The following is a 57,671-nucleotide window of genomic DNA, read 5'->3' on the forward strand; positions in this document are numbered from 1 at the left end:
ACCCCTGCCATTTTAGAAAGCCTCAGCAGAAATGCTGGGGCTTTTTTACGTTTGTTACTCGAACTGGCAGAGCAGCGGATTCCCCCTGTACCAAAAATAGCGCGTGTTGGGAGCTCGAATCTCTCCACCCCTGTCATTTTAGAAAGCCTCAGCAGAAATGCTGAGGCTTTTTAGTATATTCCTTTCCCAACTTATCCAGCTCTTCTATCACGACAGTGGTATGATTTCTGATATCAGTGTGTTTATACCTATAACAGTCGGAAATAATCGAGATGAAGCGCGGGATTACGGTTTTTTTGGGTGTTTGTACCCTTGTAACAGGCATTGGATTGGGGTTTATTTCCTGGTCATTTGATGTTGCCAGGGCGCCGGAAGTAACGGCAGATATTACGACTCCCACTTATTCCTATCATTGTATTGATGGAACTTCCGACCAGCCTTTAGATCAGGATGGTGCGCTGACTGTTTCTGTCTGGAATATCTACAAACAGCAGCGAGAAAATTGGCGCCAGGCGCTGGAGTTGTTTACGGCAGATAGCGAACTGGTCTTATTGCAAGAAGCGAGTTTAACTACGGCATTAAAGGACTATTTAGATACATCACACTGGCAAGTGACAATGGCGAATGCCTTTAAATTCTTTAATACGTCTGCCGGTGTTATGAACTTGTCGTCTGTCGAAGCCATTGAAACATGTGCTTATCTTGCTATGGAACCTTGGCTGAGGTTACCCAAATCGGCGTTATTGGCGCGCTTTTCTCTTTCGAATGGTCAGGTACTGGCTGTCGTTAACTTGCATGGTTTGAATTTTGCGTTAGGGCTGGAGGAGTATAAGGCACAAATGGACCGCCTTGGTAGAGTACTGGCTAAACATCAAGGACCGGTAATCTTAGCGGGTGACTTTAATAGTTGGAGGCAAGGACGAATAGATGTCGTCAGAGATTTTGCGGAAGGTTTGCAGTTAAAAGCCGTAGTGCTGAATATCGATCAGCGAAGTACGGTACTGGGCAAACCGCTTGATCATCTGTATTACAGAGGCTTGAGGTTAATGGAAGCAGAGGCGCCCAAAACGGAAGCCTCTGATCATAACCCAATTATAGCCACATTCAGGCTGTAAAAATCATTACCGGCCAGAGAATCAAAGTGAGTATCCAGGGCAGGATGGCAATGATAATAGCCTTAGCACGGTCAAAGTCTGTCCAGGCTCCGACTGCCGCATAGGTCAGGGCGATGTACCAAGGTGCTAATAGAGGTATTGTGGTGGCAAACGGTGACCATGGATGGTTGAGAGGCAGTTTTAATAATCCGTTCAAACTATTGAGGTCAGCGGCATTAGGTAAGATATCACTTGGGTTAAACATGATATTAGTATAACTGGCAACATCACCGATGATTGCGGGCAGCATAATAAAACATGATGCAGCAAGCCATTTACCGAAGCCGTGTTGATAGCGGTTTGCTTTGGTCGCTAAATTTAACCAAAGGGCCAGAACAAAAATGCACGCTGTTCGGCCTAAAATATCACTGAATACTTCTCCCGCGAGTAAAACCTCTTTAGTCAGCCAGGCTTTCTGAACGTCTTGATCAACATTTGATAGCTGGACTGTTAATTCCTGCTGTAGCCATGCCATATTGACGTGATCAAAGTATGTTCCCCAAAGGATAAAAGAGCCTAAGAGAATGACTAAGAATGGGAGAATTGCCCACTTAGGGCGTTCGTGTATTGCAGCAAAGCAGTCAATGGGTGATCGGAACAGATCCCATAAAGCGATTAATGGGTTTTTTGACGGTGTCATACGCTTACCTTGGTTACATCAATGTACAATTTCAGCTTTTGTCCGGGTTTTAAATACTTGCTGGAACTGATGTTATTCCATTTTACTACATCAGAAACTTTCACTTTATAACGTTGAGCAATTTTACTGAGATTATCACCCTGACGAATTTCATAATATACCGTACGAATGACCCCGCCATTGCCGCTTGTTTTCCAAATGTTGAGTTTCTGACCGATATGAAGAGATTGATTTTTAGAAAGGCCATTCCACTTTGTTAGCTGGTCGATAGTCACTTTCTGACTGCGGGCGATGGTCCATAGGCTGTCACCTGATTTAATGTGATACACGGTTCGGTAGCCGCTACCGTGACTTTTCTGGCTGCGTACTTGTTGCGCTTGGTATGCCGATGGAAATCCGTCACTGTCTTTCATCGCCACAGGGATCAGGATATGTTTACCGGTTCGAATACTGGTTCCGGTTATTTTGTTGGCTCGTTGGATTTGCTTCACTGTCGTTTTATGTTTGGCCGCCAGTACGCTTAAACTATCACCGGGCTTCACCTGATAACGGATCACATTCATTCCCTGATGGCCACTGTTAGCCAGCTGAATATTGAAAGTATCCACTTTGTTGGTCGGCAGGAGTAAATGGTTCGGACCATCTGGTGCGGTAGCCCACTGGTTATAGGCCGGATTCAGGCTTTGCAGTTCAGACAGTTTCATACTGGCATATTGTGCCGCCATGGCCAAGTCCATCTGGATTCCTGGCTCAACGAGCTTCACTGCTGGTTTATTGGCAATGTTAGGGATCTCTATACCATACGCTTTTTGATTTCTGATGACATCTGCCACAGCATAGAGTTTGGGGACATAACCGCTGGTTTCTTTCGGTAAGTCCAGTGACCAGAAATCGGTTGGTTTACCGGCTGCTTTGTTTTTCCGGATGGCTCTGAATACCCGCCCTTCGCCAGTGTTATACGCGGCTAACGCATGTTGCCAGTTGCCGTCAAATTTACGATTAAGGTATTCCAATAAATCCAGTGCGGCGCGAGTTGATTCAACGACATCACGGCGACCGTCATACCACCAGTTTTGTTCGAGACCAAAGCTGCGGCCTGTTGGTGGCGTAATTTGCCATAAACCAGCAGCTCGGCCATGGGAGTAGGCAAATTGGTCAAAAGAGCTTTCAACAATCGGCAATAAAGCGAGCTCGAGAGGGAATCCGCGTTTTTCGACTTCTTCAGTGATGTAATAAAGAAAGGGTTCGGCACGCTTAGATACGGTGTTCAGATGCGCGGGGTGCTTCAAATACCAGTTACGATAATCCTGAACCTGCTTGTTGTTTGGGATATCAGTTGTGATTTGCATACTGAGCCGTTGCCAAACATCATCTTGTTCCTGAGGCGTCAGTCTTTTTTCTTCTTTTATAATAGGCTTATCATCCACATCCAGAACAGATTTTCCTGTTACTTGCGTCTGAGTTAGCGTTTCATTTTTATTGGTACTTGCTTGCTCTTCTACGGTATTCGTTATTTGGCAACCAGCCAGTAATAGCGCACTCGCTAATAAAATTCGTGACTTCATGACACCTGCCTACAGCCAAAATGGTTGATGATAATACTTGTCCTGCCACCTTGGTTACAAGAGACCTGTGTCAAAATTCGTCCTTCCATCTTCTCAGTGCGGCAAATGTCTCCAGATCACTATCGTCAAATGCTTTATTCGCAACAGATTTTTTGATACTTGGCTGATCGCAGCGCAAAAACGGATTGATCAACTTTTCTTGCCCCAGTGTTGATGGAATGGTGCTGATCCCCTGTGCACGCGCGCGACTGACCACCTCTCTGTAACGCTGAAGGTGAGGGTTGTCTTGCTCTGCAACTAGCGCGAAAGATAAGTTACTGCTCGTATACTCGTGGGCACAGTAAACTTCGGTTTCATCCGGCAGGGCGGCAATTTTCTGCAGTGAGCTGAACATCTGAGCCGGATTACCTTCAAAAAGGCGTCCGCAACCCGCTGAAAAGAGAGTATCGCCACAAAAGAGTTTACCATCGCCTACGTAAGCAATATGTCCTAACGTATGGCCTGGAACGCCAAGCACCATAAAACGCTCGCCAAATAGCTCGACCTGATCGCCATCTTCAACCGATTGGGAAATCCCGGGAACAGGTTCAGCTGCCGGGCCGACAATATTGATCTGCGGATAACGGCGTTTTAGTTCGCTAATGCCACCAATATGATCATGATGATGGTGAGTAATTAATATTGCCTCAAGAGTGAGTTGTTGCTCTTCTAATACCTTGATCACCGGAGTTGCATCTCCAGGATCGACAACAACGCAATGATTATCCGGACTGTGAATCAGCCAGATGTAATTATCATTAAATGCGGGTATGCTTTGAACAGTTAACATATATTTCGTCTCCAGCCTTTGAAGGTGTTGAGCAATAACTTATGAAGCCAGCACGCACATTAAAACATATTGAAGCACCTAACACCTGGTCACAAATAACAAATGGTGAATGGGCCGCTGACTTGCTTCAGGCACAACTCGATGAATGGTGTCCGAAGCTGTTTGGCTATCATATGTTGAAACTGGGTGGTCTAAGCTGTGAGTTGGCGAGTGGCCATTGTAACATCCAGCATCAGGTATGTGTTGATAAGTACAATCCACTGCATAATTTGATTGCCGAGCCTTTTGAACTGCCTTTTATCGAAAAATCATTTGATGCTTGCCTCATTGCACATCAACTTGATTATTGCCCTGATCCTCACCGTTTGCTGCGAGAAGTAGACCGAGTGACGGTTGATGACGGCTATATGGTGATCAGTGGTTTTAACCCGGTCAGCATTCTTGGCCTAAAAGGATTGTTGCCATGGAACCGTAAAAAATATCCCTGGTCCGGAAGGATGTTTATGCCGATGCGGATAAAAGATTGGCTAGGGGTGTTGAATTATGAGGTGGTTTATCAGGATGACTTTGCGGTTTTGCCGGCAACGAAACACCGGGCTTGTGCGGCCTGGGTCGAAAATATGGTAGCGGATCCACTTTCCGTGATTGGGAGTATGTATTTTATCGTCGCCCGCAAGCGTACGTTCCCATTAAGACCGATTAAACCCCGCTGGAAATTACGCCGTCAGTTAGCCCCGATGGGGGTCAATTGCCATACTAAGGTCAGTCAAAAAGTGAAAAGTTAGCCAGCGTTCACCTGACTAACCGCTGGGTCAGGAGTCGGCTTGATAACCGGTATCATCGTGGGTCGGGGACTCAGCCGCGCTGCGCGCCAGTTCATCGCAGCGTTCATTTTCGGCATGACCAGCGTGACCTTTTACCCAATGCCAGTTAACTTCGATATGACGCTGAGTTTCTTGATCCAGGCGTTGCCAGAGATCGGCATTTTTAACCGGCTGCTTAGCAGCTGTCTGCCAGTTCCGTTTTTTCCAGTTATGGATCCACTGGGTGATCCCCTGACGGACATACTGACTGTCAGTTGTCAGGTCAACTTTACACGCTTCTTTTAAACTGGATAAACCAACAATGGCCGCCAGTAATTCCATTCTGTTATTTGTTGTCATGAAAAAGCCCGCATTGAGTTCTTTTTCATGTTGTTTATAACGTAAAACCGTACCGTAACCACCGGGGCCGGGGTTACCTAAACAAGAACCATCGGTGAAAATCTCTACCTGCTTCGTCATATTTGGTAGTATTCGTTTTAGGGAAAACTTGAGTCTGACATGATCGCTACTATGAAAGCTACTAACGAACGAATTATTGTACTCGATACCGAAACCACGGGTATGAATATGACCGGCCCTCATTACGAAGGCCATCGTATTATTGAAATTGGCGCGGTTGAAATTATCAACCGTAAATTGACGGGAAACACCTTCCACGTTTATATCAAACCTGATCGCACCATTGAAGATGAAGCGGTTGGTGTCCATGGTATTACCGATGAGTTTCTGGAAGATAAACCCGCTTATAAAGACGTTCATGATGAATTTCTGGAATTTATTCGTGGTGCAGAGTTAGTCGCCCATAACGCTCCCTTCGATGTGGGCTTTATGGATTATGAATTCCGAAAACTCAATCGTTCAATAGGTAAAACGGAGGATTTCTGTAAAGTTACCGATACCCTGGCGATGGCGAAGAAAATCTTCCCGGGTAAACGTAACAACCTCGATGTGCTTTGCTCACGTTATGGTATCGATAACTCACATCGTACACTCCACGGCGCCTTACTCGATGCCGAGATCCTAGCCGATGTTTACCTGTTAATGACGGGTGGGCAAACGTCGTTAGCGTTGAATGCCGGGAGTGAAGAAAGTGATGCTGGTACAGAAAGTGGGATCAAACGTCTTGCTTCAGGACGAAAATCATTAAAGATCATTCATGCCTCTGCCGATGAGATACAAGCGCATGAATCGCGTTTAGATATTATTAGCAAAAAAGGTGACGTCCTGTGGCGTCAGTAGGGGATCTATGCTGCAGCGGTTATTACTACTGGTAATATTATTACCGGTACTCTCTTTTGCCCAAGAGAGTACCGCAATGTCGTGGCTGGATAACCGTTTTCGAGTCGATCCCACGGTGGATCAAGTCTCATTTATGGTGCAAAGAGAAAAGCAGAGTCGCGCTGTGGTACTTGTGCGCCCTGATGGCACTAAATATTACCCCTGGCGTCATCCGGATAATGTCTCATGGCATGAAGAGCCTGAGATGGATATTATTTCTATTGAAAACCCAATGCCGGGTCCCTGGCAAGCCGTTGGCAAGATAACACCGAACAACCAGGTGAAAGTGTTATCGAACTTGAAACTGGAAATCGACGATTTGCCTTCCAGACTATATCAGTCTGAAACCCTTAAATTTACCGCTCGGCTGAAGCAAGATGGAAAGTTACTGACGTTAAGAGATTTTCTTGATCGCATTAGACTGACTGTGGTTTTGTACGAATATGTTGAAAATGCAGAATTATTACCGAAGGAAGCATTGCCCGACCCGATTAAGCTTGGTGAATTTACCGATGATGGCTTAGGGCTTGATGAAGAACCTGGAGATGGTATTTTTACCGTCGCCCTGCCAGTCGAGATCCTGCCCGGCAAATACAGGGTAAAGATAACATCCAGCAACGGGATTTTCCTGCGTACGGTCGAGCAAGAAGTCTTAGTTTACCCGCCACCACTGTCAGTTAGTTTTATCCAGGGACGAGACCGCAATGAATCTCACGAGGTCGCCGTAACCGGAGAAGAAGGCACATTAGTGCCTGGATCGTTTGCTGCTCATATTGAACAGGTGGATCCGGAAGGACGCGTTACGATCCATCAGGGGCATGCGCTGGCTGATGAAAAAGATTTGCGAGTGCCTATCCCCCATGGAAAAACACCGGGACGCTATAGCTGGTCAGGTTGGTTATATGCGACTGATATCCTTAATGGGCGGGAATTAATTTTTAAATTACCGAAAAACAATTTTGCAGTAGTGGCTGAATTACAGCTTGATAAGAACCTGGAGGTTTTCCGCTCTCAGCAAGAAGCAAAAGCTCAAGCTGAAGAGCAAAAGCGTAAGGAAGAAGAGCTGGAGGCGGCACGTTCTAAGGCCCTGAATATTGTACTGGGAAGCAATTTGATCGTGATTTTTTTGGTTATTATCGGGGGCTTTCTCTGGCGTAAGCGTCAGGTTAAAAAAGCGTTAGCTGAAGAATTGTTAGTGATCCCAAGTTGAAGCTCCCTTTGATTTGTTTCTATCAGAATGCATTTAACAAGCTTATTGAGACGGTCATCCGATCTTAAGGCAAATGCTCTATATCGCGACTTGTTATTCTGCTCGAAGAAGAACCGCTCGCGGTTAAGCGAGCGGTATGAGTGGATAAAGACACTGAGTTTCTTGTTGTTACGTTATTCTGGTTAACGCCTCAATATAGAAAGGGAAAGAGCGGTACTTACCACATACCGAGTAGTTTCCACCATGCGCCGCCAATAAAGAAGAACACTGGCAATACGATGAGGGAGAATACAAATCCGATCTTCCACCATTGCTGTAGCGGGTGGAATCCTGCACCGAACAGTATCGGAGCGGGCCCGGAAGAGTAGTGCGTAGTCGACATATACAAGTTACTGAAAATACCCAGAACAATCGCAGCCAGCATAGGGGGAGCACCAGCAGCGATTGCGATGGCCAGAAATGCGGAATACATTGCGCTGATGTGCGCCATGGCACTAGCCATCAGATAATGGCTGTAATAGTAAACCAGCAGCAATATAACCAACGTGGTCACCCAGCCATACCCAGACAAAGACTGCCCAATAAAATCACCGAACCAACTGATAAAGCCCAGCTTATTGAGCTGTGAGGCCATCATCACCAATACCGCAAACCAAGTAATGGTGTGCCATGCTTCTTTCTCGCTGAGAACGGCATCCCATGTGATGGTGCGGGTAAACAGTAAAAAGACCAGACCTAACAGCGCTGTAACCGTTGAGTGAATTCCCAGCGTAGGACCGAGAACCCAAAGTGAGATCATGCCGATAAAAGTCACACAGACCATCATTTCATCGCGGCTCATTTTGCCCATGTCTACCAGCTTCTGCTTGGCAATCGCGCGCATTTCCGGTGTCTTTTTAAGCTCCGGCGGGAAGAAAATGTACATCGCCAGCGGAATAAGGAAAAGACAAATCAAACCCGGAACAATCGCTGCAATCGCCCAGCCCGCCCAAGTGATTTCGACACCTTGTTCGCTGGCAAAATTAGCGGCCAACGGGTTACCGGCCATTGAGGTCAGGAACATGGCACAAGTAATGGCGTTACACTGGAAAATACATTGAACGAGGAATGCGCCAATTTTGTTTTCAGTGCCTTTTTCTGGATCAGAATCATATGCGTTGGCGACTGAACGGAACAGCGGAGAGATAATTCCGCCGCATCGTGCTGTTGTGCTCGGCGTTGCCGGTGCGAACAGTAAATCGGTTAACACCAAGCCATAAGCCAGACCCAGCGAACTATGGCCGAGCTTAGAAATAAACCAGTAACCCACACGACGGCCAAAACCGGTACTGATAAAGCCTCGTGAAATGAAAAATGCTGCCGCTATCATCCAAATGGTTGGGTGAGCGAAACCCGTCAGGGCCGTTCTAATCGGCAGCACATCAAGTAGGGTTGCGGCGGTGAGGCCAAGCAGTGCCATCGCGCCCAGTGGCAGGGGGGCAAGTATCAGGCTGAGTACGGTGACGACGAAGATCGTCATCATCTGCCAAGCCTGTGTGGTTAGCGCTTCCGGCCCCGGGAAAAACCAGAGACCGGTGCCGAACAGTAATAGGATAAGTAAACGAGTGTTGGTTGCTGTAATCATAAATACCTCCGTGATTTGCCCTCAACATAGCGTTTGTACACGCGTAGAAACTGCGATAAATCAATTTTGGATAAGAACAACGGCAGTGAATTACGACTTTGAAGTGGAGCGCGGATTAAGGGTGTAACTGACGTGAGATAAGCATTTTTGATACCATAAAAGTCATAAAATTCACCGGAGAGAGCGGGGCCAAACTTCCAGCCATGCAGCCTGCGAAAATTGTGCCGTTTCCCTTATCCTGCCTTTATGGCCTTTTTAAAAGAAGCTTGTTATGAATTTTTGGCTTATACCGCACTCCTTTACAAAACAACTCACCCTGCTGTTGTGTGGCGTGTTTGCATTCAGTGCGGTCAGTTGGTGGGGGATAAGCGCCTATCGCTTAAATCGGGTGCTGAACGAGCAAATCGCACTACGGGCGCAGGTTCAGACATTGCAGCTATCCCGCCTACCCAGTCTGATTAACGCGGTGGCGGGGAACGATCCGAGCAGTGTACAGACGATAGTATCAAGCGTTCAAACTGTCAGTGACGCCGATTTTATAACGGTAAGTGATCATGCCGGTATCCGTATGGCACACCCGGTTGTTGATCGCATTGGTCTTCCTGTGATGGGGGGCGATATTCTTCGTGCCCTTGAACAAGGTGAGTCTTACCTTTCTCAAGGAACTGGCTCACTAGGGCCATCTATCCGTTATATTGCGCCTATTATCAGCGATTCCGGTATGGTTGTCGGTATGATCAAAGTGGGCTACCTTAAGAATACTCTTGCGGGCTGGGGCGCGGAAATTATCTCTCCGCTGTTGTTCTTTGGCGCCTTTGCAGTGCTATTTTCGGGGTTGGTCGCGTGGCGTTTTTCTGACTATGTTCGCCATCAGATGCAGCATATGGAGCCATGGCAGCTTAGACAGGCTCTAGATACCAACCAAGGGGTGCTGGAAGCGGCTCATGAAGGACTGATTGCCATTAATCAGCACGGCGAAGTGTATTTGATCAATGACTCGGCAAAATCCCTGCTGTTAAAAGAATCTCCGTACACGGCGAACATGCCGATCACTGACATCGTTAAGGACGCTAACCTGTTTACGTTAAGTGGCAATGATTTTATTGACAAAATGCTCAGGGTGAACGGGCGAAACCTCGTTGTTACCCGTGTCACCATTAGTGGTGAACTGAATGAGCCGGTAAGTGCGGTTTTTAGCTTTAGAACACAGCAGGAAATGCAGGTGCTTTCTAATAAGCTCAGCCAGGTCGATCGCTATCTTGATAGCTTGCGCGTTACCCGCCATGAATACCAGAATAAGCTTTCAAGCATAGCGGGGCTGTTGCAGATGGGGATGTATGAGAATGCGCTGGCGATGACATTGGCGCAGTCTCGGGCTAATCAATCCCAACTCGATGGTGTCAGAGATCTTGATGCGCTGCCCCAGCTTTCAGGGCTGCTGATATCAAAGTTATGCAAAGCGAATGAACAAGGCGTAATTTTTACGACCCAGATTATTAAGGGATGGGGGGGCTGCCCAAGCGCGATAACGGAAGAGCAGCTTTGTTCGCTGGTGGGTAACTTGATAGATAACAGCCTTGATGCGTTGCTTGATGCAGACGAGCCTGCTGTTGAGATCGCATTGTGGGAAAATGCAACCGAGCGGGTATTGTCTGTTACCAATAATGGCCCGGTAATTAACTTAAGTCTCGATGTGCTATGCCAGCTGGGCTATACCAGCAAACCGAATTATGAAGAGCATGGTATTGGCTTGCATCTGGTTCAGGCCATTGTTGAAGAGGGCGGGGGCCACTTGGAGCTAGATAGCGATACCGAGGAAACATCCTTTACCGTTTACTTTCCCAAGGACGAACAATGCTGAAGGTTTTGATTGTTGAAGACGACAAAGATATAGCGGCGCTTAATAGTTATTTTGTCAATAAAGACAGCCGCTTCAAAGTACTTGGTGTTGCAGGGAATCTTGCTGAAGCCAGAGAATTTGTAGAGGCTGTCGTGCCGGATTTGGTGATCGTTGATAACTATTTACCGGATGGATTGGGGGTCGAGTTGGTCTTAGAGCTGTTGAACCGTCCCAATTATCCAGAGTGCATTTTGATCACGGCTGCCAATGATTCTGAAACGGTGCAAAAAGCGCACCGATATGGCGCATTTGATTATTTGGTTAAACCTTTGGATTATAGCCGCCTGAGTGAAAGTTTAGGGCGATTGTGGGATCTTAAACACCATGTGAAATCGTCAAAGCATTTTCGGCAAAATGAACTCGACCGCTTGTTTAACGCCAGTAAATCACCAATAAAATCTAATGCATCTACAGATGCTTATACCTTAAAACAGATCATTGAGCACTTTGGCCATGCACATATCGAACATACATCAAACAGCATCGCCGCTGAGTTTGGTATCAGTAAAAGTACTGCTCGCCGATATTTAGATAAAGCGGTAGAAGATGGCGATCTGATTGCCTTCCTCGCACATGGAAAAGTCGGTCGTCCCACTCGGGTATACCGTCGGCCCTTTTTAGAAGAGGCAGTTAAAATGTAGGGAAAGATGCCGCTAACCTTAAGTCAGCGGCATTGAAGTATTTAGCTTTCCCTCGTGTCAGGCTTATTAGGGCTACGCGGCATTACCGATATTGTTTTCGACAGCGCGGTAAGGTTTGGCAGCAAGCTCTTCCGAGGCGAAGTCATCGACATTGATTGTACGTAATCGACCTTCTTCCGCTTTACGTAGCAGGTCAGCCTCTTCCTCATTGATGGCGTTAAGCTCTAAACCGGTCGCCGCCACCTTATCAAGCTGCATAAACGGCAGTTTTTTACCTGCGGCCTGGCAGACACGATCATAGATAGGCTCAGCAGCCAGAATGTCTTTCAGAGCCAGCTCAATCATACCGACGGCATTATTTTCTGTTGCTTCAAGGAATTGGCCTTGACCAATTCGGCTACGTGTATCGCAAGGAGTCTGGATAATACGAGCCACCGTATGATCAAGCTTGTCACTGGGTTTTGCTCGTCTCTGCCCCAGCGGGAAAATAACGGCCCGCAGCATGCCCGCAATAAAGCGGTTCGGGAAGTTAGCCAGGAATTGATCCAGAGCCTCTTCTGTCTGATGCAGGGAATCTTGCAGCCCCCAGTGAACAAGTGGAAGATCTTCTTGTTGACAGCCGTCATCAGCAAAACGTTTTAGCGTCGCCGAGGACAGATAAAGCTGACTTAACACATCTCCCAAGCGAGCAGACAGACGTTCTTTTCGTTTAAGTGAACCACCCAATACGGCCATTGAAATATCGGCCAGTAAGGCAAGGTTAGCACTGTAGCGATTCATTTGCTGATAGTAACGGACTGTTGGATCTTTGCGTGGTGCAACAGAGCCTCGGCCATCTGTCAAGCCCAGCCAGAACGAGCGAACCATGTTGCTTATCACAAAACCAATATGACCAAACATCGCTTTATCAAAATCAGTTAATGCCTGCTCCTGATTGTCATTGTAGGCTGCATTCATTTCGTCCAAGACATATGGATGGCAGCGGATGGCACCCTGACCAAAGATGATCATTGATCGGGTCAGGATATTCGCGCCTTCAACGGTAATGGCAATGGGCGCCCCCTGATAACTACGAGCCAGGAAATTACTTGGCCCTATACAGATCCCTTTACCCCCGACGATATCCATTGCATCAATAACACTGCGTTGACTACGATGCGTACAGTGATATTTGACAATGGCTGAGATCACCGATGGTTTTTCACCTAAATCGATACCCGCGACAGTGAGGTTACTAGCAGCATCCAGGACATAAGCATTACCGGTAAGGCGTGCAAGCGGTTCTTCAATCCCTTCCATTTTACCTATCGGCAGTTTGAACTGGCGACGAATACGGGCATAGGCACCGGTTGCCATTGCCGCTGTTTTGATACCCCCGGTAGAGTTTGACGGCAAGGTAATACCGCGGCCGACAGACAGGCACTCAACCAGCATACGCCACCCCTGGCCCGCCATTTCTTGGCCACCAATGATGAAGTCTATCGGTACGAAGACTTTATTACCCTTAGTTGGACCATTCTGGAAAGGCACATTCAGAGGGAAGTGGCGTCGGCCGATTTCAACGCCTTCGATTTCGGTCGGGATCAAAGCACAAGTAATGCCGGGTTCTTCTTCATCGCTAAGCAGATGGTCCGGGTCGAAGAGCTTAAATGCCAGCCCCAACACTGTCGCGACAGGCGCTAAGGTGATGTAACGCTTATTCCAGGTCAGTTCCATGCCGAGCACTTCCTCGCCTTGCCAGATCCCTTTTTTCACGATACCGAAATCAGAAATCGAGCCGGCGTCGGAACCCGCTTCGGGGCTGGTCAGGGCAAAACATGGGATCTCCTTCCCTTCCGCGAGGCGAGGCAGGTAATGGTTTTTTTGACTTTGAGTACCATAGTGCTGTAGCAGTTCGCCGGGGCCTAATGAGTTCGGTACACCGACTGTCGATGACAGTACGGCAGAAACCCCGGTCAGTTTTTGTAACACAAGGGATTGCGCATAGGCAGAAAACGCCAGTCCACCGTATTGTTTATCGATGATCATCGCGAAGAATTTATGATCTTTCAGATACTGCCAGACTTCAGGAGGTAGATCGGCCAGTTCATGGGTGACCTGAAAGTCGTTAACCATACGGCAGACTTCGGTAACGGGCCCTTCTAGAAAGGCTTTTTCTTCTGCACTCAGGCGCGGTGCCGGGATGTCATGCAGTTTGTTCCAGTCAGGATTACCACGGAACAGATCGGCTTCCCACCAGACCGTTCCCGCATCAATGGCCTCTTTTTCGGTGCGGGACATTTCAGGCATCACACCTTTAAACAGTTTTAAAGCGGGTCGGCTGAGGAAACTTTTGCGAAAGGAGAATATATTGATTGGCACGGCAATGATGAAGTACACCAGCCAGCTGTATTGACCAATCACATCAAGTACAGAGCCGATGGCAAGTACCACAGCCAAAGCAAGAGTAAAGGTTCTCAGACTTGCTCTATGGTAGGCGAGTATGCCAGTTATACCTATAAATCCTAGCAGGTACATGAGTGTTACCATGGTGATTCTCCTTATCGGGGCGTAACGTCTCACCTCAGCGCTATTTCGTCCAGTACTGCTTGTTCTTTAAGCTGCAGAGGATGTGTTCATTTATCTTGATAAATGTCACACGGAAAAATCGCCGCCTTCACTGTTATGGCACAAAATAGCTGTGGGTTGACCTGTTACAGAATACTTTCAATGAATATACATTTATTGTGTTGGGTACATTTTATGCAAGGTAAGAGGTCTTACCACTAACAACAAGTGTAATTGTTTTTTTAATGAAATGTAAAATAATTTTTTCGATTTGAGGTGAGGTGTTACGTGTCTGTGGTTTGTTATCCCTTGATAAAACGAGGGTTGATCAAAAATCAGTGAGTTGCTTTTTTGTACTTGCGAAAATAATCCAGCCTATTAATATAGGAGCATATTGTGATGTTGTTCACGTTAATCACGGCTATCGACTTTCGTCTGGCTGTAGTGGGCAGTATTCTGTTATATGTTGCCTTTCCCGATCTCCGACTGACACATGCCCGCCGGATCCCTCTTTCGGGTTGACAGCTATTCCTGTTTTTTTTGTGTACGTAATACCAAACGGGATAAGTATTTGGCCATTCAGCGAGAATTAAATTGCTCAGTGACAAGGCGCTTGATTGTAGATGTATTCACATCCATCAAAGTCAAGCAACGCAGTGGCTGAGCAATTTAAACTCGCCCTTCGGGAACGTGCCAGCGGCCTGATTCCGGCCCCAAATTTTTTCGATGTAGAGCAACTATATCTTCATCAATTTGGGTTGTTCTCTGGCCACTGGCAACGTTCTGAATTGAGCAGATATTTATCTCGTTTGGTATAAAGGGGTTTGTCGTGTTGCTATTTCATGCTTTATCACAAGCGTGGAAGGATGGTTATTCCTTCTCTAAATTTCGTTCTGATATCGTTGCGGGTGTGACGGTCGGGATTGTTGCTATTCCTCTTGGCATGGCTTTGGCTATCGCCGTTGGTGTGCCACCTCAACATGGTCTATATACCGTTATCGTGGCGGGTTTGCTCGCGGCACTATTCGGTGGTTCTCGATTTAACATCACAGGCCCGACGGCGGCATTTGTGGTGATCTTGCTACCCATTACCCAGCAATATGGTCTGAGCGGTTTAATGCTGGCGACGTTAATGTCGGGTGTGATCCTGGTTCTAATGGGGATTTTACGTCTCGGTCAGCTGGTGGCTTATGTTCCTTATCCGGTGACAACGGGCTTTACTGCCGGTATCGGTCTGGTTATTGCGTTTTTGCAATTAAAAGATCTGCTGGGGTTATCGGTGGCTGGAAATCCCATTCACTTTCCGGAAAAAGTGATGGCTTATGCCAGCGCGTTACCCAGCGTGGACTTTGCCGATACGACTGTTGGCCTGATCACCATCACCGTATTTATAGCTTGGAGTAAATTAAAGACCCGTATTCCGCCACATGTTGTTGCTTTGGTAATCGGTACATTGCTGGCTCTACTGATGAACCATTTCGGAGCCTCCCACGTCGGATTACTGGGTGAAAAATTCCATTATCAGATCGGAGATTTGATTGGTCAGGGGATCCCTCAGGTATTGCCCCAATTTAGTGTGTTATGGCACAACGACAGTGTGAATTGGTCGCTGGTCGTCGAGTTGCTGCCAGCGGCTTTTACTATCGCGATGTTAGGCTGCATTGAGTCTCTGCTCTGTGCCGTTGTTGCCGATGGTATGACGGGTAAGAAGCACAACCCCAATGCAGAGCTGGTAGGCCAGGGTTTGGCAAATATTGTTGTGCCTTTTTTCGGCGGTATTCCGGCAACGGCTGCTATTGCCCGTACCGCAACCAATATCCGTTCCGGCGCCTTCTCTCCGGTTTCCGCTATTATTCATGCCCTTTTCGTGCTGGCGGCAATGATTTCTCTGGCGCCAATGTTATCTTATGTGCCAATGAGTGCGCTAGCTGGCCTGTTGATCATGGTGGCCTGGAATATGTCAGAAGCCCCGCACTTTGTGCATACTCTGAAAGTGGCACCTCGTCGTGATGTCGCAGTATTGTTAACTTGTTTCACGTTGACCGTGGTGTTTGACATGGTGATTGCTGTGGTGGTGGGGCTGTTGTTAGCCGGGGTATTGTTTATCCAGCGTATTGCCAGCCTGACCACCGTTACCGTGGTCGGTGATCAGCATGAACACCTGGATTTTGGTTCTGATGTGGTGGTTTACGATATTAACGGTCCTCTCTTTTTTGCGGCGAGTGAAAAAGCGTTTTCAGTGATTGATAGCTCATTGGTTGATACGCGTGCCGTTGTATTGGATTTCGCGGATGTTTCTACCATTGATATTACGGCGATTCATGCATTTGAAAATGCATTAGATCGTCTTCGTCATTATCCGGTGTACTTATTGGGAGTGGCCCCGCATGTTAAGACTAAGCTGGCCAATGCGGGCGTTTTGGCGGCAGATAATATTACCCTTTATGCTTCTGCTCCGTCATTACGTGAACATTTGGCAATAAACCATCACAATGTGCCCTCTCAGGAGTCGACACCCTCGACCGTTTCTTTGTACACTGCAGATACAGGCGTATAGCAATTCAGGTGTGCGATGTACCCTGAAAAATCTATTTAATGAATAATCAGAGATAAGCCTATGTATCAAGATATGATTCGTGCAGAGTTAAGCGAAGCTGCCGAAGTGTTAAACCGCTTTTTGAACGACGAAAAAAATGTTGCGGATATTGAAGCGGCAGCAAAGCTACTGGCTGATTCATTTAAGCAGGGTGGTAAAGTATTATCATGCGGAAACGGTGGTTCTCACTGTGATGCGATGCATTTTGCGGAAGAACTGACAGGCCGTTACCGAGAGGATCGTCCTGGTTATCCGGGGATTGCGATTTCGGATCCCAGTCATTTGTCATGTGTCAGTAATGACTTTGGTTATGAACACGTATTCTCTCGTTATCTTGAAGCTGTTGGATCTCAGGGGGATGTGCTGTTTGGTCTGTCTACCTCAGGTAACTCTGCCAATATCCTTAAAGCGATTGAAGCCGCCCATGCAAAAGGCATGAAGGTGATTGCGCTGACGGGGAAGGACGGTGGCAAGATGGCGGGTTTGGCCGATGTGGAAATCCGTGTTCCGCACTTTGGTTTTGCCGATCGTATCCAGGAAGTGCATATTAAAATTATCCATATTTTGATCATGCTGGTGGAAAAGGAAATGGCGGTATAGTTGTTAAATCGAGCCGCTATTTAAGAAGAGAGGCATAAGAGATATGTGTGAATTGCTTGGCATGAGCGCAAATGTGCCAACAGATATCTGTTTTAGTTTTACCGGCCTGATGCAGCGTGGCGGAAAAACCGGGCCTCATCGTGATGGCTGGGGAATCGTCTTCTATGAAGGTAAAGGGTTCAGAACATTTAAAGACCCTAATCCGAGCTATCAATCTCGTATTGCTGAGTTAGTACAGGGATACCCGATCAAAAGCTGCGCAGTGGTCAGCCATATCCGGCAGGCCAATCGCGGGGGCGTCAGTTTAGAAAATACCCATCCGTTTACCCGGGAGTTATGGGGGCATTACTGGACTTTTGCCCATAATGGTCAGTTAACAGGCTATGAAGCGCTTGATACCGGACGATTTAAACCTGTCGGGGATACCGATAGTGAAATTGCTTTTTGTTGGTTGCTAAACCAGTTAGACGCAAAATTTCCAGATTTGCCCGATGACTTAACTCCTGTATATGGCTATATCGCAGAGTGTTGTGATCGCTTGCGCCAGCTTGGTGTGTATAACATGTTGCTCAGCAACGGTAGCTGTGTGGTGACTTACTGTACCAACAACTTGTATTGGATCACCCGCCGCGCCCCATTTGGTCAGGCATCGTTGATCGATGAAGATGTCACGATTGATTTCCAGAAGGAAACAACACCTAATGATGTGGTTACGGTGATAGCAACTCAGCCTCTCACCAATAATGAGAGCTGGCATAAAATGCAGCAAGGGGAGTTTAGCGTGTTTCACTTTGGTGAACTCGTGCATAACCGGACCCTGTAGGCGGATATGTTGCTGCTCAAGGCGTTGTGATGTAATCGTTAATGTCGGGTGTGAACAATTTGACGAACAAATAAAAACGCGGCCAGATGGCCGCGTTTGTTTATTCGTCGGTTGCGTAGCCTTGGGGAGGCAGTGGTTCGCGGTCTAAAACCGCGCCATCATTCTCCATGATTAAACGATCTTGCAAGAACCAGTTCGCAACTAAAGGATAAATACGATGCTCTTGCTGCTGTACTCTGGCTGCTACTTCATCAACTGTATCCTCAGCAAAAATAGGCACTTTTGCTTGCAGGATCACCGGGCCACCATCTAACTCTTCGGTGACAAAGTGGACACTGGTACCATGCACCTTATCACCAGCGGCTAAAGCGCGCTGGTGGGTATGAAGACCGGTGTATTTCGGCAACAAAGAAGGGTGGATATTAAGCATTTTGCCCTGATAGTGACGGACAAACTCATCACTGAGGATACGCATGAACCCGGCCAAGATGACAAGTTCTGGTTCGAAGCTATCGATTTGCTCTGCCATTGCCTTATCGTAAGCTTCGCGATCAGCGTAATCACTTGCGGCAAGAGACACCGCTTCAATTCCTGCCTGGCGAGCGCGCTCAAGGCCATAAGCATCTGCTTTGTTTGATAGCACGGCCGCGACTTTGGCGTCTTCAATAGTCCCACTCTGACAAGCATCAATGATGGCTTGAAGATTTGAACCATTACCAGAAATTAGGACAACGATGTTTTTCATCGACTTACTTGATCTCCACCTGCTCTTCGCCAGCGTCAGCGGTAGCAATTTCACCGAGCAGCCAGGCATTTTCGCCTTCCGCTTTCAGAATTTCAATTGCTTGCACTGCCTGGGCTTGTGGTAAGGCAATCACTAGCCCAACACCACAGTTGAAAGTACGGTACATTTCATAGGTTTCGACGTTGCCGGCAGTTTGCAGCCAGTTGAAAATTGCCGGCCACTGCCAGCTGTTGCCATCAACCACCGCTTTCGTTCCTTTTGGAAGTACACGTGGAATGTTCTCCCAGAAACCACCACCAGTGATATGAGAAATCGCGTGAACGTCACAGGACTCCATCATTTTCAGTGTTGATTTCACATAAATCTTGGTTGGAGTTAACAGGTGATCGGCGAGTGATTTCCCTTCCAGATCCTGATTAAGATCCGCTTGTGACACGTCAATGATTTTACGGACGAGAGAATAGCCGTTTGAGTGCGGGCCACTTGAGCCAACCGCGATTAACGCATCGCCGGCTTTCACTTTAGAGCCGTCGATGATGTCAGCTTTCTCTACCACCCCGACACAGAAACCCGCAACGTCGTAATCTTCACCGTGGTACATGCCCGGCATTTCAGCCGTTTCACCGCCGATTAAGGCGCAGCCCGCCTGAATACAACCTTCACCGATACCGGCAACAACACTGGCCGCGGTATCAACGTCTAATTTGCCTGTCGCATAATAATCAAGGAAGAAAAGAGGTTCGCCACCTTGAACAATCAGGTCGTTGACACACATCGCAACGAGATCAATGCCGATCGTGTCATGCTTGTTCAGATCCATCGCTAGACGAAGTTTCGTGCCCACGCCGTCGGTACCTGATACCAAGACCGGCTCTTTATACTTGGTGGGTAGCGAGCATAGCGCCCCGAAACCACCGATGCCGCCCATTACCTCAGGACGGTGGGTGCGTTTTACCACCCCTTTAATACGATCTACTAATGCATTACCTGCATCGATATCTACACCAGCATCTTTGTAACTAAGAGAAGAGTTATTGCCGCTCACAGGAGGTCCCTCAACGTATTAAAGTAAAAAAGCGGGGGTATGATAACAGCAGTCAGGGCGGAAAGGGAAACGTTTGCGTCAATAAATCTTGCTGGGTGTTTCCTGAGCAAACGATACCCTTTCCCCTATCAGAAGGTTAATGGTCTAGTGTATAATGATTCGATTTTTTTTAAATTTTGTTTGCTTAGGAGTCAGAAATGAAAGTCGTTGAGGTTAAACACCCACTGGTTAAACATAAGATTGGTCTTATGCGCGAAGGCGACATCAGCACTAAGCGTTTTCGTGAGTTAGCAACGGAAGTAGGCAGCCTACTGACGTATGAAGCGACTTCGGACTTCGAAACAGAAAAAGTTACCATTGAAGGTTGGGATGGTCCAGTTGAAATTGACCAGCTCAAAGGTAAAAAAGTCACGGTTGTGCCTATTCTTCGTGCCGGTCTTGGTATGATGGACGGTGTTCTTGAGCATGTACCAAGTGCACGTATCAGCGTTGTCGGTATTTACCGTGATGAAGAAACATTAGAGCCTGTGCCTTATTTCAATAAGCTTGCATCAAACATTGATGAGCGTATTGCTTTGGTTGTCGATCCAATGTTAGCGACTGGCGGTTCAATGATTGCAACACTGGACCTGCTAAAAGAGCAAGGCTGTAAGCAATTTAAAGTCTTAGTACTTGTTGCTGCGCCTGAAGGTATTGCTGCACTGGAAAAAGCACATCCGGATGTTGAGCTGTACACAGCTGCTATTGATGAGAAGCTAAATGACAAAGGCTACATCGTTCCAGGTCTGGGCGATGCGGGCGATAAGATCTTCGGTACTAAGTAAGCAAGAAGTTTTGATAGAGAAAAGCCGAACTAGGTTCGGCTTTTTTATTATCGGTATAAACTGAAATCGACTAATTATCTGAATAATTAGGCAATTTAACTCTCTGTGGTGTTTTCCATCTGAGCATTATCAACAACATGATTATCCCCCAGATCGTCAGGCAGGATCAGGTTTAGCAAAATTGCCACGATACCGCACAGACTTACTCCCTGCAGGCTGAATTCGCCGATACCGAAAGCCATGCCGCCAATACCGAAGACCAGTGTTACCGCGACGATAACCAGGTTGCGTGCTTTGTGCAGATCAACCTGATTCCTGATGAGTGTATTGAGGCCAACGGTCGCAATGGATCCAAATAGCAGGATCATGATGCCGCCCATCACCGGTACCGGAATAGTTTGCAACATTGCCCCTAACTTGCCGACAAATGCCAGTACCAGAGCCGTTATAGCAGCCCAGGTCATGATGACGGGGTTGAAGGCTTTGGTTAGCATGACAGCGCCAGTGACTTCAGAATAAGTGGTATTAGGCGGTGCTCCAAACATTGAGGCCGCGATGGTGGCAATCCCGTCACCCGCCATCGTGCGGTGCAGGCCCGGTTTTTTCAGATAGTCTTTACCGGTTACATTAGAAATCGCCAGTATATCGCCTACATGCTCTACCGCTGGAGCAATCGCAACAGGGATCATAAATAGCACGGCGTTAATGTTGAACTCAGGGAATGTGAAGTTTGGTATCGAGAGCCAGCTTGCCTGAGTAACTGGTGCAAAGTCGACAACGCCAAAGCCCAGGCTCACACAGTAACCTGCAACAATCCCCCCCATAATCGGAACTAACTTCAGGAAGCCTTTGGCAAATACACTGAGAGCAATAGTCACAAGCAGAGAAATGCTTGAAATCCAAAGCGAAGCATCACTATTGACTAGCTGTATACCGCCATCTCCACTTTTACCTAAGGCCATATTAACTGCAGCAGGCGCTAAGCCTAAGCCAATGACCATGATAACCGGGCCAACAACAACCGGTGGCAGGATTTTATGGATAATCGCAACGCCACGTACTTTAATGATAGCTCCCATCAGCACATACACGATGCCAGCCATCATCAGGCCACCCATGGTACCAGCGATTCCCCAAGTCTGGACGCCGTACATGATTGGAGCGATGAATGCGAAAGAGGAAGCGAGAAAAATAGGGACGGAACGTTTAGTGATGACTTGAAAAAGAAGAGTACCAATACCCGCACCAAATAGGGCGACACTAGGATCTAGCCCGGTAAGTAACGGAACCAGAACCAACGCACCAAATGCGACGAATAGCATTTGTGCACCTTGCAGTACCTGCATCATTGTATATTCCATCCTGTCTGAAAAAAAATCGCGCAATCCTAGCATGGAAGCAAACGATTAACTAGCGGAATTTGTGAGTCAAATCGCACTTTATCGCGGCGTTGTCTGGAATTGCCTGATACCTCATCTTTTAATGAAAGTTCATCCATGTTTATCATCAGGGGCAATAATAAACAGTTACACTTGCTGAACATTGCCTGATCCCATTATGATCAGGGACTAACTACGTTATGAAAGAGTTTATTATGTTGCGTTGTGCTTTTTTATTTTTGGCTTTATTAGCCTTGCCGCTTAAAGCCGCAACCGTCACTAATTTATATCAGGCGCAGGTTGTCTTGCCTGACACGGATAAGCAATCAGAGCAACATGCTCGTGAAAAGGGGCTTGAGCAGGTTCTGATTAAAGTCTCAGGGCAGAGCTCGGTAGGCCAAAATGACGTTATTCGCAAAGCGATGGCGAACAGTAGCCCTTATATCAGTCAATTTGGTTACGGTAACTTAAACGGTGAGCGGACCTTAGAGCTGACGTTTAATAGCGGTCAGATCCGTAACCTGTTGACCCAGGCTCATTCCACATTATGGAGTGAGCAGCGCCCAACGATTCTGGTCTGGATGGTGGAAGATGCCAATCGTGAGCGTGAAATTCAGTGGGATCAGTCAGGCAACTCTCTGGAATTGCAGATGAAAAAAGCTGCCGATAGGCGTGGTGTGCCATTGATGATGCCAATAGGTGACTTCGATGATGTGACTGCGATTAATATCCCGGACTTGTGGGGAGGCTTTGTTCAGCCGATTGCTGACGCGAGTATGCGTTATCATCCTGACGCAGTGCTGGTGGTACGTGCCCGTCAGAAAGGTTCTGATGATGTTGATCTGGCATGGCAGCTATTCACCCAGAAACCTGAACAACTGGTCAGCTCTCAACAGGCACCTTCGGAAGGTCAAGCGGCAGGATCGGTTGCGATCGCGATCACAGAGATGATTAATGAGGTGGCAGATAGGCTGGCAGCCAAATATGCCGTCCCATTAGGGGGGGGCAGTGAGGGTAACTTCGCCATTCAGCTTGCCAATGTGCAAACGACGGAAGATTTTTTTGCCCTGGAAAGAATGTTGACAAACCTAACGTCTGTGGCATCGGTAAATGCTAGCCGACTGCGGGGGGATAACGTCATATTTGACGTTAACCTCCTCAGTACTGAAGATGCCTTCCGTCGAGAGTTGGGCCAAGATGGGCGTATTAGTCAGCAACCTGCGGATGGGCAGAGTGCCGTTGAATTCGGTGATGGCAGTGTAGTGATTGTGAAAGAAGCGATGGCAGGCACTGAATCTCAGATCAAGCCAATTGAACCCCAAGCGATAGAAAATGAACCAGAGGCACCAGTCGACCCGAGGATGGTTGACGTTAGTGCCACGGTGGAGCTAGCTACCGGTCAGATTGAGACTTATTATTGGCAGCCATAATATGACCGGTGACGCCCCCCGTCGTGTTGCTAGGGGGAATGTTCGTTCTAAAAAAGGCGCCGTCAGGCGCCTTTTTTTGTAAGAGATTACTTCTGTCCGTGGGCTTCTTTTTCTTCTTTTTCGACCTGAGAGAGACGTTTTAATCCCGTCCCTAATTCTTTGCCGCGAATACGGGCAAACAGGATATTGGTGACAAAAGCCCAGGATACCAGGCCTAATTCCACCCAAGCTAACCAGCGCTCGCCACCATCAACCCATAAAATGGTCAATGCGTGAAGAAAATAGAACATCAGAATGAAGTTAGCCCAGGCATGAGTGTAGGGCTTTCCTTCAAGGATGCCCTTTAAAGGCAACAGCAGCGGTAATACCCACATGATCGCAATCACATAGCTGTTCAGGTGAGGGTGAGGCGAAATCATAGTCTGCCATAACCCCACCCACAGAATGAGGGACAGGTTAGCGATCAAAGTGATATACCGCAGATTTTGTGTTCTAGGGCTCATTTTTGTCATGTCATCATCCATTTAGCTTATGCGCTGTCCATGCCAGTCGTTTTCCAAGGGTTTGTGCCAATGCTGCTTCGTCAGGGTGAATGTGTTTACTTTGCCCCTCATTCAGATGTGACGCCCCATAAGGCGTACCGCCATGGCGGGTGGTATGCAGCAGAGGCTCTGAGTAGGGCAGGCCTACCACCAGCATCCCGTGGTGGAGCAGGGGCAGAAGCATCGATTGTAAGGTCGTCTCGTGTCCGCCATGCATCGAAGACGAAGAGGTGAACACGCAGGCCGGTTTGCTAATTAATGTACCAGAAAGCCATTGGGCGCTGGTACTGTCGATAAAGTGCTTGAGAGGTGCGGCCATATTGCCAAAATGAACCGGGCTGCCTAGTGCTAATCCGGCACATTGCTGAAGATCGGTGTGAGTGGCAATCGGGTCGCCTGCTTGTGACGATCCCGCTAATTGCCCCTGGGGATCAATATCGGCCACGGTGCGTAATACGGCTTCACAACCAGCAACCTGCTCAATACCACGCGCAATATGGCGTGCTAACTGACGGGTATTGCCGTGACGGCTGTAGTAGATCACCAGGATTTTCAGCATTATAGAATGTCCAGTACTTGCTCGGGAGGGCGGCCCATTGCGGCTTTGTCACCGTTCACCACAATCGGGCGTTCGATAAGTTTAGGGTTCGCCGCCATGGCGTTAAACAGTTGATCATCTGTGACGCTGTCTTCGCCCAGAGCAAGCTCTTTATAGGTATCTTCTTTGATACGCATCATGTCACGAACAGAGCTATAACCGAGCTTGGCGAATAAGCCTTTCAGCTCATCTGCCGTTGGTGTGTCATCAAGGTATTTCACAATTTCTGGGGCAATGCCTTGCTCTTCAATCAGCGCAAGAGTTTGGCGGCTTTTTGAGCAACGCGGGTTGTGGTAGATAGTCACTGACATTGTTTCTTCCTTTTTAATAATATGTTGCAGTCCCATTGTAGTGGAACTGCAACATATAAAAAAAGAAAAATAGTCACCAGCTGCAATGTTGAAAGATAAGCAGGCCCTCACCTCATAACTATTGCAGATTCTCGAAGCGCTCGCGGGAAAGGCGAAGCTGGTCAATTCTGGCGTCATAACGAGCTTGATCCAATGAATCAATATCGACAATCTGGCTTGCCTGGATATAGTGATTGATCGCTTTGTCCCACTGTGCCCGTAATGCCAGTAATTCGGCACGGGCGGCCAGTTCACCATCGCGTTTTCCGCTATAGGCATAGGCTTGCGCCAGCAGGCTCCAGCCATTGGTATCCTGAGGGCTATCATAGGTGTAGCGGGTCAGAATAGAAATACTGTCCGTCGTCCGACCGGCTTCCTGCAGGGCATGAGCCAGATTTAAGCGCAATACTTTATGTTCCGGGTTCTGCTTTAAAGCGAGCTCTAACCGGTTGATAGCAGAATCATATTTTTTCTGAAACAGATCGAGATCGGTAGCCGAGTCAATGAAAAAGCGGTTGTTGGGTTCGGCAGCCACTAACGGATCCAGTAACTGATGCGCCAGGTTAAACTTGCCAGAATCCATATAAACGAGGGCTTTGCCATAGTTTAGCGCTGTGGTTTGGCTGGAATTCGCTTTTTTCAGCTGGCGATCAAACCAATCCAGTGCTGCATCGCTGTCAATACCGGCAAAGCGCGCAACAATGCGGGCGCGGGCTAACTGGTAACGTTCAGAGGGGGTTACCCTGACGGTCGGGTACTGATTTGCACGGCTACGGGTATCAGAGACACGCGCTTCAGGCAATGGGTGAGTCAACAACATTGCTGGTGGTTTGCTGGCATAACGATACTGATCGGCCAAACGACCAAAAAACTGCGGCATCGCTTGTACGTCAAAGCCTGATTTTGCGAGTGTTGCAATACCAATACGGTCAGCCTCTTTTTCATTACTGCGGGTATAGTTGATCTGTCCTTGCATTGAAGCGGCGGTGGTCGCGTGAATAGCGGCAATACCGGCCTCCGGTGAAGCAATAGCCAGCATCAGAGATCCAATTAGAGCGGCCATTGTCGCAGGCGATTTTTTCGCCTGATCTTCCATGCTTCGAGCAAGATGACGCTGGGTGACGTGAGCAATCTCGTGCGCCACAACAGAGGCTAACTCACTTTCAGTGTTGGCATGTAAAAACAGCCCGCTGTGCAGAGCCACATAGCCACCAAAGAAAGCAAAGGCGTTAATTTCCCGGCTTTGGATCATGAAGAAATTAAAAGGTGTACGAACATCCTCGGCATTGGCGACCAAGCGATGACCTAAGTCCAGGACATACTCTGACAGTAAAGGATCACTGATGACCGGTTTACTGGCCCGCAGCATGCGCATGTATGCATCACCGTATTCCTGCTCTTTTTCTATCGTTAACGTTGATGCTGCTGCTGTGCCGATTTCCGGTAGGGTGTTGAAGTTATCAGCATTTACCGTAAAACTTGAGCCCAATAAAGCACTGATTAAGAGATAGCTTGGCGCTTTAGCAAATCGAAACATGTTAATAATACAACCGCCTTCTGTGGAGATCCCAAGACATTATACCCATGACATTCATCACTGCTGAATGAGCAGTTACTGATGCCATTGAAACTAAGACAACAAAACGTATGACGGGTTTCTTTTTTGTTGAGCCGGTGTCATTTATTATCCCCAAACCGTCTAAAGAAACGAGATTCAGAGCTACGCCGAAAAGGCCACGACCATTGTCTTTTACTCTGTGTCAGCCACTCCCGAAGTAAAATCACTATTGCGTGAAACGGCAACCCTGACTAAAAGGCAAGGAATTCTCGCGGAACTCTGCATCTTGCAGTAGTTTGGGTATACAATACCCTGATGTATAATAACTGTCAGTATACTGGAATGGAAATCCAAGCGCTTAACTTGACATCAGAACGTTGCCCTATGGCACTTTTATTAGCTAAACGAGCAAGTAAAAGCCTTCGCTTTGGCCAAGTTTTGCGGATCCACATCTCAGATCCCGGTGGCAGACAAGATATTCCCCGTTATTTATTAAACCATGGGTTTAATGTTGAGGTGCAAGCTGATGTTTATCAAGAGCTTGTAATTATTGTGACAAAAAGGCTGTAAAGATATTTATGCTGGATATGCTAACTCGCTGGTATCAGCGACGATTCTCTGATCCCCACGCAGTAAGTCTGGTTGCTATTCTGTTAGGTGGTTTTATAACGATCTACTTTTTCGGCCATCTCATTGCGCCATTATTGGTGGCTATTGTACTTGCTTACTTACTTGAATGGCCAGTCATGCGACTAAGTCGCTTAGGGTTGCCTCGCTCGCTATCGGTGATTGTGGTCCTGCTGATTTTTGCAGGCTTAATGGTACTGGCAATCTTCGGTCTGGTGCCGACTATCTGGCACCAGATTAGCAACCTTGTTGCTGATGTGCCAACGATGTTCAACGGCCTGCAGGAGTATGTGTCCAGCCTGCCAGAACGTTATCCTGATCTTGTCCAGCCACATCAGATCGTGACTCTCATGACGACGCTGCGTGAAAAAGTACTGGGAATGGGGGAAAGCGTCGTAAAAGGCTCATTCGCCTCGTTGGTCAGCCTGGCGACACTGGCGGTATATTTAATTCTGGTGCCGTTATTGGTCTTTTTCCTTTTGAAAGATAAACAGGAAATGCTGGCAACCCTGAGTGGCCTCTTGCCGAAAAATCGCCGTTTGGCGAGCAAGGTCGGGGTGGAGATGAATGAACAGATCTCTAACTATATTCGCGGTAAAGTGACTGAAATTTTCATTGTCGGCATTACCAGCTATATCACCTTTGCGGTGATGGATTTACGCTATGCCGTGTTACTCGCGGTGCTGGTTGGTTTTTCTGTGTTGATCCCTTATATCGGCGCGGCGGCAGTGACGATCCCAGTGGCAATAGTTGGTCTGTTTCAGTGGGGATTAGCTCCCGATTTCTGGTGGTTGTTAGTCGCTTACGGTATTATTCAAGCACTAGATGGTAATGTATTAGTACCGGTTTTATTCTCCGAAGCGGTTAACCTGCACCCTGTTGCGATCATCGTGGCAGTCTTGGTTTTTGGTGGACTGTGGGGGTTCTGGGGGGTATTTTTTGCGATCCCGTTAGCGACCCTGGTGAAAGCTGTATGGAATGCCTTGCCCGCTAAAGAGCTCGATGACGAGACGGTGAGTGAATAGGCCGATAGTGCTTACAAGAAGAAATACCGTATTTGGGAAATGCCAGTCTGTTAAACGGACTGGCATTTTTTATTGAAGGTCGGCTATTTTTATTACTTATCCCGGTTGGTATTAGGATGATTTTCTTGATTCAGCCGCTACTCTGATTGGTCGATTTGTTTGTTGCTGTCTTGTTATCAGAGGGGAGAGATATCACTGATATCGTGTCCATCTGCTGACAGCGGGGTTGACGCATTGCTTTGCCGCATCGTTTGCAACCGTCACACCGTCCCTTGTTTTTCCACCACTTAATATAGAGATAAACAAACGCGGCAATGATCACCAGGCCGGCAACAGCGATATCCTCCCAGCTGGTGGTGGCAGTCAGATAAGGTAATACTGCTAAAGTAGAATCTGTATTCGCCATCAGAGCGCTCCGCTATTGTTTAGTGGGGCTGTGTTGTCAGCAGCAGGCATAAGCCTGCGTTTGATGGCCGGATAAAACCCGACGGCGAGCAGCAATGCCAGACCGCTAAAGTACACGCCGCTCATCATAGCAATGCCAGACGCGCCCAGTGCCAGACCCAGACTGTAAGTCGTACTTGCAACGGCCAGTCCCAACGCGGTGGGGAAGATCAGTGAGAGCAGCATCCAGCGATATTGTCCTGTCTGCACCCTAACCATGATCATCGTAGCCAGACATGGCGGATACAGTGCAAAGAACAGGATCATTGCCACCGCGGTGAGTGACGTGATGCCTTCGGTTTGCTCACCCATACGTTGTTCAAGGCTGGCATTCTGATCATCTTCCTGCTGGAACAGTACACCCAGCGTGGCAACACTGCTTTCGCGGGCGGCAAAAGAAGACAGCAGGGCAACGTTAATTTTCCAGTCAAAGCCTGCAAACTGCGTGACTGGTTCCATTGAACGGCCAACAGATCCGAGAAAGGATTTGGTCAGGCGTTCTTCTTTTATTTCCCGGCGAATTGATTTACGGGCGCTAGTCAGATTACGCAATGCTCGATTGGCTTTTTTCGCCAGTAGGTCTCCCTTAGGCGCTTTAACAAATGGGAAGAAAGTCGGGTTACGTTGTTTGAATGTTATATTAACCGCTTTGGAAGCTTCCGCGCCTTTGGCATTTAACTTGGCACGTTTGAAATCGTTGTAATAGTTGACCAGTGATACCAGCTGCTCACCTTGTGCGACATCAAGGTAGGGGTTTCCTGCCATTGCCTTATTGAACTTTTGAATTGCTTGTGCTGAGCGTTGTTGATAGAAGTTGTCTCGCTCAGGGGGCAGGCCTGGATATTGTAGTAGAGTAAAGATCACTACAGATACGGCAATGACAATGGTGCCAACCTTCTTGATGTAAATCCAGGTACGTTCAGTCGAACGGGTTAGCACAGCGCGAACTGTGGGCAGGTTGTAACGTGGCAGCTCTATCACAAATGGGGCACTTTCCTCACCGCGCAATACGGTCAGAGACAACAGCTTGGCAACCAGTAATGCAGCGATAATGGTCATGGTTGAAATGTAGAACATCATCAGTGCTTGGTCCTGCTTGAAAAAGATACCAACCAGCAGGGTATAGAGAGGAACTTTGGCCAGACAGTTCATAAACGGCACAGTGAGTATGGTGGCCATTCTGGCCCGGTGATCCGGAATGCCTTTGGTTGCCATAATTCCGGGTACCGCACAGCCGCCGGCGAATACTCCACTGAGAATGAGCGGCAGAGTGCTCTGGCCATGAAGACCAAAACGATGAAGTACTTTGTCGATCACAAAGGCGATCCGTGCCATATAACCTGAATCCTCCAAAATGGCAATCAGCGCAAACAAAATCAGAAATATAGGAACATAGTTCAATAGAGTATTGGCGGAATCGACGATCCATAGCCCCAGCGATCGGGTATAAGGATCAAACAGGAATCCGGCTTCCGGTAGTAACCCGGCGACGAACTCCCGAAAGTTTGCCAGATACGGCCAAGTATAGTTGGTTAGTGTATAGCCATGGACGATCGCTAGCTGGTAGATCATAAAGACGGTCAGAACCAGGAACACCGGAGCCAGAAAACGATTCAGTACGACTTTATCAATACGTTGTGACACGGTTGGTCCCTGATGCGGTATGACGACAACAGCGTCGGCGAACAACGATTGCACAAAAGCTTCGCGTTGAGCGGCAATGTAGTCATTTATACCGGTTTTGTATTGGCGATCAAACTGTGCGCGCAATACAGATACCATTTCGAGCAGTGGTGCCAGATCGGTTTCTGACAGTCTGTCAGTCAGGTGGCTGATAATCTGGGCGTCATTTTCCAGCAATTTAAGCAGCAGCCAGTAGCGCGGTAGCTCGTCAATTTCTTCCTCAACACTAACCAGTTCGGCATCAATAGTGGCTATAGCTTCCGTCAGCGCAGGATAGTGAGGCAGATTTCCATGCTGAACCGCGGACTTTGTGTTGGCCGTTTTGATTGTTTTCGCTGCGGTCTGAGTTTTTATTACCTCGCAAAGCGCTTCTCGTCCTTCCCCTTTGCGCCCGACAGTGGTCACGACCGGTATTGACAGGCGCAGGCTGAGACGCTCAGTATCAATGGTCATCCCTTGTTTATTGGCAACGTCCATCATGTTCAGTGTCAGCACTGTCGGGCAGGCCATTTCTAATAACTGGACTGTTAAGTGCAGTGAGCGTTTAAGGTTTGCGGCATCGACAACGTTGATGATGAGGTCGGGCTTTTCAAAGCAGAGAAAATTCCGGGCTACTCGTTCTTCAAGAGAGAAAGGCGACAAACTGTAGGTGCCAGGCAGATCAACAGCCTGATAAGGCTGATTCTGATAGCGAAAATAGCCGTATTTCTTATCGACGGTTACCCCTGGATAGTTGGCTATATGCTGCCTGGCTCCTGTGAGAAGGTTAAAAAGCGTGGATTTGCCTGCATTTTGTTGTCCGGAGAGAGCAACCAGTGGCGTGCGATTTGTCATTTTACTTTCCTTTTCCCTGCATTAACACGCTTCGGGGGGAGCGATTGTTACCACTTCAATCCCTGCCGCTTCTGTGCGGCGCAGTGAGATATGGGTATTGTCAATTTTGATTTCGATCGGATCGCCGAGCGGGGCACTCCTGATCATCGTGACAGTGGTATGAGGCATGATGCCTAAATCCATCAGGCGTTGTCTTATCATTCCCGTTGCGCGATGACGGTGAACAACAACAGTTTGATTGGGCTTAATATCGTTTAGTGTCATAAAGGTTACTCACAACCGGCTAAAAAGGAATGCTGTTAAGATAATGCTCATGTCAATATTAGCCTTATAAATCAATCCTATTCAATTCAAATGATAATTATTATCACCATCTTTGATTTACCTCAATAAAAACACGAACAAGAAGGATTCTCATTTGAGTTACTGGTATCTTGCTCTCGGTATTCAGTGTGTTGCTTATTTGTTCGGTTGAATTCGACCGTAATAGGTAACAGAAAATAATAATCAGGTCTCGATATGAATAAAAAACAACTTTCGTTCGCGCTCATGTTATCCATGGTGCCGCTGACTGGTATGGCACATACCCCATTGTGTTCCTGTTATGACAACGGTGACGGCACCGTGTTATGTGAGGGAGGCTTCTCTGATGGTTCTTCAGCGGCCGGTGTTGAAGTTATTGTCGCCGATGCAGAAGATAATCAATTACTTGCTGGCAAGATGAGTGAGGACAGTGAGTTTGAGTTCAACAAGCCGCAAGGCGAATACAAGGTTCAGTTTAATGCAGGCCCTGGCCATCTGGTTGAAATCGGCAGTGAAGATATCACCGAATAATATGCAGTTACTGAGGTATTTCCTCTAAGTAGAAAGGATTGAAATTAATGAAAAAAACACTTGTTACATCACTTAGCTTTGTCGCTCTGGCTATCTCTGGTGCGGCTAATGCTCACTTTCAGCTGGTCTATACACCGGATGTGATTGTGGAAAAACCGACTGAGATCGACATGAAGCTGGTATTCGGTCACCCGATGGATAACGGTCACGTGATGGACATGGATAAGCCAGAGCAGTTCTTCGTTCAGTTCAAAGATAAGCGTATAGATTTGATGGGCAAGCTGAAACAGATCAGCTGGGCGGGTCCGGAAAATACAGCAAAAGCTTACCATGCTGACTACAAAGTGAAGCGCAACGGTGATTACGTCTTTGCCGTAGTCCCTGCACCATATTATGAAAAAGGTGAAGACATTTATATTCAGCAGATCACCAAATCGTATGTTAATAAAGGTGGCCTTCCGACTGGTTGGGAACAGCCACTGGAGCTGGCGACGGAGATTGTACCGCTGAATAAGCCATACCAGGTTTTTGCTGGTGGCACATTTACCGGTCAGCTGCTGAGTGAAGGTAAGCCTGCGGCAGGTGTTGAGTGTGAGATTGAATTTATTAATACTGACATTGACATGAAAGGCAATGCGTTCGGTAAAAAGACGCACCGTGAAGCACCGGAAACGGCAATTGTGGCGATCACCGATCAGGATGGAGAATTCACATTTGGCATTCCAAAAGCCGGGGTATGGGGCTTTGCTTGCCTAGGGTCAGGTCCTGTGACTGAGCATAAAGGTAAAGAGATGTCTCAGGATGCAGTTATCTGGGTGAATGCACAGGAGCTGTAATTTCCCCTCACCGTATTCATAAATCGTTCAGAGACTGAAGGCCCCTGCTGCTGTGCAGGGGATCTTGTCGTTGCCATATTACTGATGGTTGTTGAGGTAGTTCAGCACAATCTCGTGGTGATCTTTGGTTTTGAACTTGTTGAAGACATGTTCAATGATGCCGTCTTCATTGATCAGGAAGCTGACGCGGTGCAGACCGTCGTATACTTTACCCATGAACTTTTTCTCGCCCCAGACACCAAATTGATCGGCGACAGCGTGGTCTTCATCGGATAAGAGGGTGAAATTAAGGTTATCGCGCTCAATAAATTTAGGCAGGCGTTTAACCGGATCAATGCTAATACCTAACACCACCACATTCTTTTCGTCTAACTCTGCTTTACTATCTCGCAGCCCACACGCTTGAACAGTACAACCGGGGGTCATGGCTTTAGGATAAAAATAAGCCAGTACTTTCTTACCCTTAAAATCAGCCAAGTTGACAGGTTGGTTATCCTGATTTAGCAGGGTGAAGGCTGGAGCTGGCATACCAGCGGTCAGAGTCTTCATACAATTTTTCCTTATTGATTATGACCGATGAAATTGACGGTACCGGTGGCAAGGAGATCATGGCAGAGGGCTTCGAACTCTTCTTGCAGAGACATCAAATTACAGCCCTCAGGCAAATTGGTGCTGATCTGTAAAATGAAACGATTTTTCGCATCGTGATTTGGGGATTCCTGGGTATGTGCGCTTAAGGATGAAATATCAACTTTACGGACGGCAAAAAAATGAGTGAAATGCTCGATAATTCCAGAAGTATCATCGACTTCGATGTTAAAATCGGCCGTGTAAGGAAAGAAGCGATCTTTATGTTTCGTCGTTCTTTTCATTACCGTGACTAAATCATGCTCTTGTGCTTTCAACGGCAGGGTCGATTCCACACGGGAAATAGCATTACCGTTACCAGATAGCAACATAATCAAGGTGAACTCAGTGCCGAACAGGGCGAGGCGGCTATCCACAATATTGCAATTACATTGCGTGATGAGCCGGATGATTTCGTCTGAAATACCGGGGCGATCCGTACCAACCGCAGTAATGACCAGGTAATGTTCCATATTTATTCACATCGTTTTGCTATCTTATCTGCATGTTAGCACAGGAAACTGGCCGGGATAATAACCGTATCTATTTAGTTCACTGTTTTACCTGCGATCGCGCTTGAGTTTACGGTCACCGAAAAGTACCATGAATGCTTATATAAAAAGGGGAGATGGGCATGTTTTCAGGAAGCATGGTAGCGCTAATAACACCGTTGGATCAGGCTGGCGAAGTCGATTATGCAAGCCTGGCCAGTTTGGTGGAATATCATATTGCCGCTGGCACGGATGCAATTATTGCCGTTGGCACGACAGGCGAGTCGGCAACGCTGACCGTTGATGAACATGTAAAGGTCGTATTAAAAACATTAGAATATGCCAAAGGTCGTGTGCCTGTTATTGCGGGCACGGGGGCGAACGCAACTCATGAAGCCATCACCTTCAGTAAACTCTTCTCTGGTACGGGAGTTGCGGGCTGTCTGTCTGTCACGCCGTATTACAATAAACCGACACAAGAAGGTTTATTTCAACATTATAAAGCGATTGCGGAAGCGACAGAGCTGCCTCAAATTCTGTATAATGTGCCGGGTCGGACCGCGGTTGATTTATTGCCGGAAACCGTTGCTCGTCTCGCAAAAATAGACAACATCGTTGCAATAAAAGATGCTACAGGCGATTTATCCCGTGTACATAAAACTCGGGAACTTTGTGGCGAAAACTTCATCCAATTAAGCGGTGATGATGCAACAGGTTTAGATTTTGTTGCTCAAGGCGGGCAGGGGGTTATTTCTGTAACCGCGAATGTGGCTGCTGCAGATATGGCAAAAATGTTCAAGCTGGCTCTTAATGGCCAGTTAGAGGCCGCGAAAGAAATTAATGAACGCTTAATGCCGTTGCACAAACACCTTTTTATCGAATCGAATCCAATTCCAGTCAAGTGGGCCGCCCATAAACTGGGGTTGATTGAGCATGGGTATTTGCGTTTGCCGCTTACAGAATTAAGTGAGTCAGCACAGCCAGTCGTTATTCAGGCTCTTAAAGATGCCAATGTGCTGCTGTAGTTTGCAAAAGCGTAGGAGCGCGAAGCATAAATGAATTGTAATTACAGGCTTGTATTAACTGCTGTTATGGTTGCCAGTTTGGCTGCCTGTTCTGGTGGTGCAGAGCGACGTCGTCAAGCAAATCAGGATTTTACCTATCTCGATTCAAAGCCATTAGAAAACTGGACTTTGCCTGCGGGAGCTGAACCATTTGCTGCCGCAGACTACGCTATTTCTGATCAGAGGTACCAAGGTGAAATAGGGCCAGCGGTTGATATTCGCCCACCACAACAGGTATTAGCGCTTATTCCTGGTGCCCGAAGTGTCCAAGATGCCGATGGCGTCACGTTGTTATTGCCTAAGCCGGCCGTTTTAGCCCAAGTATGGTCGTTAACTCAGCGTATTATTGCTGACAGGAATATCAGTCTTCGTAGCCAGTCAGCGAATGCGATTGAGACGGATTGGATCAATTGGATGAATGACGACGAAGAAGCTGAAGTCGGTAGTCGTTACCGGATTGAGAAATCCTCCGATCCTGAACGTAATAGCTTTAAGATTTCGCTGGTTGACTGGCGGGAAGGCGGTGTTGAAAAACCCGTATCGCTCGTTAATAAAGAGCGTTACAGTATTTTGATGACCAACCTGGTGACATCGCAGTATGATCAGTTGCTTCGTGATGAAGCGCGTGTTCGTGCCGAGGAACTGGTCAAACAGATCCCGATCTCAATAGGTAAAGATCGCAGCGGACTGCCTGTGATTATTGCGCGTGCACCTTATAACGTATTCTGGGAACGTCTGCCACCGCTGGTCAGTGAGCTTGGTTTCACCGTTGAAGGCCGTAACCGTTCACAAGGTGCGGTGGAAGTGAAGTTCCGCTCTCCTGATGATGAACTCTGGACTGAACTGGGCGTAAACCCCATTATGCTCGACGACAGTACGTATAAATTACAACTGGGTGATTTAGGCAATCGGACATCAATGAGTGTGACGGATTCAAATGGTAAGCCGATCAGCGAAGAAGCATTAAATACGATAGCACTTGTATTTTCTGCTGCTATTGAGCGCGCAAATAGCCAATAGTAGAAGTATTGCGAAGTATAAAAAACCGCTTTGGCTTGTGCCTAAAGCGGTTTTTCTTTTTAAGAAACTAGAAACTAGAAACTAGAAACTAGAAACTAGAAACTACTTAATCTCAATACCTTTTGCCTGCAGGTCGGCATGGTAAGAAGAGCGTACAAATGGACCACATGCAGCGTGAGTAAAGCCCAGCTCTAAGGCAATTTCTTTTAGTTCATCAAACTCTGATGGCGGAACATAACGTTCGACCGGCAGGTGATGACGGCTTGGTGCCAGGTATTGTCCCAGAGTCAGCATGGTAACACCATGTGCACGTAAGTCTTTCAAGACCTGAACGATCTCTTCTTTGGTTTCTCCCAGACCCATCATCACACCTGATTTGGTCGGGATCTCCGGGTGCATTTCCTTGAATTTCTTCAGCAGATCCAGAGACCACTGATAGTTAGCGCCCGGACGCGCTCTACGGTACAGCCGAGGGGCGGTTTCAAGGTTATGGTTAAAGACATCCGGCGGATTATCACGCAGGATCTCGAGTGCATTATCCATCCGTCCACGGAAATCTGGCACCAGTGTTTCAATTCGAATATCAGGGTTTTTCTGTCGAATTTCACGGGTACAGTCAGCAAAATGCTGGGCACCGCCATCTCGAAGGTCATCGCGGTCTACAGACGTAACCACGACGTATTTAAGCTTCATATCTGAGATGGTTTGAGCGAGCTGTACCGGCTCTTCTGCACTTGGCGGCAGCGGTCGGCCATGGGCAACATCGCAGAATGGGCACCGGCGAGTACAAATGGCGCCCAGGATCATAAAGGTTGCCGTACCGTGGTTAAAGCATTCAGCCAGGTTAGGGCAAGAAGCCTCTTCGCAAACAGAGTTGAGATTATTCTTACGCATAGCAGCTTTAATTTCTTGGATACGTTTGCTGTCTGATGGCAGCTTAATTTTCATCCATGCAGGCTTGCGTAATACGTCTTTGGGGGCCGCCTCTTCTGCAACATGACGTACAGGGATCAGAGCCATCTTGTCGGCGTCACGGTATTTGACACCCTGTTCGATTTTTATTGGTTTGCTCATTTAACTGCTCTCCGTTATCCACTCAATGCTCTGGTAATCGAGCAATTTTGTCAACTCTTCAACAAGTACAGGCTGAACTTCCAGTAATTCAGAAGGGCCATTCAACAAGGACAACTGCGTCATTTCCATGCCAGCATAACCACAAGGGTTAATGCGCAGAAATGGTGTCAGATCCATATTGATATTGAGCGCCAGGCCATGAAAAGAGCAGCCACGCCTGATACGTAACCCGAGTGAACAAATCTTCTTATTGTCGACATACACACCTGGGGCATCTGGACGGGCATTAGACTCTACCCCAAAATGGGACAGGGTATTAATGACGGTATTTTCAATATGTGTAACCAGTTCACGCACACCCAATTTGATCCTTCTCAGATCAATCAGGATATAAGCGACTTGCTGGCCCGGGCCATGATAGGTTACCTGCCCGCCACGATCGCTTTGTACCACAGGGATGTCACCGGTATGCAACAAGTGCTCTGCTTTACCGGCCTGCCCCTGAGTAAAGACAGGGTTGTGTTCAACCAGCCAGATTTCATCCGGCGTTTGTGGTGAACGTTGATCGGTAAACGTCTGCATAGCCTGCCAGGTTTGTTCGTAATCCCGTCGGCCAAGGTTTCGAATGATGAGATTTTTTTGCAATTTATCACACCCATATGGTAACCAGGCAAAGCCTGAATGAACGAATCCAGCATAACATACCGCATAGGGCAAAGCTTCTGGGGGATTATAAAGCTTGGCGGCTGAATTATCAGCCGCCAATTTTGTAGGGGTATTCGTTTACTTGATCTTTCGCGAACCCAGGCTCAGAGTACCACGCGAACGATGTCGATATCGCCAAGCTCTGCATATAGCGTCTCTACCTGCTCGATAGAAGTCGCGGTAATGGTCACTGAAACGGCACTGTAAGTGCCTTTGCCACTTGGCTTAACCGTTGGCGAATAGTCGCCTGGCGCGTGGCGCTGGATGACTTCTACAACCAGATCAGGTAATTCTGGTTTATTGAACCCCATTACCTTGTAGGAGAACTTACAAGGGAATTCAAGTAGGTCTTTTAGTTTTGGTTGCGTTTGTTGCTGTTGCATTCTGAACTCCAGGGGTCCGCATTCGGTATGACTGAATGTAATATCTGGCTGATTATTGTCTGTGGGTACGTAACCACTCAGATTGATATTAGGCGAGCATAGTAATGTGTCAGTAACCAGAAAACAAGTATCGGGGGAAACAGGTTGTAGGACAGTGTGTAAAGAAAAAGGCGACCATTGTGGTCGCCTTTGTACGGAACTGTGTGGGATTTGATTAACTTAACCAGCTTTTAAACAGCATCATGATGTAGTCAATCAAGCGGCTGAAAATCCCGCCTTCATTGACATCGTTAAGAGCGAGTAGTGGATATTCAGCGATATCTTCTTCGCCAACACGATAATATAGTTTTCCTACCACATCGCCTTTCGCGATGGGTGCCTTCAACTCTTTTTCAAGAATAAAGCTGGCTTTTAAGTCTTTTGTCTGGCCGCGAGGCAAAGTGACAAAGGTATCTGCACTGACGCCCAGTGACACTTCATCAATGTCACCCATCCAGACTTTTTCTGTCACAAACGTTTCGTTAGCTTTGTGTGGCGAAACTGTTTCGAAGAAACGGAAGCCATAGTTAAGAAGCTTCTTACTTTCGGCTTTACGGGAATTGGCACTTTGGGTTCCCATTACCACGGCAACCAGGCGCATTCGACCTTCAGTTGCGGTGCTTACCAGGCTATAGCCGGCATTGTCGGTATGACCTGTTTTCATGCCGTCAACATTTAAGCTGTTATCCCATAGCAGGCCGTTGCGGTTGTACTGGGTTATACTGTTGTACGTGAATGACTTCTCTTTATAGATAGCAAACTCGTCTGGTACATCTCGGATCAGAGCCTGACCAAGCAGGGCCATATCATACGGTGTGGTGTACAGGCTATTATTATCAAGGCCATGAACATTGGCGAAATGGGTGGAGTCCATACCAATGGTTTTCGCCCATGCGTTCATCAGATCAACAAAGGAATCTTCTGATCCGGCGACGTGCTCAGCCATCGCCACACATGCATCGTTACCCGACTGGATAATGATACCGCGGTTCAGATCGGCGACTTTGACCTCACTGCCGACTTCGATGAACATTTTCGAAGAGCCAGGGAAATTCTTTGCCCAGGCATTTTTGCTGATGACAACAGTGTCATCCAGGGAAATATTGCCACGTTTAATTTCTTGGCCGATGACGTAACTGGTCATCATTTTGGTAAGACTGGCTGGCGGTATTTTATCGTTAGCTTTGTTACCAGCCAGGATTTTACCTGAATGGTAATCCATCAACACATAGCCTTTTGCGGCAATTTGAGGTGGATCAGGCACCACAGCGGGTGCAGCGACTGCAGAAGCAGAGACCAGCATCAACGCCGAGATGGCTAAAGTTCGGGAAGTTGCAGCAAATTTATTCATGATTGTTGTAACTTAATTTGTCGATTACAAAAAACTGTACACACTATATCAGATTGAAAATTCTGAACCAGTTGAGAAAGGGCGAGATGTCGAAATCTTGACATTAATTATCACCGAGATTGAATTGTTTGAGACATTGTTATTCCTAAACCGTATCACTGACTGTTGTGTATGATAGTCGATAGCTATTTGACCCGTATTTTCTATTTCGGTTCCAACTCTCGTTGAGTTGTGATGATAAACGCTTTCGGATAGTTATTTGCTTTCGCTTTATCCCGGATCTCAATTGCTTCATCACGATCAAGGTAAGGGCCTAACCGTACCCGATAGACAGCAGCTGACTCGGCTTTTTTTAGATCCACCGGCGTGGCAAAGGTTTCCGCCAATTTATCGGCTACCAGCCGGGCTTTATTTTCATTGCTTACTGCAGCTAACTGCACGTAGTAATAATTAGGATTTGCTGTTTGCCATTCATCGGGTGAGGCAGGTTTCGCCACCTGGATCAATTCTATTTTGACGGGGGCGGTACCGTCTTTGATGACGTCCAGTTTAGATGCCGCAGCCATGCTTAAGTCGATGATCCTACCATTATGAAACGGGCCCCGGTCGTTAACCCTGACGATGGCTGTTTTCCCGTTTTTCTGATTGGTCACTTTGACATAACTCGGCAAAGGCAGGGTTTTATGGGCTGCTGTCATCGAGTACATGTCATAGATTTCACCGTTTGAGGTCTTATGGCCATGAAACTTCTTGCCGTACCAGGAAGCATGCCCTTCTTGGGTGAAGCCTTCCTGGTTGGTCACGATCGTGTAATCTTGATCGCGCAAGGTGTAATTTTTATTGCCTGCCAGGCTAATGGGCTCATAGCGAGGCTGGGCGTCTTCAATATGCTCCAGAGTCGGTGAATTCTCCGGAGCCGCATCGTCAGCGATATCGTAGCGTTCTTTGCTTGGCGCTGAGCTACAGCCGGCTAGCAGTAATAAAAAAAGAAAGGATAATGCACGCATTTAGGTCGCCTTCGACAACATTTTTCTATGAGTATGAATAGACATTAGAATGCCAAAACCAGCCATCAGGGTCACCATGGATGTCCCGCCGTAACTTATTAAAGGTAGTGGTACCCCAACAACAGGTAATATGCCGCTTACCATGCCAATATTAACAAAAATGTAAACGAAGAAGCTCAGAACGATACTGCCGGCCATCATTCGGCCAAAGGCCGTTTGGGCACGGCTGGCCAGCAGTAATCCCCGGCCGATAATAAACAGGTAGATGGCCAGCAGGCAAGCGACACCGGCTAATCCCCATTCCTCCGCAATCACGGCGAAGATAAAGTCAGTGTGGCGCTCGGGTAAGAATTCAAGTTGTGATTGTGTGCCGTGGAGCCAGCCTTTCCCGGCGATTCCGCCTGAGCCGATGGCTATTTTGGATTGAATAATATGATAACCCGCGCCCAATGGATCGGACTCTGGATTAAACAGGGTCAGTACGCGGGTGCGCTGGTAGTCGCGCATTAAGAAAAACCACAAGACCGGAATAAATGCCCCGAGCAGAACCGCGGCGGCTGTGATGATCCGCCAGCTAATGCCTGACAGGAACAGAACGAAAATACCGGATGCGGCAATCAGAATGGATGTGCCTAAATCCGGTTGTTTGGCGATCAGGATCGTCGGTACAAAGATCATCATCAATGCCACGACAATGTTGCGGAAACTTGGCGGCAGCGGTTTATTACCAATGAACCGAGCGACCATTAAGGGCACGGCCAGCTTGATCAGCTCTGACGGCTGGAAACGGACAAAACCGAGGTTAAGCCAACGCTGCGCTCCTTTTGATGCTTCGCCAAATACCAGTACGCCAAGCAACAGTATCAATCCGATCCCGAACAAGTAAGGTGCCCAGGCTTCATAATGACGCGGAGCGACTTGGGCTAAGATAAACATGATGCCAAGGGACAAACACATACGAACAGCCTGCCGTTCCATCATTGGCAGGCTCTGGCCGCTGGCACTGTACATTACCAATAAGCCGAAGCCCATCAGGGCCAAAATACCTAATAGTAGCGGCATGTCCAGATGTAAGCGGTCACTGAGGGAGCGTTTATTCCCTGTTGTAGCCATCACACTCATTGATTTACCTCGGCTAACTGGGGTTTCAGTAATATATGGTCGAAAATCTTACGTGCCACCGGGCCACCATTGGATGAACCGCCTCCGGCATTTTCCAGAACCATTGATACCACGATTTCTGGGGCTTCAAAAGGAGCGAAAGCGGTAAACAATGCGTGATCTCGCAGGTGTTCTTCCAGCTCTTCAGCGTTATATTTCTGATCTTTAGCTAAACCGAATACCTGAGCAGATCCCGACTTCCCCCCCGCCTGGTAAGGGGCGCCGTAGAATGCTCGCCTTGCGGTGCCTCGGGTACCGTAAAGTACGCGATGCATACCTTCTTTGGCAATATCCCAATGCTTTTGTTCGACACCGGAAATTGGCGGATATTCATCGAAGACGGCTGGTGTCTCGCTTTCATCCTCAATAATGTTTTTTAACAAATGAGGCGGACGCACAATACCGTTGTTAACCAGTACCGTGGTTGCCTTGGCAATCTGTAATGGCGTCGATGTCCAGTAGCCTTGTCCGATACCGACAGGAATGGTATCACCCTGGTACCAAGGCTGACGAAAACGGGCTTGTTTCCATTCACGGGTCGGCATATTGGCTTTACTCTCTTCGTGGATATCGATACCGGTGTATTCACCGAAGCCGAATTTAGCCATCCAGCTCGACAGGCGATCAATGCCCAAATCGTAAGCTATCTGGTAGAAGAAAGTATCAACGGATTCTTCAATCGCTTTATCTATATTGACTTTGCCGTGCCCCCAGCGTTTCCAGTCACGGAACGGACGGCTATTGGAGTTTGGTATTTTCCAAAATCCCGGATCGTTTCGGGTGGTTCGCGGGGTGATCACCCCTTCAGTCAGTGCGGCGACAGAGATCATCGGTTTAATGGTTGATGCTGGCGGGTAAATACCCAGTGTGGCCCGGTTAACCAGCGGGCGGTTTATATTATTAAGCAGCTGATTGTATTGTTTGTTGGAGATACCATGAACAAACAGATTCGGATCATAGCTCGGGCTGGACACCATGGCCAATACGGCCGAATCGCGAGGATCCAGAACCACCACAGAACCGCGCTTATAGGTGATAGCTTCTTCACCGGTATCGGGATCTTGTTTTCGTTCGGTCAGCAGTTCTCTCACATACAGCTGTAACTCAATGTCGATATTGAGCTTGATATCTTTACCTGGAATTGGCGGGACGTATTTCAGGGTGCGAATAATACGACCACGGCTATTGACTTCGACTTCCTGATAGCCGGATGTACCATGAAGCAGCTCTTCATAGTATTTTTCGATCCCTAGCTTGCCGATATCCCGTGTGGCTTTGTAGTTGCTGATTTTTTCTTCTCGTTCCAAGCGCAGGAGATCACGGTCGTTGATTTTAGCAACATAGCCTAAAACGTGAGTGAGCGAGTCACCGTAAGGATAATGGCGCTTGAGGTAGGCTTTGACTTCTACCCCGGGGAATTTGTGCTGATTGACAGAAAACAGCGCAACTTGCTGTTCCGATAACTGATTTAGAATTGAGACAGATTTAAAGCGGCGGCTGCGTCGGCGCTCATTCTTAAAGCTTTCAATCTCCTCGGCAGTGATCCCCAGCAGAGATTGCAGGCGAGCAAAAGTATCTTCGAGATCCGATACTTTTTCGGTGGTTATTTCGAGGGCGTAAATCGGGCGATTTTCGGCCAGCAGTACACCGCTGCGGTCGTAAATCAGGCCGCGGTTAGGGGCGACCGGGACAATTTTGATTCGGTTGTCGTTAGAGCGCGTTTGATAGTCGGCATGTTGGTTGACCTGAATGTGATACAGGTTGGTAAGCAGTACACCGACCAGTACCACGATGCCGATAAATGAGACAAGAGCCCGGCGAAAAAAGAGTGCCGACTCAGCCCGATGGTCGCGGATCTGGGTTCGCTTTTGTCTCATTGACACTTATTCCCTGTGATAAGGATGATTGGCGGTGATACTCCACGCGCGGTATAAACTTTCGGCCATTACAACCCGTACTAACGGATGTGGTAGCGTTAACGGAGATAAAGACCAGCTTTGCTCTGCCGCGGCCTTACATGCCGGGGACAGTCCTTCCGGACCGCCGATCAGAATGGACACATCACGTCCATCGAGCTTCCAGCTGTCAAGTTGCTGGGCTAATTGCTCGGTATCCCAGCGTTTTCCCGGAATATCCAAGGTGACAATTCGGTTACCTTTAGCCACAGCGGCTAACATGGCTTCGCCTTCTTTTTGTAAGATGCGAGCAATGTCAGCATTTTTCCCCCGTTTTCCGGCAGAAATCTCAATTAACTCCAGTGGCATATCTTTAGGGAAGCGACGGCTATATTCTTTATAACCGTCTTCGACCCATTTTGGCATCTTAGTGCCCACAGCAATCAGTTGAAGCTTCATGGTTGGTTTAGCTCCAAAGCTTCTCCAGCTGGTAGAGTTCACGCGTTTCTTGCTGCATCACGTGCAGCATTACGCTGCCCATATCAACAATCACCCATTCAGCATCATCTTCACCGCTGATACCAAAAGGAGGGTAGTCAATCAATTTAGACTCTTTGTCGACATTATCGGCAATAGAAGCCACATGGCGGTTAGATGTACCGGTACAGACAACCATCAAATCGGTGATGCTTGATTTACCGCGTACGTCCAGTGTCACTATGTCCTGAGCTTTCATATCGTCAATTTTATTTACAATAAAGTCGTGTAGTTCTTGAACCTGCAAAGGTATCCCCTCATTTGAGTGAAATATGAAAATAATTCAGTGGCCAGATAGATCTGAGTCACAATTTAGCGGCGCAGTATATCACTCGCGATAAAGTCATTAAAAGCTTTATACCGATTGGTCGTCGATAGCATTGTTAAAATTTAGCCATTGTTGTATGGGTCGGGATACCACACATTTCAGCACATAATGCACTTAACGCTGGCCAGGGATTGCTGTCAAAATCCGTTTTCACTTGTACTTCGAGCAAGGCTAATCGCTGCAGGAGCTGGATCAATGTTGCCAGCGGCAACCGATGTAATGCGCCAATAAAGATTTCGCGGCGGCTTTGCCACACTCTGAACTGTTCAAAAATGATGTTCAGAGGGGTTCCTTTCTTGCCCATTTCCTGCATTTTGTACAGCTGGGTTAATTCACGCTGTAGGGTGCGCAGTAAGATGGTGGCTTCCACCCCTTCGCCTTCCAACTGTCTTAATATCCGTTGGCTGCGCTTGGCCTGGCCCGCAAGCAGGGCATCAACCAATTGAAATGGCGTGTAGTGATTATGGCGGCTCAGGGCCTCTTCCAAGCGTAAAACAGTCAGTTCACCATCAGGATAGATCAATATGAGTTTCTGCAAGCTTTGAGCCAGCGCAAATAAGTTGCCTTCGTGCCACTGTGCCAGCATAAGTACGGATTCATGATCGGGCTTTAAGCCTAATGACTGACAGCGGGCTTGAATAAAACGCGGTAAATGGCGCGGATCCGGTGTGTTACATGGAATATAAAGGCCGGTATCTGCTAAGGGCTTAAACCATTTTGCACTTTCTTGCTTTTTATTCAGCCGAGGACCATGCAGCAGTAATAAAATATCGCGGTGTAAACTGGCCGTGACTTCCTGCAGGGCTTTGGCCTGGGTGGGATTAAGACCAGAGTCCGGAATTTCAAGCTCAATAATCTGTTGATCGGAGAACAGACTCATTGCATTGCAGCAATCGAGAACCTGATTCCAGTCCAACTGGTTATCAATGGTGAAGGCATGCCGCTCAGTGAAGCCGGCTTGTTGAGCGTGGTGTTTGATTTGGTCGCCACATTCTTGCTTGATCAGTGGCTCGTTGCCGAAAAGAAGGAAAGCCTGACGCAGCCCTTTTGCCAGTTGCTGCGACAGTTGTTCTGGGTAGATTCTCATTCCGTTTTGTTGTCTAAGTGATTGTTGTCTAATTGTGTGTTGTCCGCGTCGTTAAATAACGCCTTGGCAGCTTGGGTATCTTCTACCGCCTCTGTGGTGATGCTCGTCGATCCTTCTGATGTCGTATCGAGCGTGTCTGCCTCGCTATGCATCCCGGTATCCAGATCAGCTTGGAACTCTTCTTCGGCCACTTTGTTGAGCACTGCCGTTAAGCGGGCAAGCTGACGCATGATTTGTTGTGCGGCCTGTTTGCGCATAACATCTTCAAGCTCATCCTGTTCAACCGATTTTGCCAGGGCTGTGAGTGGGTTATCCAAAAAGGTCCGAGTGACTTTGGTGGTGAATGTCTGTGCGCCTTTTTCTGGCACAACGACTCGATAGTTAACCGTGTAGATAAGTTCATACTCAGCTTTACCACTGTTCTGGTACAGCGATAAGGTACGCTCACCCGTTGATTCACCGATCAAATGCAGGTTTGGGACGGTGGCCGCGGGTGGAACCGATTCAATGCCATGCAGTTCAAACTGCGACTCGACAAGACGGGTCAGCTGACCATATTTATCAAAGCTGGTGAGGGACAGTTTGGCGATATCGTCAGGCAGCATATAGTTGCCACGAAGGTGAAAACCACAAGAAGCAGTGGCAAGGGCCAGTACTGCAACAAACACGGTTCGGATGGCGCTTGGTAGGGGAAATAAAGCTTTCACCGAGTCAGCTCCTGGAAAAAGTAAGTGAAAACTGATCGATTGCAATAATGACCGTCTCAATGAAGACAAAAGCTGCCATTACAGGTTCAATCAATAGCGCGGCAGAAAGATCCCCGCCTGAGCGGGGATCATATCTTAAGGCTTTTTAGTTGTTACTCTTGTTTACGTGAAAGCTAGTTGGCAACAATGTTGAGTAGCTTACCTGGAACGTAAATCACTTTACGGATGGTTGCCTCTGCGGTGAACTTGGTCACACGCTCATCGTTTAGCGCAAGCTCCTCAACTTGTTCTTTGGTTGCATCTGCCGCTACGGTCAGTTTGGCACGTAGCTTACCGTTAACCTGAACAATGATTAGCTTCTCGTCTTCAACAAGTGCCTTCTCGTCAGCAACCGGCCATACCGCGTGATCAATGTCAGTCTCGCCTAACGCTTCCCACATTTCAAAACAAATGTGCGGGGTCATCGGGTAGAGCATTGTCACGATAGCTTTCAGTGCTTCATCAAGCAGCGCGCGATCTTGTGCTGATTCTTGAGGGGCCTTTGCCAGCTTGTTCATCAGCTCCATGATTGCAGCAATTGCAGTGTTGAACGTTTGGCGACGGCCAATATCATCACTTACCTTGGCGATAGTCTTGTGGACATCACGGCGTAGTGCTTTCTGATCTGAAGACAGAGCAGCAACGTCTACCGCTTCTGCTGCACCTTTTGAAGCGTGCTCATTAACCAGCTTCCATACACGTTTGAGGAAGCGGTTTGCACCTTCAACGCCAGATTCCTGCCATTCAAGGGTCATATCTGCAGGCGCTGCAAACATCATGAACAGCCGCACGGTATCTGCACCGTATTTGTCGACCATTTCTTGCGGATCGATACCGTTGTTCTTCGACTTAGACATTTTGATCATGCCTGAGTGAGCAACTTCGCGGCCCTGGTCATCAACGGCTTTCTCGATACGGCCTTTTGCGTCACGCTCAATAGTCACGTCAGTTGGAGCAATCCACTCTTTCGTTCCCTTGTCGTTGGTATGGTAAAATGCATCTGCCAGTACCATGCCCTGACAAAGTAGCTGCTTGAACGGCTCGTCCGACGTCACATAGCCTGCATCACGTAGCAATTTGTGGAAGAAGCGCGAGTACAGCAGGTGCATACAAGCGTGCTCGATGCCACCGATGTACTGATCTACTGGCAGCCAGTAGTTTGCTTTTTCCGGATCCAGGATGTCGTCAGCTTGTGGTGAACAGTAACGCGCGTAGTACCAAGATGATTCCATAAAGGTATCAAAGGTATCGGTTTCGCGAAGTGCCGGCTCGCCATTGAATGTTGTTTCAGCCCATGACTTGTCTGCCTTGATTGGGCTTGTTACGCCATCCATTACCACATCTTCAGGTAGGATCACGGGTAGCTGATCGGCGGGTACCGGGTGAACTTGACCGTCAGCTGTTGTGACCATTGGGATAGGTGCGCCCCAGTAACGCTGACGAGAAACCCCCCAGTCGCGTAGACGGAAGTTAACGGTCTTCTTACCTTTACCTTCCGCTTCAAGCTTGGCTGCAATGGCATCAAAAGCAGCCTGGAAGCTAAGGCCATCAAACTCGCCAGAGCCGAACAATACCCCTTTTTCGGTGTAAGCCGCTTCAGAGACATCGAGATCACTACCGTCTTCTGGCTTGATAACCGGAACGATATCAAGACCGTACTTGGTTGCGAATTCGAAATCACGCTGATCGTGCGCCGGAACGGCCATAACAGCGCCTGTGCCGTAATCCATTAATACGAAGTTAGCGACGAAAACAGGCACTTCACGTCCATTAAGAGGGTGGATAGCTCTTAAGCCTGTATCCATACCTTTCTTTTCCATTGTCGCAAGTTCAGCTTCAGCAACTTTGGTGTTACGACATTCATCAACGAATGCAGCAAGGTCTGGATTGCTGGCGGCCGCTTTTTCAGCCAGCGGGTGACCGGCAGCGATACCGACGTAGGTCACGCCCATCAAAGTATCTGGACGCGTGGTATAGACTTCTAGTGGGGCATCTTCGCCATTAACGGCGAAAGAGAGCTCAACACCTTCCGAGCGACCAATCCAGTTGCGCTGCATGGTTTTCACCATCTCAGGCCAACCGTCAAGGTTGTCTAGATCGTCAAGTAGCTCTTGTGCGTACTCGGTGATTTTAATGAACCACTGTGGAATTTTCTTTTGTTCTACCGGGGTATCACAGCGCCAGCAGCAACCATCTTCAACCTGCTCATTTGCCAGAACGGTCTGGTCATTCGGGCACCAGTTAACAGACGACGTTTTCTTATATACCAGGCCTTTGTTATAAAGCTTAGTGAAGAACTCTTGTTCCCAACGGTAGTACTCAGGGGTACAGGTGGCGAATTCACGATTCCAGTCGTAGCCAAAGCCCAGCAATTTAAGCTGGTTTTTCATGTACTCAATGTTTTCATAAGTCCATGGTGCTGGCGCGGTATTGTTTTTGACTGCCGCATTTTCTGCTGGCAGGCCAAATGCATCCCAACCAATTGGTTGCATTACATTTTTACCTTGCAGGCGCTGGTAGCGAGAAACAACATCACCGATGGTGTAGTTACGAACGTGACCCATGTGAAGTCGACCACTTGGGTACGGGAACATGGAGAGACAGTAGAATTTTTCTTTATTAGGGTCTTCACTTACAACAAAGGTCTTGTTGTTGTCCCAATGTTCTTGAACTTTCTGTTCAATGTCCTGCGGGCGATATTGTTCTTGCATCGATGACATCCAGGATTTTGTGAGTTGAGTACAAACACAGTCAATATAATCGACATAGAATAACTAAAGGTAAAGGTGTCAACAATAGCTGAGGCCAATTCGGAGTATTAATTGTTGGTTTTAGCCGGAAGTTTGCGGTGTACCTGTCGATAATCAGCCTATGATTACCTTATATACCTAAGTGATCTCAAGATGCGCGTTTCAGCTAGCTTGGGTAGAGGGGGCACCGTTCGTATCAAAACATTGAGTGTGTAATGGCTTAATACGGTGGGGATTATTGGTATGGAGGTGATTCATGGCTAAGCAAAAAAAGGAATATGAAGCGCTGCTGGAGCAAATTACGGAAACCCTGAAGCATAGTCCGGAAGAGCTTAAGCACTGGGGTGAAATCACGGCAAAGTACCGTCAGGCTGCCAGCGACATGACCAAGGATGAATGGGCCCTGATTTCGGCTTACTTAAAACGAGATTTGGAAGAGTTCGGACGGAATGTCAGGGAGAGTCCCGAACCTTTCTCGGAAAGCCCATTTTATAAGTTGGTGTCTGAATCCATCTGGGAGGGATTAGCGGAAATTACCGATAAAACGCAGCTTGAATGGCGTGAAGTGATGGACGATCTTCAGCATCAGGGGGTCTATCAGGCCGGTGAAATTGTCGGCTTAGGAAACCTGGTATGTGAAAAGTGTGGCCACCATGAAATCTACACCCATGCGAAACGTATTGAACCCTGTTCTAAGTGCGGTCACGTTCAGTTTACTCGTCAGCCGTTATCCCCTTAAAACAGAGCAACCATATTAAATTAAACAGCGGGCCGGAAGGCCCGCTGTTGGGAGGTTACTTACATTGGCCTAGCAGAGTCCAGACTCCCCAATCGGCAGCGTTATCTGCTGGTGACTGGTTCTGGTTCCACCATTTTGCTTGGTAAGCGGTGCCGTTTTGCCGGGCTTGTTCTCCTTCCAGGTACACATTGCCCGCAGACCATACGGATAAACCGCTGCAATCTACGGTGCCCGGTTGTGGGTTAGGCCCAGGTGCTGGCTTAATCCCTTTCACGCGCTGTAAAGCCGCGAAGGTGTCGGTAATACCTGCGCCGCAGTTTGTAGTGTTACAGGTACTCCCTGCCGGAAAGGGGCGCGCCGTTTCCGTTATATACTGCTCGATTTGATCCGGTGTCAGGCTGGTATCCAATGAGTACATCAGAGCGGCGATACCGGCAACGTGCGGGGCAGCCATGCTGGTGCCCATGGAGTGTTTATAGGTATGCAGATCGGCCTGTCTTGTCCCTGAGTTGTGGGTTGACAGAATACCTCCGGAACGGCCGCCACCAGGAGCAGCAATATCGATCATGGAGCCGTAGTTGGAATAGAAGGCTCGGTCGCCTGTCTTATTGTTGGAGGCGACCGAGATGACACCTTGGCAGTTGCCGGGAGTAAAGCCGCGCACATTCTGGTTGTCATTACCGGCGGCCACAACGACAGCAGCCCCTTTGGTTCGGACGTCATTGATTGCCTGTTGGTAGGTGATGCCACATGCCCCTTTTCCACCCAGGCTGAGGTTCAGAACTTTCGCCGGATAAGGGTTAGCAGGTGTTCCTACAACCGGTAGGCCTGCTGCCCAGCGCATACCGTCGGTAATGTCAGAGGTGTAGCCACCGCAAGCGCCCAGTACACGTACTGGTACAATGCTGGTTGACCAGGCAACGCCAGTGACACCCTGACCGTTATTGCCCTCGGCGGCAACGGTTCCGGCGACATGGGTACCATGCCAGGAAGAATTTCTGTCGCGTGGCGGGTAGTTTTGACCGCATTGTCCTGCAACTAGCCAATCCCCTTCATCTGTCGCATCGGCATCTCGACCATCGCCATCACGCGCTGCTGCAGCATTCTTGATAAAGTCATAGCCAGGTAACAGATTGTTCATCAGGTCGGGGTGTTCGGGCTGTATGCCGGTGTCAATTACGGCGACGATAACATCGGAACCGCCGGTGGTGAGGTCCCACGCTTTAGGTAGATTGATCCCGCTGACCGATGAGGAATAGTGCCATTGTTTGACGTACTCGGGATCATTTGGGATTGCGGTCGGCCACATGATCCGGTCGGGCTCGGCATATTCAATATTGGGGTTTTGATTCAGTTGCTCGATAACCGCTTTGAGGTCGCTTTGAGCGGGTACTTTTAGAATATGGGTGTCGTTAGCACTGGGTCGGACATACTGTACATCGGCATCAACCATTTGCTGCAATTGAGTGGCGCTGTTGCTGGCCGATACTTCGGCAAGCATCATTGGACTGTCGGTACGGTATTTGACGATGATCTGATCGGTTAGAGGCTCGTTGTTTTGAGCGAAAACTGGGCTGCTGGCGATTAGCACAGCCAGCGCGGTAGGTATGATTCTCATCTTTCGTCCTTGGTTAATTATTATTGTGAGGTAGGTAGTTGTTCAAATTCAACTTTTCACAATTAATAGTTGTTGTGCAGACGGAACAATGAGAATTCGGGGGGAGATCTAAAAAAGAATTTTCTATTTCAAAAGGTTAACTTGAAAACGCGACATACGGCAGGGTTATATTTCGGTGTCAATAGATTGCCCTGGTCGATACTTCTGCATTTGTGTCTATTGAGCAATGCTTTATGTCGGTAAGAGGTCGTCAAACAGATTGTCGTTAAAGGGAGTATGCAAAAAAGGCGAATGGTTAATCTTCGCCTTTTTAATTTCAATTTCTATTTAGTCTCTTGCGGTCGATTATCCCGGAATCCCCCTTCACGGCGCCTTATCAGGATCGCTGACAGTGTCAGCGACCACAGCACGTAAAAATACAAAGGCCAGTTGCCCAGCGTTGTATAAGGTGTCAGCCCTTCAGTCAGTGTTACCGTTGCTCTTAATACAGCCGTTTCAAATTGAGGCAGCTGGTCGGTTATTTGGCCTGTATGGTCGACAATAGCGGTTACACCGGTGTTGGTTGCCCTCAGCAGGGGTTTGCCAAGTTCCAGAGCGCGCATCTGAGCGATTTCCATATGCTGGAATGGCCCTATCGAGGTGCCAAACCAGGCATCATTAGAGAGGGTCAGTAGTAGATCAGTATCAATGTTCACATTTTGTCTGACTTGTTCGCTGAAGGCGATTTCGTAGCACAAGGCTGGTGCAATGGAGTACCCGTTAGCTTCGAGGTTTGGCTGAACGAAGTCACCGCGACTGAATGAAGACATCGGCAAGTTAAAAAGCGGTGCGATAGGGCGCAACAGATCACCAAACGGGACAAATTCACCGAAAGGCAATAAGTGGTGCTTGCTGTAACGGGTGGCTTTATCGTACTGATATGGACCGTCGGTATTGATCCCTAGTGCAAGAATATTATTAAAATATTCGCCGCCTTCTTTTTGGTCGAGAACACCGGTGATGACGGTGCTGTTATTACTGCGCGCAGCACTGTCGAGGTTCTGTAAAAAGGTTGGCAAGTGCGCTTCTAAGGCCGGGATTGCCGCTTCAGGCCAGACAATCAGATCCGCATCCCAGTTCTCGCGGCTGAGATCGGTGTATTTCATCAGGGTCGGCCAGCGCTGGCTGGGCAGCCACTTGAGCTCTTGCGGTACATTGCCCTGAATTAGGGCGACCTCAACATTTTTTTCGGGATCGGAGCTGACCCACTGAACGGAACCCGCCAGCCAGATCAGTCCCGTGAGCATAGCCGGAACCAGCAAGGGCCTCCAGTTACGACTACACCCGGCCGCGACAAAACCACCACAGCCCAAGACCAGTGCCAGGGTGATCCCCTGAACGCCCAATACAGGGGCAATGGCTGCTAACGGGCTGTTGATTTGGCCGTAGCCCATCCATAACCAGGGAAACCCTGTGAATGCCCATCCTCGGAGCCAGTCCAGCAACAGCCAGATCACCGGCCCGCTTAACAGCAGCTGGTGGAAGGGACGATTGCGGTTAAAGCGGTTATACAAGGCGCCGAAAGCGGCGGGATATAAGGCCAGGTAGCTGATCAGTGACAGCATTAAAAAGAGGCTGGCAATCTTTGGCATTCCGCCAAAGGTGTCAATGCTGACATGTACCCAGCTGATCCCGGTGGCGAATAGCCCTAAACCCCATAAAAAACCGATTAAACCTGAGCGCTTAGTGCTCTGGTTTTGCAATAACCCGAGAAATAAAACAATAGAGACCGGGGCCAGCAGCCAGTAGTTATAGGGTGCAAATGAGAGTGTGGCGAGTGCACCGGCCGGAACGGCCAGAAACAGCCGTCCCAACGAGTGGAATGATTTTTTTGTCATCATTAAGGAGTGGTTGTCGGTTGATGCGCTTCGTGGGGAACCGTTACCTGTAATTGGATAATCCGGCGGTTATCGGCAGAAGTCACCTTAAAGGAATAACCATCTAACTCTACAATTTCACCGCGGGAAGGTAAATGGCCAAAGCTGGTCATCACGAGGCCACCGATGGTATCCACTTCCTCATCACTGAACGTGGTTTGGAATAAATTGTTAAAGTCTTCAATGGTTGCCAGTGCTTTTACCGCATAGGTATGTTTACTTAACTGACGAATATCCTCTTCTTCCTCGTCGTCGAATTCGTCCTCGATTTCGCCAACGATTTGTTCAAGAATATCTTCAATGGTGATGACCCCTGACACCCCGCCAAATTCATCAACAACGATAGCCATGTGATAGCGCTCTTCTCGGAACTCTTTCAGCAGGCGATCGACGCGCTTACTTTCCGGCACAACAACCGCCGGACGCAGCACTTTTTCCATGTCGAATGGCTCACTTGTCGGTAGCAGGTAGCGCAGCAAATCTTTCGCCAGCAGAATACCTTCGACATGATCCTTGTCATCACTGATAACAGGGTAACGTGAGTGTTGGGCGTCAACAATTAAATCAATCAGATCTTCTAACTTCTGAGAACGTTCAATGGTTGTGATCTGAGATCGCGGGATCATGATGTCACGAACACGCATCTCTGATATTTCCATCACACCTTCGAGCATGTCTCGGGTGTCGTGATCAATCAGATCGTTTTCTTCCGAGTCACGGAATACTTCGACCAACTCTTCGCGATTTTGTGGTTCGCCTTGAAACAGTTGACCGATACGTTCAAAGAAGGACTTTCTACTCGGACCTTCAGAATTTTGGGGGTTATCTTCGTTCATTAGTTATCAGCAAAGTGTTTTCTTTGTTAGTTAAGTGGAATCATCCACGAAAATGTTGCACGTCAATACAAACGGGCAACGGCTATCTGTGATGTTACAGTTTTTCTTCGGCATACGGATCGGTAAAACCCATCTTTACCATAATTTCCGTTTCCAAAGACTCCATCTCTTCTGCTTCATCGTCTTCTATATGATCATAACCTAGCAGATGAAGACTGCCGTGTACAACCATATGTGCCCAATGGGCATTTAGCGGTTTATTCTGTTCAGCCGCTTCTTTTTCAACAACCTGACGACAAATAATTAAGTCGCCTAGCAGATCCAGCTCTATTCCAGGAGGGGCATCAAATGGAAAAGATAATACATTGGTTGATTTATCTTTGCCGCGATACTCATGGTTTAACGCATGGCTTTCTTCTTCGTCAACTAAACGAATGGTGACTTCTGCATCAGCTTGAAATGGTGTGACGGCGGCGTCTAACCAGCACTGGAACTCAACCTCGCTAGGCAGGCCTTCTTGGCTTTCTGTGGCGTGTTGCAGATCTAGATAAATTGCCATTAGTTACTCTGTTCTGTTTTAGCCTGGTTGGGCGTAGCTTGGGTTACTGTCGGCTGTGCTAGCTGTTCGTCAAGATGACTACGTTGTTCACGGTGCCTTTGTTCAGTCAGTTTCTTTTGTTTCTGATCTTCGTTTTCCCAGATTTCATAAGCGTGAACGATACGTGCGACAACGGGGTGGCGTACGACATCATCGGCCAGGAAAAAGTTGAAGCTTATTTCATCGACATCGGCCAGTACTTCAATGGCATGACGAAGGCCTGAACGTGCCCCCCGCGGTAAATCAATCTGGGTCACGTCACCGGTGATCACGGCGCGTGAATTAAAGCCGATACGGGTCAGGAACATTTTCATCTGTTCTACCGTGGTATTCTGACTTTCATCCAAAATGATAAAGGCATCATTTAAGGTGCGCCCGCGCATATATGCTAATGGAGCCACTTCAATAACGTTTCGTTCAATTAATTTTTCGACTCGTTCAAAACCGAGCATTTCAAACAATGCATCGTAGAGCGGACGCAGGTACGGATCGACTTTCTGGCTTAAATCACCAGGCAGGAAGCCGAGTTTTTCTCCGGCTTCAACCGCTGGACGAGTCAGTAGAATACGGCGGACTTCCTGACGCTCCAGTGCATCGACGGCGGCAGCAACGGCAAGATAGGTTTTACCGGTTCCGGCAGGGCCGACACCAAAGGTGATGTCGTGGGTCACCATGTTGGCAATGTACTGAGCCTGGTTCGGCGTCCGCGGCTTGATCAACCCTTTTTTGGTTTTGATGTGGATCTCTTTGCCGTAAGGAATAGAAGACTCTGTGCTTTGCTCTAAAACACCCGACTCTTTGATCGCTAAATGGATTTGATCCGGCTCAATATCCGGGGTGGTTGTGTTTGCCGACCCACTGCGAACCGGGGCGGTATCGACATACAGGTTTTTGATGATTTCGGCTGTCGGTCGGGCGGTATGGGGCAGCCCGACAACACTGAAGCTGTTGCTACGGTGGTTGATTTCAACCCCCAGACGACGCTCTAATTGTTTGATATTATCGTCGAAAGGGCCACAAAGACTGGAAAGGCGCTGGTTGTCGGCGGGTTCCAGATTAAACTCTACAGTGATAATTTTACTCAAGATTTGCCTCTCATTGAGGTCGCCCGGCGAGCGGGCAACCATATTTTTCAGGGCATGCGTCCTACTGGTTATGTTCAGACATACGTTAGACGCAGGTCTTACTACGGAGTATATACGCCAACACCCAATTCATCTTCTTTACGTGCTTTGTCCATCACCTCTGCCGGTGATATCGCAACACGAAGGTTCATTTCGGCTTCTGTACGTACCAGCTCTCCGCGCAGAGAGTTGGTGAACACGTCAGTGATCTTCACATCAACAAACTGGCCGATGAGATCGGCCGAGCCTTCAAAGTTGACCACTCGGCTGTTTTCAGTCCGGCCACGAAGCTCCATGATGTTCTTTTTCGAAGGACCTTCAACCAGAATACGCTGCTCAGTACCAAGCATTTGGCGCGAGTAACGCATTGCCTGAGTATTGATCTGTTGTTGCAGTTCATACAAGCGTTGTTTTTTCACCTCTTCTGGCAGATCACACGGATAATCCGCTGCCGGCGTACCTGGACGCGCAGAGAAGATAAAGCTGAAGCTCATATCAAAATCAATCTCACGGATTAGCTTCATGGTGTCCTGGAAGTCCTGATCGCTCTCTCCCGGGAAAGCAACAATAAAGTCAGAACTGATCGTAATGCCCGGACGCGCTTTCACCAGCTTGCGGATTTTTGACTTGTACTCAAGGGCCGTATGCGGACGCTTCATCATTGTCAGAATACGGTCTGAACCACTTTGCACCGGCAGGTGAAGGAAGCTAACCAGCTCAGGCGTGTCTTTGTAGACTTCAATAATATCGTCAGTGAACTCGATAGGGTGACTGGTGGTATAACGAATACGGTCGATACCATCAATTGCAGCCACTAAACGGAGCAGCTCGGCAAACGTGGCGATTTCACCTTCATAGGTATTACCACGGTAGGCATTGACGTTTTGGCCAAGAAGGTTGACTTCGCGAACACCTTGTTCAGCAAGCTGTGCAACTTCGTACAGTACGTCATCGAGTGGACGGCTGACTTCTTCTCCGCGAGTATAAGGTACTACACAGTAGGTACAGTATTTTGAACAACCTTCCATGATCGATACAAATGCGGTTGCACCATCAGCACGGGGCTCGGGCAGGTTATCGAACTTCTCAATCTCAGGGAAAGAAATATCCATAACCGGCGAGTGAGTAGATTGAGAATCCTTAATCATCTGTGGCAGGCGGTGCAGGGTTTGCGGGCCAAAAATAACGTCAACAAATGGCGCACGCTTGCGAATTGAATCGCCTTCCTGAGTTGCTACACAGCCACCGACGCCTATCACAAGATCAGGCTTTTTATCTTTTAATGTTTTCCAGCGACCTAGCTGGTGGAAAACTTTCTCTTGTGCCTTTTCACGGATAGAGCAGGTGTTAAGCAGCAGAACATCTGCTTCTTCTGGAACTTCCGTAAGCTCGAAGCCATTGGCAGCATTAAGAAGATCGGCCATTTTTGATGAATCGTATTCGTTCATCTGGCAGCCCCAGGTTTTAATCAGCAGTTTCTTAGCCATGTCTAACTCTTCGCTCGTAGTGTTTATTCATTGCATTCAACATTGCATCTAGCGTTGTGTTGCTATTGGTAACTGTGCTCTCTGTGGCCGTTACCAATAGCAA

Annotated in this window: 55 protein-coding genes; 19 read left to right on the plus strand and 36 right to left on the minus strand. The window is 47.9% G+C overall.

Annotated features, from left to right (window positions below; all coding sequences use genetic code 11):
* The first annotated feature begins 272 nt into the window (after nucleotides 1–272).
* The gene (locus R3289_RS19045; protein WP_318927439.1) at nucleotides 273–1,115 is read left to right on the plus strand and encodes an endonuclease/exonuclease/phosphatase family protein; all 843 of its coding nucleotides are present in this window, start codon (nucleotides 273–275) and stop codon (nucleotides 1,113–1,115) included.
* Here the strand turns inward: R3289_RS19045 and R3289_RS19050 are convergent.
* The 3 genes from R3289_RS19050 to gloB all read right to left on the minus strand — a co-directional run bounded on the left by R3289_RS19050 (nucleotide 1,105) and on the right by gloB (nucleotide 4,188).
* On the minus strand, nucleotides 1,105–1,794 hold the full coding sequence (locus tag R3289_RS19050) for a Yip1 family protein (RefSeq protein WP_318927441.1): 690 nt from the start codon (nucleotides 1,792–1,794) through the stop codon (nucleotides 1,105–1,107). The two genes, R3289_RS19045 and R3289_RS19050, sit on opposite strands and share 11 nt — an antisense overlap.
* Nucleotides 1,791–3,359, minus strand: a complete 1,569-nt coding sequence (locus tag R3289_RS19055) for a LysM peptidoglycan-binding domain-containing protein (protein ID WP_318927443.1) — start codon at nucleotides 3,357–3,359, stop codon at nucleotides 1,791–1,793. Before R3289_RS19055 ends, R3289_RS19050 begins: the two co-directional genes overlap by 4 nt.
* Before the next feature lie 70 nt (nucleotides 3,360–3,429).
* The gene (gene gloB, locus R3289_RS19060; protein WP_318927444.1) at nucleotides 3,430–4,188 is read right to left on the minus strand and encodes a hydroxyacylglutathione hydrolase; all 759 of its coding nucleotides are present in this window, start codon (nucleotides 4,186–4,188) and stop codon (nucleotides 3,430–3,432) included.
* A gap of 41 nt (nucleotides 4,189–4,229) precedes the next feature.
* Between gloB and R3289_RS19065 the strand changes: the two genes are divergently transcribed.
* Nucleotides 4,230–4,973, plus strand: a complete 744-nt coding sequence (locus R3289_RS19065) for a methyltransferase domain-containing protein (RefSeq protein WP_318927445.1) — start codon at nucleotides 4,230–4,232, stop codon at nucleotides 4,971–4,973.
* Nucleotides 4,974–5,000: 27 nt separating this feature from the next.
* Here the strand turns inward: R3289_RS19065 and rnhA are convergent, their stop codons facing one another.
* Nucleotides 5,001–5,471 carry a ribonuclease HI gene (gene rnhA / locus R3289_RS19070; RefSeq protein WP_318927446.1) on the minus strand — a complete coding sequence of 157 codons (471 nt, stop codon included), beginning with the start codon at nucleotides 5,469–5,471 and terminating at the stop codon, nucleotides 5,001–5,003.
* 51 nt (nucleotides 5,472–5,522) lie between these two features.
* On the opposite strand from rnhA, the gene dnaQ reads away from it, so the two are divergent.
* Entirely contained in the window at nucleotides 5,523–6,251 is a 729-nt protein-coding gene (gene dnaQ, locus R3289_RS19075; RefSeq protein WP_318927447.1) for a DNA polymerase III subunit epsilon, read from the plus strand.
* Nucleotides 6,252–6,258: 7 nt separating this feature from the next.
* Entirely contained in the window at nucleotides 6,259–7,500 is a 1,242-nt protein-coding gene (locus tag R3289_RS19080; RefSeq protein WP_318927448.1) for a TIGR03503 family protein, read from the plus strand.
* Between the two features lie 217 nt (nucleotides 7,501–7,717).
* Here the strand turns inward: R3289_RS19080 and R3289_RS19085 are convergent, their stop codons facing one another.
* Complete coding sequence (locus R3289_RS19085) at nucleotides 7,718–9,124, minus strand: DASS family sodium-coupled anion symporter (protein WP_318927449.1); 1,407 nt, start codon at nucleotides 9,122–9,124, stop codon at nucleotides 7,718–7,720.
* Nucleotides 9,125–9,395: 271 nt separating this feature from the next.
* On the opposite strand from R3289_RS19085, the gene R3289_RS19090 reads away from it, so the two are divergent.
* Both R3289_RS19090 and R3289_RS19095 read left to right on the plus strand, forming a co-directional pair.
* Nucleotides 9,396–10,985, plus strand: coding sequence for a sensor histidine kinase (locus tag R3289_RS19090; RefSeq protein WP_318927450.1), 1,590 nt, complete (start codon nucleotides 9,396–9,398; stop codon nucleotides 10,983–10,985).
* Nucleotides 10,979–11,665, plus strand: coding sequence for a response regulator (locus R3289_RS19095; RefSeq protein ID WP_318927452.1), 687 nt, complete (start codon nucleotides 10,979–10,981; stop codon nucleotides 11,663–11,665). Before R3289_RS19090 ends, R3289_RS19095 begins: the two co-directional genes overlap by 7 nt.
* 72 nt (nucleotides 11,666–11,737) lie before the next feature.
* Here R3289_RS19095 and fadE read toward each other — a convergent pair whose 3' ends face one another.
* Nucleotides 11,738–14,194, minus strand: coding sequence for an acyl-CoA dehydrogenase FadE (fadE, locus tag R3289_RS19100; RefSeq protein ID WP_318927453.1), 2,457 nt, complete (start codon nucleotides 14,192–14,194; stop codon nucleotides 11,738–11,740).
* Between the two features lie 414 nt (nucleotides 14,195–14,608).
* On the opposite strand from fadE, the gene R3289_RS19105 reads away from it, so the two are divergent.
* The 4 genes from R3289_RS19105 to R3289_RS19120 all read left to right on the plus strand — a co-directional run bounded on the left by R3289_RS19105 (nucleotide 14,609) and on the right by R3289_RS19120 (nucleotide 18,231).
* The gene (locus tag R3289_RS19105) at nucleotides 14,609–14,734 is read left to right on the plus strand and encodes a hypothetical protein (RefSeq protein WP_318927455.1); all 126 of its coding nucleotides are present in this window, start codon (nucleotides 14,609–14,611) and stop codon (nucleotides 14,732–14,734) included.
* Nucleotides 14,735–15,041: 307 nt separating this feature from the next.
* Nucleotides 15,042–16,769 carry a C4-dicarboxylic acid transporter DauA gene (dauA, locus tag R3289_RS19110; RefSeq protein WP_318927456.1) on the plus strand — a complete coding sequence of 576 codons (1,728 nt, stop codon included), beginning with the start codon at nucleotides 15,042–15,044 and terminating at the stop codon, nucleotides 16,767–16,769.
* Between the two features lie 60 nt (nucleotides 16,770–16,829).
* On the plus strand, nucleotides 16,830–17,408 hold the full coding sequence (gene lpcA / locus R3289_RS19115; protein WP_318927457.1) for a D-sedoheptulose 7-phosphate isomerase: 579 nt from the start codon (nucleotides 16,830–16,832) through the stop codon (nucleotides 17,406–17,408).
* Nucleotides 17,409–17,451: 43 nt separating this feature from the next.
* The gene (locus R3289_RS19120; protein ID WP_318927458.1) at nucleotides 17,452–18,231 is read left to right on the plus strand and encodes a class II glutamine amidotransferase; all 780 of its coding nucleotides are present in this window, start codon (nucleotides 17,452–17,454) and stop codon (nucleotides 18,229–18,231) included.
* A gap of 100 nt (nucleotides 18,232–18,331) precedes the next feature.
* Here R3289_RS19120 and purN read toward each other — a convergent pair whose 3' ends face one another.
* Together purN and purM are read right to left on the minus strand one after the other, a co-directional pair.
* Nucleotides 18,332–18,976, minus strand: coding sequence for a phosphoribosylglycinamide formyltransferase (gene purN, locus R3289_RS19125; RefSeq protein ID WP_318927460.1), 645 nt, complete (start codon nucleotides 18,974–18,976; stop codon nucleotides 18,332–18,334).
* 4 nt (nucleotides 18,977–18,980) lie between these two features.
* A complete protein-coding gene (purM, locus tag R3289_RS19130) occupies nucleotides 18,981–20,021 on the minus strand; it encodes a phosphoribosylformylglycinamidine cyclo-ligase (RefSeq protein WP_318927461.1) in 1,041 nt (346 codons plus the stop codon).
* Nucleotides 20,022–20,218: 197 nt separating this feature from the next.
* On the opposite strand from purM, the gene upp reads away from it, so the two are divergent.
* Nucleotides 20,219–20,845, plus strand: a complete 627-nt coding sequence (upp, locus tag R3289_RS19135; RefSeq protein ID WP_318927462.1) for a uracil phosphoribosyltransferase — start codon at nucleotides 20,219–20,221, stop codon at nucleotides 20,843–20,845.
* Between the two features lie 95 nt (nucleotides 20,846–20,940).
* On the opposite strand, the gene R3289_RS19140 is transcribed toward upp, so the two are convergent.
* Entirely contained in the window at nucleotides 20,941–22,194 is a 1,254-nt protein-coding gene (locus tag R3289_RS19140; protein ID WP_318927463.1) for a uracil-xanthine permease family protein, read from the minus strand.
* 230 nt (nucleotides 22,195–22,424) lie between these two features.
* Between R3289_RS19140 and R3289_RS19145 the strand changes: the two genes are divergently transcribed.
* Nucleotides 22,425–23,654 (plus strand): DUF2066 domain-containing protein, encoded by a 1,230-nt coding sequence (locus R3289_RS19145; protein WP_318927464.1) that lies wholly within the window; start codon nucleotides 22,425–22,427, stop codon nucleotides 23,652–23,654.
* An 86-nt stretch (nucleotides 23,655–23,740) separates the two neighbouring features.
* On the opposite strand, the gene R3289_RS19150 is transcribed toward R3289_RS19145, so the two are convergent.
* From R3289_RS19150 to R3289_RS19165, 4 genes are all read right to left on the minus strand, one after another.
* Nucleotides 23,741–24,178, minus strand: a complete 438-nt coding sequence (locus R3289_RS19150; protein ID WP_413466725.1) for a DUF2069 domain-containing protein — start codon at nucleotides 24,176–24,178, stop codon at nucleotides 23,741–23,743.
* On the minus strand, nucleotides 24,171–24,755 hold the full coding sequence (wrbA, locus tag R3289_RS19155) for an NAD(P)H:quinone oxidoreductase (protein ID WP_318927466.1): 585 nt from the start codon (nucleotides 24,753–24,755) through the stop codon (nucleotides 24,171–24,173). The genes R3289_RS19150 and wrbA overlap by 8 nt, the downstream gene beginning before the upstream one ends.
* Entirely contained in the window at nucleotides 24,755–25,105 is a 351-nt protein-coding gene (gene arsC, locus R3289_RS19160; protein ID WP_318927468.1) for an arsenate reductase (glutaredoxin), read from the minus strand. Before arsC ends, wrbA begins: the two co-directional genes overlap by 1 nt.
* Before the next feature lie 118 nt (nucleotides 25,106–25,223).
* Nucleotides 25,224–26,681, minus strand: coding sequence for a M48 family metalloprotease (locus R3289_RS19165; RefSeq protein WP_318927469.1), 1,458 nt, complete (start codon nucleotides 26,679–26,681; stop codon nucleotides 25,224–25,226).
* Nucleotides 26,682–27,044: 363 nt separating this feature from the next.
* Here R3289_RS19165 and R3289_RS19170 point away from each other — a divergent pair, with 363 nt between their 5' ends.
* The gene (locus R3289_RS19170) at nucleotides 27,045–27,272 is read left to right on the plus strand and encodes a sulfurtransferase TusA family protein (RefSeq protein WP_318927470.1); all 228 of its coding nucleotides are present in this window, start codon (nucleotides 27,045–27,047) and stop codon (nucleotides 27,270–27,272) included.
* Between the two features lie 8 nt (nucleotides 27,273–27,280).
* Nucleotides 27,281–28,354 carry an AI-2E family transporter gene (locus R3289_RS19175; RefSeq protein WP_318927471.1) on the plus strand — a complete coding sequence of 358 codons (1,074 nt, stop codon included), beginning with the start codon at nucleotides 27,281–27,283 and terminating at the stop codon, nucleotides 28,352–28,354.
* 130 nt (nucleotides 28,355–28,484) lie between these two features.
* Here R3289_RS19175 and R3289_RS19180 read toward each other — a convergent pair whose 3' ends face one another.
* From R3289_RS19180 to R3289_RS19190, 3 genes are read right to left on the minus strand one after another with little or no spacing between them, the layout of a single operon-like run.
* Complete coding sequence (locus R3289_RS19180) at nucleotides 28,485–28,760, minus strand: hypothetical protein (protein ID WP_318927472.1); 276 nt, start codon at nucleotides 28,758–28,760, stop codon at nucleotides 28,485–28,487.
* Nucleotides 28,760–31,315 (minus strand): ferrous iron transport protein B, encoded by a 2,556-nt coding sequence (gene feoB, locus R3289_RS19185; RefSeq protein ID WP_318927474.1) that lies wholly within the window; start codon nucleotides 31,313–31,315, stop codon nucleotides 28,760–28,762. The genes R3289_RS19180 and feoB overlap by 1 nt, the downstream gene beginning before the upstream one ends.
* 21 nt (nucleotides 31,316–31,336) lie before the next feature.
* Nucleotides 31,337–31,579, minus strand: a complete 243-nt coding sequence (locus R3289_RS19190; RefSeq protein WP_318927475.1) for a ferrous iron transport protein A — start codon at nucleotides 31,577–31,579, stop codon at nucleotides 31,337–31,339.
* A gap of 255 nt (nucleotides 31,580–31,834) precedes the next feature.
* Here R3289_RS19190 and R3289_RS19195 point away from each other — a divergent pair, with 255 nt between their 5' ends.
* Entirely contained in the window at nucleotides 31,835–32,149 is a 315-nt protein-coding gene (locus tag R3289_RS19195) for a hypothetical protein (RefSeq protein ID WP_318927477.1), read from the plus strand.
* 47 nt (nucleotides 32,150–32,196) lie between these two features.
* Nucleotides 32,197–32,985 carry a DUF4198 domain-containing protein gene (locus R3289_RS19200; protein WP_318927479.1) on the plus strand — a complete coding sequence of 263 codons (789 nt, stop codon included), beginning with the start codon at nucleotides 32,197–32,199 and terminating at the stop codon, nucleotides 32,983–32,985.
* Nucleotides 32,986–33,063: 78 nt separating this feature from the next.
* Here the strand turns inward: R3289_RS19200 and bcp are convergent, their stop codons facing one another.
* Together bcp and R3289_RS19210 are read right to left on the minus strand one after the other, a co-directional pair.
* On the minus strand, nucleotides 33,064–33,534 hold the full coding sequence (gene bcp / locus R3289_RS19205) for a thioredoxin-dependent thiol peroxidase (protein WP_318927481.1): 471 nt from the start codon (nucleotides 33,532–33,534) through the stop codon (nucleotides 33,064–33,066).
* Nucleotides 33,535–33,545: 11 nt separating this feature from the next.
* Nucleotides 33,546–34,085 (minus strand): ACT domain-containing protein, encoded by a 540-nt coding sequence (locus tag R3289_RS19210; protein ID WP_318927482.1) that lies wholly within the window; start codon nucleotides 34,083–34,085, stop codon nucleotides 33,546–33,548.
* Between the two features lie 161 nt (nucleotides 34,086–34,246).
* Here R3289_RS19210 and dapA point away from each other — a divergent pair, with 161 nt between their 5' ends.
* Nucleotides 34,247–35,128, plus strand: a complete 882-nt coding sequence (gene dapA / locus R3289_RS19215; RefSeq protein WP_318927483.1) for a 4-hydroxy-tetrahydrodipicolinate synthase — start codon at nucleotides 34,247–34,249, stop codon at nucleotides 35,126–35,128.
* A 30-nt stretch (nucleotides 35,129–35,158) separates the two neighbouring features.
* Complete coding sequence (gene bamC, locus R3289_RS19220; protein ID WP_318927484.1) at nucleotides 35,159–36,187, plus strand: outer membrane protein assembly factor BamC; 1,029 nt, start codon at nucleotides 35,159–35,161, stop codon at nucleotides 36,185–36,187.
* Between the two features lie 102 nt (nucleotides 36,188–36,289).
* On the opposite strand, the gene lipA is transcribed toward bamC, so the two are convergent.
* The 12 genes from lipA to leuS form a co-directional block, all read right to left on the minus strand.
* Nucleotides 36,290–37,261 carry a lipoyl synthase gene (gene lipA, locus R3289_RS19225; protein ID WP_318927486.1) on the minus strand — a complete coding sequence of 324 codons (972 nt, stop codon included), beginning with the start codon at nucleotides 37,259–37,261 and terminating at the stop codon, nucleotides 36,290–36,292.
* A complete protein-coding gene (gene lipB, locus R3289_RS19230; RefSeq protein ID WP_318927488.1) occupies nucleotides 37,262–37,906 on the minus strand; it encodes a lipoyl(octanoyl) transferase LipB in 645 nt (214 codons plus the stop codon).
* A 164-nt stretch (nucleotides 37,907–38,070) separates the two neighbouring features.
* Nucleotides 38,071–38,349 (minus strand): DUF493 family protein YbeD, encoded by a 279-nt coding sequence (gene ybeD, locus R3289_RS19235; RefSeq protein ID WP_318927490.1) that lies wholly within the window; start codon nucleotides 38,347–38,349, stop codon nucleotides 38,071–38,073.
* Between the two features lie 214 nt (nucleotides 38,350–38,563).
* Nucleotides 38,564–39,739: a serine hydrolase gene (locus R3289_RS19240; RefSeq protein ID WP_318927491.1), complete on the minus strand. Its 1,176-nt coding sequence runs from the start codon at nucleotides 39,737–39,739 to the stop codon at nucleotides 38,564–38,566.
* A gap of 203 nt (nucleotides 39,740–39,942) precedes the next feature.
* Nucleotides 39,943–40,746 carry a septal ring lytic transglycosylase RlpA family protein gene (locus R3289_RS19245; RefSeq protein ID WP_318927493.1) on the minus strand — a complete coding sequence of 268 codons (804 nt, stop codon included), beginning with the start codon at nucleotides 40,744–40,746 and terminating at the stop codon, nucleotides 39,943–39,945.
* Complete coding sequence (mrdB, locus tag R3289_RS19250) at nucleotides 40,747–41,868, minus strand: peptidoglycan glycosyltransferase MrdB (RefSeq protein ID WP_318927495.1); 1,122 nt, start codon at nucleotides 41,866–41,868, stop codon at nucleotides 40,747–40,749.
* Nucleotides 41,865–43,784, minus strand: coding sequence for a penicillin-binding protein 2 (gene mrdA, locus R3289_RS19255; protein ID WP_318927497.1), 1,920 nt, complete (start codon nucleotides 43,782–43,784; stop codon nucleotides 41,865–41,867). Before mrdA ends, mrdB begins: the two co-directional genes overlap by 4 nt.
* Nucleotides 43,785–43,790: 6 nt before the next feature.
* Nucleotides 43,791–44,261 carry a 23S rRNA (pseudouridine(1915)-N(3))-methyltransferase RlmH gene (gene rlmH, locus R3289_RS19260; RefSeq protein WP_318927499.1) on the minus strand — a complete coding sequence of 157 codons (471 nt, stop codon included), beginning with the start codon at nucleotides 44,259–44,261 and terminating at the stop codon, nucleotides 43,791–43,793.
* A 7-nt stretch (nucleotides 44,262–44,268) separates the two neighbouring features.
* Nucleotides 44,269–44,586: a ribosome silencing factor gene (gene rsfS, locus R3289_RS19265; protein WP_318927501.1), complete on the minus strand. Its 318-nt coding sequence runs from the start codon at nucleotides 44,584–44,586 to the stop codon at nucleotides 44,269–44,271.
* A 136-nt stretch (nucleotides 44,587–44,722) separates the two neighbouring features.
* Entirely contained in the window at nucleotides 44,723–45,754 is a 1,032-nt protein-coding gene (holA, locus tag R3289_RS19270) for a DNA polymerase III subunit delta (RefSeq protein ID WP_318927502.1), read from the minus strand.
* Nucleotides 45,751–46,461, minus strand: a complete 711-nt coding sequence (lptE, locus tag R3289_RS19275; protein WP_318927504.1) for an LPS assembly lipoprotein LptE — start codon at nucleotides 46,459–46,461, stop codon at nucleotides 45,751–45,753. The genes holA and lptE overlap by 4 nt, the downstream gene beginning before the upstream one ends.
* A 173-nt stretch (nucleotides 46,462–46,634) precedes the next feature.
* Entirely contained in the window at nucleotides 46,635–49,211 is a 2,577-nt protein-coding gene (gene leuS, locus R3289_RS19280; protein WP_318927506.1) for a leucine--tRNA ligase, read from the minus strand.
* Nucleotides 49,212–49,506: 295 nt separating this feature from the next.
* Here leuS and R3289_RS19285 point away from each other — a divergent pair, with 295 nt between their 5' ends.
* A complete protein-coding gene (locus tag R3289_RS19285; RefSeq protein WP_318927507.1) occupies nucleotides 49,507–49,989 on the plus strand; it encodes a zinc ribbon-containing protein in 483 nt (160 codons plus the stop codon).
* Between the two features lie 55 nt (nucleotides 49,990–50,044).
* Here R3289_RS19285 and R3289_RS19290 read toward each other — a convergent pair whose 3' ends face one another.
* The 6 genes from R3289_RS19290 to miaB form a co-directional block, all read right to left on the minus strand.
* Nucleotides 50,045–51,607: a S8 family serine peptidase gene (locus tag R3289_RS19290; RefSeq protein ID WP_318927508.1), complete on the minus strand. Its 1,563-nt coding sequence runs from the start codon at nucleotides 51,605–51,607 to the stop codon at nucleotides 50,045–50,047.
* A 323-nt stretch (nucleotides 51,608–51,930) separates the two neighbouring features.
* A complete protein-coding gene (gene lnt / locus R3289_RS19295; protein ID WP_318927515.1) occupies nucleotides 51,931–53,484 on the minus strand; it encodes an apolipoprotein N-acyltransferase in 1,554 nt (517 codons plus the stop codon).
* 2 nt (nucleotides 53,485–53,486) lie between these two features.
* Nucleotides 53,487–54,359, minus strand: coding sequence for a CNNM family magnesium/cobalt transport protein CorC (gene corC, locus R3289_RS19300; protein ID WP_318927510.1), 873 nt, complete (start codon nucleotides 54,357–54,359; stop codon nucleotides 53,487–53,489).
* Between the two features lie 94 nt (nucleotides 54,360–54,453).
* A complete protein-coding gene (gene ybeY / locus R3289_RS19305; RefSeq protein WP_318927511.1) occupies nucleotides 54,454–54,918 on the minus strand; it encodes an rRNA maturation RNase YbeY in 465 nt (154 codons plus the stop codon).
* Entirely contained in the window at nucleotides 54,918–56,045 is a 1,128-nt protein-coding gene (locus R3289_RS19310) for a PhoH family protein (protein ID WP_318927516.1), read from the minus strand. Before R3289_RS19310 ends, ybeY begins: the two co-directional genes overlap by 1 nt.
* 98 nt (nucleotides 56,046–56,143) lie before the next feature.
* The gene (gene miaB, locus R3289_RS19315) at nucleotides 56,144–57,568 is read right to left on the minus strand and encodes a tRNA (N6-isopentenyl adenosine(37)-C2)-methylthiotransferase MiaB (RefSeq protein WP_318927512.1); all 1,425 of its coding nucleotides are present in this window, start codon (nucleotides 57,566–57,568) and stop codon (nucleotides 56,144–56,146) included.
* Between the last annotated feature and the right edge of the window lie 103 nt (nucleotides 57,569–57,671).

Origin of the sequence: Photobacterium sp. (assembly GCF_033720175.1) — a bacterium.
GTDB lineage: Bacteria > Pseudomonadota > Gammaproteobacteria > Enterobacterales > Vibrionaceae > Photobacterium.

Coding starts and splice junctions, on each gene's coding strand:
- mrdB (WP_318927495.1), bottom strand. CDS start 41,868: ATGAGTGTGATGGCTACAACAGGGAATAAACGCTCCCTCAGTGACCGC.
- lpcA (WP_318927457.1), top strand. CDS start 16,830: ATGTATCAAGATATGATTCGTGCAGAGTTAAGCGAAGCTGCCGAAGTG.
- dnaQ (WP_318927447.1), top strand. CDS start 5,523: ATGAAAGCTACTAACGAACGAATTATTGTACTCGATACCGAAACCACG.
- R3289_RS19240 (WP_318927491.1), bottom strand. CDS start 39,739: ATGAATAAATTTGCTGCAACTTCCCGAACTTTAGCCATCTCGGCGTTG.
- gloB (WP_318927444.1), bottom strand. CDS start 4,188: ATGTTAACTGTTCAAAGCATACCCGCATTTAATGATAATTACATCTGG.
- R3289_RS19195 (WP_318927477.1), top strand. CDS start 31,835: ATGAATAAAAAACAACTTTCGTTCGCGCTCATGTTATCCATGGTGCCG.
- R3289_RS19285 (WP_318927507.1), top strand. CDS start 49,507: ATGGCTAAGCAAAAAAAGGAATATGAAGCGCTGCTGGAGCAAATTACG.
- bcp (WP_318927481.1), bottom strand. CDS start 33,534: ATGAAGACTCTGACCGCTGGTATGCCAGCTCCAGCCTTCACCCTGCTA.
- R3289_RS19245 (WP_318927493.1), bottom strand. CDS start 40,746: ATGCGTGCATTATCCTTTCTTTTTTTATTACTGCTAGCCGGCTGTAGC.
- R3289_RS19050 (WP_318927441.1), bottom strand. CDS start 1,794: ATGACACCGTCAAAAAACCCATTAATCGCTTTATGGGATCTGTTCCGA.
- fadE (WP_318927453.1), bottom strand. CDS start 14,194: ATGGTAACACTCATGTACCTGCTAGGATTTATAGGTATAACTGGCATA.
- dapA (WP_318927483.1), top strand. CDS start 34,247: ATGTTTTCAGGAAGCATGGTAGCGCTAATAACACCGTTGGATCAGGCT.
- R3289_RS19120 (WP_318927458.1), top strand. CDS start 17,452: ATGTGTGAATTGCTTGGCATGAGCGCAAATGTGCCAACAGATATCTGT.
- leuS (WP_318927506.1), bottom strand. CDS start 49,211: ATGCAAGAACAATATCGCCCGCAGGACATTGAACAGAAAGTTCAAGAA.
- R3289_RS19085 (WP_318927449.1), bottom strand. CDS start 9,124: ATGATTACAGCAACCAACACTCGTTTACTTATCCTATTACTGTTCGGC.
- R3289_RS19175 (WP_318927471.1), top strand. CDS start 27,281: ATGCTGGATATGCTAACTCGCTGGTATCAGCGACGATTCTCTGATCCC.
- purN (WP_318927460.1), bottom strand. CDS start 18,976: ATGAAAAACATCGTTGTCCTAATTTCTGGTAATGGTTCAAATCTTCAA.
- corC (WP_318927510.1), bottom strand. CDS start 54,359: ATGAACGAAGATAACCCCCAAAATTCTGAAGGTCCGAGTAGAAAGTCC.
- rlmH (WP_318927499.1), bottom strand. CDS start 44,261: ATGAAGCTTCAACTGATTGCTGTGGGCACTAAGATGCCAAAATGGGTC.
- R3289_RS19150 (WP_413466725.1), bottom strand. CDS start 24,178: ATGGATGATGACATGACAAAAATGAGCCCTAGAACACAAAATCTGCGG.
- mrdA (WP_318927497.1), bottom strand. CDS start 43,784: ATGAGACAAAAGCGAACCCAGATCCGCGACCATCGGGCTGAGTCGGCA.
- R3289_RS19190 (WP_318927475.1), bottom strand. CDS start 31,579: ATGACACTAAACGATATTAAGCCCAATCAAACTGTTGTTGTTCACCGT.
- lipA (WP_318927486.1), bottom strand. CDS start 37,261: ATGAGCAAACCAATAAAAATCGAACAGGGTGTCAAATACCGTGACGCC.
- R3289_RS19065 (WP_318927445.1), top strand. CDS start 4,230: ATGAAGCCAGCACGCACATTAAAACATATTGAAGCACCTAACACCTGG.
- bamC (WP_318927484.1), top strand. CDS start 35,159: ATGAATTGTAATTACAGGCTTGTATTAACTGCTGTTATGGTTGCCAGT.
- ybeY (WP_318927511.1), bottom strand. CDS start 54,918: ATGGCAATTTATCTAGATCTGCAACACGCCACAGAAAGCCAAGAAGGC.
- lnt (WP_318927515.1), bottom strand. CDS start 53,484: ATGACAAAAAAATCATTCCACTCGTTGGGACGGCTGTTTCTGGCCGTT.
- miaB (WP_318927512.1), bottom strand. CDS start 57,568: ATGGCTAAGAAACTGCTGATTAAAACCTGGGGCTGCCAGATGAACGAA.
- R3289_RS19200 (WP_318927479.1), top strand. CDS start 32,197: ATGAAAAAAACACTTGTTACATCACTTAGCTTTGTCGCTCTGGCTATC.
- arsC (WP_318927468.1), bottom strand. CDS start 25,105: ATGTCAGTGACTATCTACCACAACCCGCGTTGCTCAAAAAGCCGCCAA.
- R3289_RS19145 (WP_318927464.1), top strand. CDS start 22,425: ATGAAAGAGTTTATTATGTTGCGTTGTGCTTTTTTATTTTTGGCTTTA.
- R3289_RS19170 (WP_318927470.1), top strand. CDS start 27,045: ATGGAAATCCAAGCGCTTAACTTGACATCAGAACGTTGCCCTATGGCA.
- R3289_RS19165 (WP_318927469.1), bottom strand. CDS start 26,681: ATGTTTCGATTTGCTAAAGCGCCAAGCTATCTCTTAATCAGTGCTTTA.
- R3289_RS19090 (WP_318927450.1), top strand. CDS start 9,396: ATGAATTTTTGGCTTATACCGCACTCCTTTACAAAACAACTCACCCTG.
- R3289_RS19055 (WP_318927443.1), bottom strand. CDS start 3,359: ATGAAGTCACGAATTTTATTAGCGAGTGCGCTATTACTGGCTGGTTGC.
- holA (WP_318927502.1), bottom strand. CDS start 45,754: ATGAGAATCTACCCAGAACAACTGTCGCAGCAACTGGCAAAAGGGCTG.
- upp (WP_318927462.1), top strand. CDS start 20,219: ATGAAAGTCGTTGAGGTTAAACACCCACTGGTTAAACATAAGATTGGT.
- R3289_RS19140 (WP_318927463.1), bottom strand. CDS start 22,194: ATGATGCAGGTACTGCAAGGTGCACAAATGCTATTCGTCGCATTTGGT.
- rnhA (WP_318927446.1), bottom strand. CDS start 5,471: ATGACGAAGCAGGTAGAGATTTTCACCGATGGTTCTTGTTTAGGTAAC.
- feoB (WP_318927474.1), bottom strand. CDS start 31,315: ATGACAAATCGCACGCCACTGGTTGCTCTCTCCGGACAACAAAATGCA.
- wrbA (WP_318927466.1), bottom strand. CDS start 24,755: ATGCTGAAAATCCTGGTGATCTACTACAGCCGTCACGGCAATACCCGT.
- R3289_RS19045 (WP_318927439.1), top strand. CDS start 273: ATGAAGCGCGGGATTACGGTTTTTTTGGGTGTTTGTACCCTTGTAACA.
- R3289_RS19180 (WP_318927472.1), bottom strand. CDS start 28,760: ATGGCGAATACAGATTCTACTTTAGCAGTATTACCTTATCTGACTGCC.
- R3289_RS19095 (WP_318927452.1), top strand. CDS start 10,979: ATGCTGAAGGTTTTGATTGTTGAAGACGACAAAGATATAGCGGCGCTT.
- R3289_RS19080 (WP_318927448.1), top strand. CDS start 6,259: ATGCTGCAGCGGTTATTACTACTGGTAATATTATTACCGGTACTCTCT.
- R3289_RS19290 (WP_318927508.1), bottom strand. CDS start 51,607: ATGAGAATCATACCTACCGCGCTGGCTGTGCTAATCGCCAGCAGCCCA.
- R3289_RS19210 (WP_318927482.1), bottom strand. CDS start 34,085: ATGGAACATTACCTGGTCATTACTGCGGTTGGTACGGATCGCCCCGGT.
- ybeD (WP_318927490.1), bottom strand. CDS start 38,349: ATGCAACAGCAACAAACGCAACCAAAACTAAAAGACCTACTTGAATTC.